This is a genomic window from Streptomyces sp. NBC_00989, assembly GCF_045162655.1.
Lineage (GTDB): Bacteria > Actinomycetota > Actinomycetes > Streptomycetales > Streptomycetaceae > Streptomyces.
Window position 1 is genome coordinate 7,085,687 of record NZ_CP108728.1, and the last position, 57,671, is coordinate 7,143,357.

A 57,671-nucleotide genomic window follows, 5' to 3' on the forward strand; every position below is an offset into this window, starting at 1 on the left:
ACGCCAACGCGCCCTCCGCGTCGAGCCGTACGAACGCGTTCACGGCGGGCTGGATCTCCTCGGCCCGTTCCAGGGTCGCCCGGGTCGCCTCCACGGGACTGAACTCCCCTCTGCGGTAGCCGTCCAGGAGTTCCACGGCGGTCAGCTCGGTGAGTTCGGTCGTCATCCGGCCCTCCAGAGTGGGGAGTTCAGTGCCCCGGTACGTACCCACGCTTCTTGTCGACCACGTTCGGCAGCGGCTTGCCCGCCTCCCATCTCTCGTACGCCGCCACGAACTGCGTGCCGAGTTCGTCCCGCCAGCCGACCGTGTCGCCGCTCATGTGCGGGGAGACGATCAGCTCCGGGACCTGCCACAACGGGCTGTCCGGGGTGAGGGGTTCGGCCTCGAAGACGTCGAGGGCGGCGCCCGCGATCCAGCGCTTCGTCAGCGCTTCGGCGAGCGCGTCCTCCACGACGAGTTGGCCCCGGCCCACGTTGATGAAGCGCGCCGAGGGCTGCATGCAGCCGAAGCGGCGGGCGTCGAACATGCCGCGTGTCTCGTCGGTGAGCGGGGCCGCCGAGATCACCCAGTCGGCGCGGGCCATCAGCCGGTCGAGTTCGCCGGGGCCGTGGATACCGGTGCGCGGGGTGCGGCCGACGAGCGCGGTCGTCACCCCAAGTGCCTTGAGTGTGCGGACGATCGCCCGCCCGATCGGCCCGGAGCCGACCACACAGGCACGTGTTCCGGACACCCGCTGCGCCTCGCGGTGCCGCCAGGTCCGCTGCCGCTGGAGCTCCAGTGTCCTGGGCAGATCCTTGGCCATCGCGAGGACGAGGGCGGCGACGTACTCGGCGATCGGCTGGTCGAAGACGCCCCGCGCGTTCGTCACCACCGTGTCGGAGTCCGCGAGTTCGGGACACATCAGGTGGTCCACACCGGCGCTGGCCGTGTGCACCCAGCGCGGCCGGGGACCGTCGCCCGGCCAGGCGGAGCGCACCGCGTGCGAGGCGGCGAAGTCCCACACCAACAGGACGTCGGCGGACGGAAGTCGATCAGCGAGCGTCGAATCGTCGGCGTGCTCGACGCGGACCCGGCCGGTGAGCTTGCCGAGCCGGGGCAGCGGGTCGGCGTCCAGGACGAGAAGGGTGGGCAGGGCAGGGGGAGTTGCGGTCATGCGAAGCCGTTTCTCGCGGGAAGTACAGCGGGAGGCACGGCGGGAAGCACCGAGCGCGGCCGTCTGACATGCACGGATTGACCACGCTCGCACTCGAACCTACCTTCGTCAACACGGACGCCCGCACGGACCGTTGTCACCCCGTTTCTCTTGGTGAGGCCGGTGTAGCCATGCATGTTTCCTTCCTGGGCGGACCCCGCCCGCAGCGCGGTGTCGGTGTCGTCGCCCCCTTCGACTTCGCGCTGGACCGCGAGTTGTGGCGCTGGGTCCCCGACGACATCTCGCTGCATCTCACGCGGACGCCGTTCGTGCCCGTAGAGGTGAGCCTCGACCTGGCCCGGCTCGTGAGCGAGCACGAGACGCTGCACGACGCGGTCCGCACGCTGAACGCGATCGCCCCCGAGGTCGTCGCGTACGCCTGCACCTCCGGGAGCTTCGTCGGCGGGATCGCCGGGGAGCGCGCGATGTGCGAGGCGATGACCCGGGCCGGCGAGGTCCCGTCCCTCACCACCTCGGGCGCCCTCCTCGCAGCCCTCACCGAACTGGGCGCCCGCCGCATCGCCCTGGTCACCCCCTACACGGTGTCCGTCACCCAGTCGCTGGAGGAGTACCTCGCCGAGGCCGGCGTCGAGGTCACCGGCCGCGCCTTCATGGGCCTGACCCGGCACATCTGGAGGGTCCCGTACCGCGACGTCGTCGACATGGCCCGCCAGGCGGTCAAGGGCGAGGCCGACGCGCTCTTCATCAGCTGCACCAACCTCCCGACGTACGACGTGATCCCCCAGCTGGAGGCGGAACTGCGCATACCGGTGATATCGGCCAACCAGGTCACGATGTGGGCAGCCCTGCGCCGACTGGGTACGCGTGCCGTGGGCCCCTATCAGGCGCTGCTGGACGAGTCCGCCCGCCGCCGGGGGCCGGTACTGCCGGAAGAACACCAGGAAGGCTGGTCATGACCGCACTCGGATTCCTCTACCCGGGCCACTCCGCCGAGGACGACTACCCCCGCCTCGAACAGCTCCTCGGCAGCGACATCCGCCTCGACGTGGTCCACACGGACATCGGCGAGGACGCCCACCGAGTGGACGCGCTCCTGCGGATGGGCTCCCCCGAGCGCCTCACGGCAGGCGTCGAACAACTCCGCATGTCCGGCGCCGAGGCCGTCGTCTGGGCCTGCACGAGCGGCAGTTTCGTCTACGGCTGGGAGGGCGCCCACGACCAGGTCCGCGCCCTGGCCCGGTCGGCGGGCCTGCCGGCGTCGTCGACGTCCTTCGCCTTCGTCTACGCGGCGAAGGAGCTGGGGGTGCGACGGGTGGCCGTAGGGGCCACGTACCCGGACGACGTGGCGAACCTGTTCGCGGACTTCCTGCGGGCCGGGGGAGTGGAACCGGCCGTGGTGCGCGCCTCCGGCGTCATCACCGCCGCCGAGGTCGGCACCTGGGGCTACGACGAGGTGCTCGCGCTGGCCCGCGCGGTGGACGGCCCGGACATCGAGGCGGTCCTCCTCCCGGACACGGCCCTGCACACGGCCGCCCACATCCCGGACCTGGAGAAGGAACTCGGCAAGCCGGTCCTCACGGCCAACCAGGTCACGGTCTGGGAGGCCCTGCGGCTGGCGGACCGCAAGGTCAACGCGCCGGACCTGGGCGCGCTGTTCACCAAGGAGCCGCTCGTGCAGGCCGGCTGACCTGCGCCGTCCGCCACGGGGATCTCCCGGGAATAAACCGGAGACAGCCTCCTGTTAGGTGGGGAAGGAGCGGAGAAGGAACCGCGCAGCTCACAACAGGAGGCACCCACCGTGGCGGCAGACGACGAGGTCCGGGGCACGACCGACGAGACCCGGGGTGACGAGATCCGGGGCACGGCACAGGGCACCGCCCCCGTCCCCCTGTCCGTACTGGACCTGGTGACCGTGGGCGCCGGCCGCACCGCGACGGACGCGCTGCGCACCAGCGTGAAGATCGCCTCTCTCGCCGAGTCGCGCGGCTTCCACCGCTACTGGGTCGCCGAGCACCACTCGATGCCGGGCGTCGCCTCCTCCTCGCCCGCCGTGATCCTGGCCCACCTCGCCGCCCACACGGACCGCATCCGCCTCGGCTCGGGCGGCGTCATGCTCCCGAACCACGCCCCGCTCGTCATCGCGGAGCAGTTCGGCACCCTGGAGGCGCTCGCCCCGGGCCGCGTCGACCTCGGCCTCGGCCGCGCCCCCGGCACCGACGGCGCCACCGCCGCCGCCCTGCGCCGCACCGAGCGGCTGAACGAGGGCGCCGACGACTTCCCCGAGCAACTGGCCGAACTCACCCGCTTCTTGGACGACGACTTCCCGTCCGGCCACCCCTACGCCCGCATCCACGCGGTCCCCGGCCCGATCCAGTCGACCTCGCCCGGCGGCGTCCAGTCCCCGCACCGCCCGCCGATCTGGCTGCTCGGCTCCTCCGGCTTCAGCGCCCGCCTCGCCGGCATGCTCGGCCTGCCGTTCGCCTTCGCCCACCACTTCTCCGCGCAGAACACGGTCCCGGCCCTCGACCTCTACCGCGAGTCCTTCCGGCCGAGCGCGGTGCTCGACGCGCCGTACGCCCTCATCGGTGTCTCCGCCCTCGCCACCGACGACGAGAAGGAGGCCCGCCGCCAGGTGCTGGCCGCCGCCCTCAACATGGTCCGGCTGCGCACCGGCCGCCCCGGACTCGTGCCCACCCCCGAAGAGGCCGAGGCGTACGAATTCAGCCCCATGGAGCGGGAGTTCATCACCTCCTGGAACGCCAACGTCATCCACGGAACGGTCGACGAGGTCCGCACCGGCCTCGACGACCTGCAAAAGCGCACGGGCGCCGACGAGTTGATGCTCACGTCCCACGCCCACAACGCGGACCTGCGCCTGCGCTCGTACGAACTGATCGCCGACGCCTACGAATTGACGGCCACTCAGGAAGCCTGATTGCAGGCCTTCGTCCCCAGCAGCTCGGAGATACGATCCGGCGCCACCGGACGGGAGTACAGCCACCCCTGTCCGGTGTCGCAGCCGATCCGGCGCAGCCGGGCGGCCTGGGCCGAGGTCTCCACGCACTCGGCGGTCACCGACAGGCCCAGCCGGTGGGCGAGTTGGATCATCGCCTCGACGATGACCTCGTCCGCCGGGTTCGGCGGCACGCCCTCGCCCTCGTACTGGAAGCCCCGTACGAAGGAACCGTCCAGTTTCAGGACGGAGACCGGGAGCCGGCTCAGGTACGCCAGGTTCGAGTAGCCGGTGCCGAAGTCGTCGATGGCGATGTGCACACCCATGTCGCTCAGCGCCTGGAGCGTCTGCAACGGCCGCCCCGCCGACCCCATCACCGCGGACTCCGTCAGCTCCAACTGCAGCAGCCGCGGGTCCAGTCCGGTCTCGGCCAGTGTCTCCGCGACGTCCGCGACCAGATCCGAGTCCCACACCTGGCGTACGGCCACGTTGACGCTCACGAAGATCGGCGGCTCGTCCGGGTGGTCCAGCTGCCAACGGCGGGCCTGGCGGCAGGCGGTGACCAGGACCCAGCGGCCGAGCTGCACGATCGAGCCGTCCTCCTCGGCCAGTCCGATGAACCGATTCGGCGTCAGCATGCCGAACTGCGGGTGATTCCAGCGCACCAACGCCTCGACCCCGCGCAGCCGTCCGTTCTCCATCCCCACCAACGGCTGGTACTCCAGGGTGAATTCACCCCGCTCGATGGCCGGACGGAGCGTGGAGGCCAGCGCCTGGCGGGTCATGCGGTGCGCGTTGCGCTCCGGATCGAACAGCGTCCAGCGGGACTTGCCGTCCGCCTTCGCCCAGTACAGCGTCGTGTCGGCGGCCTGCATCAGGCCGGTGGCCGTCGTACCGGACGCGTGGCGCTCGACCACACCGATCGACGCTGACAGCGACAGCCGCTGCCCGGACAGGTCGAACGGTGCCTGCAAGGCCTTCAGCACCGACTCGGCGAGATCGGCCAGTTGGTCCGTCCCGGTCGAGTCCTCGACGAGCAGCGCGAACTCGTCCCCGCCGAGCCGCGCGACCAGCGGCGAACTCGCCCGGGCGTAACCCGCCTCGTCCGCACACCGCGTCAACCGCTCGGCCACGGCCGCGAGCAGCCGGTCGCCGACCCGGTGGCCGAGCGTGTCGTTGACCGCCTTGAAGCCGTCCAGGTCCAGATAGCACAGGCCGATCCGGCCGGTGCCGCCCTGCTCGTACGACTCCGCCTCCAGTGCGGCCGAGAGACGCTCGAAGAACAGGGTGCGGTTGGGCAGCCGGGTCACCGGGTCGTGCATCTCCAAGTGCCGTAGCCGCGCCTGGAGTTCACGGCGGGCGCTGATGTCGGTGAGTGACAGCAGCACACCGTGCTCGGCGGCCGGCAGCGGCGCCACGCTCACCTGCACCCACAGCACGTGCCCGTCGGGGTGCTTGACCCGGCGGGTGCAGCTCAGCTTGGCCTGCCGGCCGCGCAGCACCTCGCGGTAGGCGTGCCAGGTACGCGGGTCCGCCTTCAGGTCCATCAGTTCGGCCGCGACCAGTCCGGTCAGCGCGGCACCCGCCTTGCCGAGCAGCGCGCCGAACGAGTCGTTCGCGCTGACGACCAGGCCGTCGTGGTCCACGACGGCCATGGCGAGGGGCGCCGCGGAGAAGGCGGACCCGAACCGCCCGACCTCGGAGAACCCGCCGGACACGGCGGACCCGCCGGGCTCGACGACCTCGATGGCCGGGCCGGACCCGAGGGTCTCGACGGGCTCGGGGACATCTGCACGAGGCGATGCCTCGCCTTTACTCTCTGTGACGGCTGGCCGGATGAGGTCTGCCGCGGGCGCCGGCCCTTCGGACGTTCCGCTCACCGCTCGCTCCCGCAGTGCACTCGATCTTCGGATGGGTCTCGTCGGGATGGCCGACCGGGTGGGGGGCCGCCGTGCCGTGTCCGTGCAGGAAAGTGTGCCGATCATAGAGGTTGGCCCCCGGCCCTTCCAGCCACTGTCCAGTGTCCCGGAACAACGGCCGGTTCCGGCAGATCGTTTCCGCCCGCACCTGGACGGGTTCTTCAAATGGCCGACCACATGTGACGTTCCGTGAGTGTTTCCGGATGTGGGTCCGGGCGTGTCTCAGCCGTCCCGGGCGTCCCTCTCACCCTTCTGGTGCAGATAAACAGGGCGTACCCCAACAAACCACCACAGGCTGGGTGTCGGTGTCCCTTGAACCCGCTCCCGGAGGTCCAACGTGCCGTGTCAGCTCCCCCTCAAGGGGCTCTCCCGTACGGCGCTCAAGGGGCTCGCCCAGTGGCGGACGCGACCCGGACTGCGCGGCACCGCCGCCGTGTTCACCACGATGTCGGCGCTCGCCGCGACCTCGATCATGTCCAGCCAGTCGGTCGCCGAGCCGTTCTCGACCACACCCTGCGCCCTCAAGCGCACCGACGCCCACCACTCCGAGGGCCTCGACACCTGGAACGCCGCGTACCCGCGACCCACCCGCGCGCTCGACGCGGTGATGATCTTCCTCTCCTTCCCCGACGCGACCCCGCGCACCACCCCCGCCGAACTGGCCGCCGACCACTTCCCGGCCACCACCCGCTTCTACGAACGCGCCTCCTACGGCAGGTTCACGCTCCGCCCGCACCCGCTGCGGAACTGGATCCGCATGCCGCACCCCTCGACGTCGTACGCCATACAGCGCGACTGGAACCCGGTGAACCGCGCCGCGTACCTCCGCGACGCGCTCGCCGCCTCCGACCCCGAGGTCGACTTCTCGCGCTACGACATCGTCTACTTCGTGGCCGATCCGGACGCGCCCGGTGTGGACTCGGACGCCACGAAGGTCGTCAACCTGGACACTCCGCTGCGGGCCGACGGCGCGGACGTCCGACGGGTCGTCACGGTGTTCGAGAAGCACCCGCCGGACCGGCTCGTCCTGGCCCACGAGACCGGCCATGTCTTCGACCTGCCCGACCTCTACCACCGGCCGGTGGACGGCAAGGGCGACTGGGACACCTACGTCGGCGACTGGGACCTGATGGGCAGCCAGTTCGGGCTCTCCCCGGACCTGTTCGCCTGGCACAAGTGGAAGCTGGGCTGGCTGGATCCGCGCCAGGTGGTGTGCGTACGGGGAACCGCGCCGAAACGGCTGACCCTGGAACCCCTGTCCGCCGGACCCGGCACCTCCCCGGCCGGCAGCCCCGCGGGATCGCCGGCCTTCGGACTCGGCCTCGGGACCAAGCTGGCGGTCGTGCGCACCGGGACGGACAGCGCGCTGGCCTTCGAGGCGCGCAGCCCCGTCGGCAACGACAGCACGGCCTGCAAGCAGGGCGTCCTCGTGTACCGGGTGCGCGGTGGAGCGGCCTCCGGGAGCGGCCCGATCCAGGTCGTCGACGCCCACCCGCGCACCGAGGCCTGCTGGGAGACCTCGGTCTACCCGCCGCTCGCCGACGCCCCGGTCTCCCTCGGCGAGAGCTTCACCGTGCCCGGCGACAACGTGAAGGTGGAGGTGAAGGGGCGGACGGTTTCGGGGGCGTGGACGGTGGTGATCACGCCGGGGGAGGAGAGCTGAGGGGTGGGGTGACACAGGCCGACGTGGTCGGACGCGGACATACGTCGTCCTCCGTCGTCCTCCGCTCCGGTCGTCCTGCGCTCCAGTTGTCCTGAGGCCGCGCTGTAGCGCTTCTGCTCATTCTTGCCGGAGTGGGCACGGGCCGGGACGGCGAGGCGGGAGGCGGGACGGCATGGCTGGAGGGGCCGGAGGCGGGTGGTGGCGCAGGCGGGTGGCGGCGTTCCGCAAGTGGTGCGACGACCTGCTGATCGCGTTCGGTCTGCCCTACCTCTGTGCGTGCGCCGAGACCGACCTTCAGGAACCGCCCGCCGGACACCCGGAACGGCTGCGCCCGGACCGCCCGCTCACCGCGTACGAGCTGTGGCTGACGAAGCAGTTCACCACGGAGCCGGGCATGCGAAAGGCGCCCTCGGATAACCGAGGACGCCCAGGTCAGCGACCTAATCGCTAGTGCGCCGCCAGGGACTCGAACCCCGGACCCGCTGATTAAGAGTCAGCCGGACGACGAGCCGGATGATGCCGAATGAGTCCGGAATCGTTCGTTCTCGCAGGTCAGCAGGCATCTGACGCTACCGGCCTCATACGGGGTAGTTCGGGATCGTCCGGCGGCGGCGTTAGCCCCGTGCTAGCACGAGTGCGGTCATGAACACCGTGTCCATTGATCTGTACGCCGTGCTGGGGCTCTCGAAGGATGCGGACAAAGGTGCCATCCGCGCCGCCTTCCGCGCTCGCATGCGGCAGACCCACCCTGACGGTCGCCCGCCCGAGGACGCTGCGGCAGCTCATGAAGAGATGGTCTTGCTCAACCTGGCGTACGAGACGCTGAGAGACCCAGGCAAGCGGGCTGCCTACGATCTCGACCGCCGCGCGGCACGTAACGGCAAGCAAGAGCAGCGCCATGAGCCGACTCCACCGCCAACTCCTCAGCCGCGAGTCATAGTGGTCGATCCCCAGGCTGTGGATTTCGGGTCCGTCGCCATGGGCGAGATGCCGCGCGACCAGGTCGTCACGATGAGGCTCAGCGACAACTCGACCATCCGATATGCGTGGGCACTGACAGACTGCGGCGACTTCTGGCAGGTGGTTGAGCCGCAGCCGTATCGCGACGTCTCAGCGGTGAGGTTGCGGGTTCGAGTCCGACCGCTGTCGGCGCACGATGCGCTTGGCCTGCGCAGCGACCGGCTCCGGATCATGGTTGACGATCTCGTGGTGGTGGTGCTGGTCCGTATCAACGTGGTGGCAGCGCCTCCGCCACCTCCTCCAACGCCGCCACCGAAGCCGCGTGCGATCGTCCTGAACCACCGGTACATCAACCTGGGGTCGCTGTGGGCCGGCGCCGAGGCACAGGAGCAGGTCGTAGAGGCCCGTTTCGACGACGGCTCGCCGATCCACATGGCACGAGTCCTCAACACGACCGGTTCGTTCTGGCACGTGGTGTCTGAGCCCGTGGTGCACGATACGACCCGCCTGATCATCCGTATCCAGGGTGGGCCAGTCGGGCCTGACCACGCTCTCGACCGGTTCACCGAGCGGCTGAACATCAGCCTGGACGGCGTCACTGAAACGGTCGGGGTGACGGCCTTCATCACAGCGCCGCCGGCACCTCGCCTTACCCTCGCCAACTGGCGCAACCTCCGGCTGACGCTCCTGGGCTTGTTCATGCTCCTCAGCGTGTTGTTGCTGCTGGGATCCATCTTGTTCAGCGCGGTTTACACGCTGCTGAGCGTTCCCCGGAACCACGGCTCCGACCAACAGCAGCTGACCACCTCCGCTGTTGGCCCGGAACACCGTGGCTCCCCGGCCAGCGCTCCAGCAACGTCCTCTCCAGTCAACGCAGCGGCGGCGCTCGACGCATGGATCGTCTTCGAGGACGAGTCCGGCTTCTCGATGACGCCGCCTGTTGCCCACACCTGGAGCCGCCGCGCGGTCACACCCCGGTGATCCGGGTCCGCGGCCCGCTCCCGGCGCCGGATCTCGATCGCCGCGCTGGCCTGCTACAAGCCAGGTGAACGCTCCCGGCTGATCTACCGGCCGCGCTGCGACGACGGCCGCAAGAGCTTCGCCTGGATCGACTACCGCGACCCGTTCATCACCGCCCACACCCAGCTCGGCAGCCCGATCGTCCTCGTCTGGGACAACTTGAACGTCCATCTCGCCTACACCATGAGGCAGTTCATCGCCCGGCAGGACTGGCTGACCGCCTACCAGCTGCCCTCCTACGCACCCGACCTGAACCCGGTCGAGGGCATCTGGTCGCTCCTGCGGCGCGGCTGGCTGCCCGACACCGCCTTCACCACCTCCGAGCACCTCATCCACACGATCAGGCACGGCATGAGGAAGATCCAGTACCGCCACCCGCACCTCATCGACGGATGCCTCGCCGGAACCGGCCTATCCCTCAGCCCTACGACTTCATGAGTTCAACTCAGTACTTGAATTCCGTATATGGCTGTCGGTGGGATACGTGAGACTGCCGACGTGTTCACGATCAGTCTTATCGCCGCGCTTTCCCCGTGGTTGGTCTTAGTCGGGATGGTCCTGCTCTACATCCCTGGCCCGATTCAGCGCTGGGGAGTGGCGTCTACGGAGTGCTTCGAGCGACTGCGTGCCATTTCGGGGGTGCGTCGAGCTGCTCCACTTCTCACCCAGATGATCCTGCTGCCGCCTCGACTGCAAGATCGAGTCGGCGGGCACGGATTGGCTCCCCAGTACGTCGTGCGCTGGTGGCGCGCTCGCCCTCTGAGCGCTCCAATCAACACAGTCCGATTCCTCTTGCTGCTCTTCGTCGTGGGACACGTCGACGACGTAGCGGACTGGGAGCATTTACGGCTGAGCGCAGACCCCGGACCACAGCCCGGCGTGGTGCAGGCACTGCTTAGCAGCATCGTGGCTGTGCCAGCGTCCGTGCGCTCATGGGACTTTTCCGCGATCAGCAGAGGAACGGAAGTTCTCATCTGGACCCTGATCCTGATCGCTGAAGCGCGGTTCATCAAACGCACGAACCTGACCAGCTCTGGCAGCGGCATGACGCTTGCGGCCTATGATCTGGAGGCCCTCGATGAGGATTCGAAGAAGATGAGCGCACTGAGGGAGGACCGACGCTGCTGGCCTGTTGTTGCCCTGCTGACGGTCACAGCCCAGTGCGCCACGGTTCTCCGCCGCTGGGAGGAAACACAGCCAGACTGTCAGATCCCGCGAATCTCCATGAAACCGGTTGAACACGTCATCTGGAGGGCGCACGGTACCCGCCGCGCCAGAGCCAGACGGCACAACCAGCGGCAGTTCAAAGCACATGCCGCACTCGTGGTCGGTGCGCTACGAAGGGCCGAAGCTCGGCAGGACTCCGAGCCGGGCCCCGCTCTTGAGGACCTCATCGTGATGCTGCTGACCATCGCCGAACGCTACGCCGAGGGTCGCATCGACGACCTTCTCGACGCAGATCAACTCACTGGTGTGACTCCGGCCGCGCCGAGGGAGCTATTGCGGGCGCTGGTGGTGGGGGCCGTTGTCGTGCTGACCATGGCTGGTGCGGCCGTCCTCGGGTTGCCCGATGCAGCACTTGCCCCCTTGCTACCGGTAGTGGTGCTCCTTGTCGCCGTCGTCTTCAACCGAGGTCGGGTACCCACTGCGGGGCAGCTGACCGATTTGATCACCTCCCGGTGAGGTGGGAGAACCGATGGTGGGGCTTCCAACCGCCGGCTCCGTAGCGGCGTGGCGGGGGATCCCACATTCCGTCCGCTATCAACACAGGTAGAGATGAGCAGACGCGGACCATCGCGTCCCTTGCGGAGCTGCCGACGTTCGTCCGACAGACCGCCGTCCTGCGCGCACCTCATAACCAACGGCGTACCGCGAGGATCAAGCTCTGTCAGCAGCTACGACAACCCGAGTTCAACCTCAGTAGTACCCGGGGACGGTAGCGGAAACAAGTGCCCCGAATGATGCGCACTCGTGGGCGTGCGTGATCGGTGACACAGAGCGATTACGTAGTTGGGCTGCAATGTTCGGCCACTCTGTCTAGCGATTCATAGCGCAATCCGGCTGCGCCTGCGCTATCCCGTGCGGGAGGCAGCCGCACCAGATGCGTAGAGCCAGAATCCGTCGCAAGATGGAAGCACGGGCTGACATTGAATGCGATGATGCCGTAGCCCAAGACGCGGCGGAAAATATACTTAGTGCACCTAGGGAAAAGTCGCCAAAGGTCGCAAGATGGGATAGGAGGAGGTCGTGCGTTATCTTGCCGAGGATGAGCATCAACTCCTCCTGGAATTGACTCCCAGCCATCGCCTGTTTGTTCAGCGATGGATTGAGCTATTCGACCGAGAAGTCCCATTCTACTTCCGTATCCCTCCTGTTTCATTCGAGGCCTTGAAGCAAGAGAAAGGAGCTAAAGGGATCAGGGGATTTCACATTCCTCATATAAGGGCTGAGTATGATCGGGCATGTTGGATCGTGGCTTCGGATACCCTCGCGGAAGCAGGGGGCGACCCTGCTAATGTGAAAATTATCGCAACAAGGATATCTCTGGCGGGTTTTCATCATGAATTCATATTTCAGAAGTATCGTGAATTGCTGAGGGACTTTCCTGACTCGCTAAAAATCGTATGTGGGTGGTTTGAGAACAACAAGCGTATGCGCCCACTAGCGATATGGGCGCCCTGCGACCGGAAAGGGCACATACCTAAGCGTACTAATCTTGAAGTAGGCTCACTCGAAGATGTACCAACAGACTGCCAGGAACTGGCCGATGAATTTTTGACCCAACATCGGAAGTACTACCCCCTTACCAAATTTGTCATCAAGGGGTGTATTAGCGCTCTAGACCCAAACGGAGCGTATGCCTCGCTAAGGGAGGGGGTTGAAAACTACACTCGACTAAGGGACCCTGGTGTCCAAATGGCGAGCCTTCGGGAAGGGAAGAGCGTTGCTATCATCGATGACATTCTTCAGGACCCCGTGCCGGAAGCCTACGCCTTTGTGCCGCCTTCTGATTTTCGGTACAGGGTGGAACGGCCCTTGCCGCGGGGTATGGTGAATGAGGCAATGGAAGCGGCTGACTCCGATTCTCTAATTTCAACTATTTTGTATAATCTAACAGCCGTTTATCGAGAGATTTCACGCCCGATTCCCGACCCCCGCGCTGCCTTCACGCAACTTATACCCCTCTGTGACTGTGCATTCGAGGACTGTTATCCCAAAAAATCCTCGGCATTCGATAGAACAGTGGATAGTGCGGCGCGCCTACTGGCTGCAGATAGCTTCCATGCGCATCTGACCTACATAACGAGCTATCTCAAACGATCGCCTCGAACTTCATATCAGAGTTATCCTCTATTGCGGCACCATGCAAGCTTGGAATATTGCTACGATTTGCTAAGTGATCAAAGTCGATGGGAAAGTGAGGTTCTGAGGCAGAGCCCTTGGGACGAACTCCTGATCTGGCGACGAGAACAGTGGGTTGCCGAGCAAATTGACCCTGCGAAAGTGTTGGCTGCTCACTATCAAAGCCAGCTATGGGCGACAGCCAGGGCAATGCGCGCCCGACACCATCTTGCTCATCAAGGTAAGCCGTTGAGTGATGAGTATCTTCTTGCCGTCCTGTATCAGGCACTCTGTCTCAATCTGCGCTTGCGCGTATGGGCTAATTGCCATGAGCATAAATTCCCAAAAATCATGCAGGATCTTGGTCGCGAGATCTCAATTGCCGAATCGGGGAAACAGATAGAGCAGAGTCACAGAGTGCTCGCTATTCAAGGGTGGTATGGAGCCGAGCAATGGTGCAGCAGGGCCACGCAACGCCGGAAAGAATCGCGACGTAAAATCCCTTCGATCCCTAGGGAGCCGCGAACGCGGAGCCGAAGAGGAGTGGTGATCGATAGAACCCCGACCGGTACCAATGATTAGCCTCTGGAAAATGGTCCTCATCGGCTGTTGCGGATATAAGTCAAAGGGACCTGGAACCAGGCCGCGACCAGGGATGAAGGGGCAGTTACCCAGTTTTCCGAGTTCGCATTGGTTGACAAAATGATCATGAAATGCTAAAATTTAGGCGAACCTTAAAATGTGGTTAGAACCTGCCGAGAGCGACTGTTGGCAGCCAATCGATTGGCTGCCAACAGTCGCTCTCAACGTGCTTGAGATCACCCGAGTGGAAATGCTTCGGTGAAATCCTGCGGCAGGAAGAGGTTATTGTGACTATAAGCGAGATAGATTCTCCTGACTTGTTCGTTTCGCCTCAAGGCCAGGTTGCCAACATGCGCCGCTGGAACGTGGAGCGGGGTTGGAGTTTCGCCGATGCGCAGTTCGCAGAGGTGGAGGCCGAAGCGGATCAATTCAGCTGGCCTGCCGGCCACCTAAGAGCTCGTAACACGATCATTCGCCCCAGTCCCAGTGGTCGTGTCGTGGTGGAGCGTGGGAGCGTGGCCCTGGATCGTTGGTGGTGGCCTGTGTGGGGAGGAGGGGCTGGGTGAGCGTGGTGTGGGCGGCGACGTCGCCGGAATCGGGACTGTTTCATCCGGTTGAGAGACGTTCAGAGGTGGAAGATCTGTCAGACCGCTTCGACGACCTGCGTTCCCGTGGTCAGGGGTACGTCGAGGTTCGGTTGCCGAACAGGGAGTTCCCGGTGCTTGCCCTGGCCTTCCGGGATGATCACGCGGTGGTTCATCTGATGAGTGACACCGAGCGGATGTCTCTACTCATGGGCGACGGCACCGTGTCCTCGGGTGCCGAGGTCGAAGTCCCGGTCATCGACGACCTCGCCGCATTCACGGGGAACTTTGTCCTGGATACCGTTCGGGCCTGGGACCTCGTGCACGACTTCATCCGGACGCGGGCGGCCGGCCCTCTGGGTGAGTGGCGTGAGGTGTAGCCAAAAGCTCGTGCCGCGATCATGATCGGTGCTTCTTCAGGCGCCTCCAGCAGATCAGGCCGCAGGCCAACGAGACGAAGGCGTCGTGGAGTTCGGTTCGGCGTTCCCAGCGGACGGCGAGGCGTTTGAACTGGTGGAGCAGGGCGAAAGTCTGTTCCACGACGTAGCGGAGTTTGCCCAGGCCCTTGATGTTCGGGGCGTTCCTGCGTGAGATGACCGGCAGGATCCGGCGCTTGCGCAGTTCCTCGCGGTGGGGGTTGGAGTCGTAGCCCTTGTCCCCGAGCAGCGAATCGGGGCGGCGGCGTGGCCGGCCGGGACGCCCGGCCACGGGCGGGATGCCGTCGACCAGGGCGAGGGTCTGGGTGACGTCGTTGACGTTGGCAGCGGTGGTGATGACCTTGAGCGGGGTACCGCGTCCGTCGCAGATCAAGTGGTGCTTGCTGCCCGTCTTCCGGCGGTCGACCGGCGACGGACCGGTGTCGGCTCCCCCTTTTTCGCGCGGATGTGGGAGCCGTCCACGCACGCCCTGGACCAGTCGAGTTCGCCGGCCGCATTCAGCTCGGCAAGCAGAATGCGGTGCAACTGGTCGAAGACGCCGGCCTGCTGCCAGCGGTCCAGACGCCGCCAGCAGGTCTGTCCCGAGCCGAACCCCAGCTCCAGCGGGAGGAGTTGCCAGGCTATGTCGTTGTGGAGGACGTACAGGATGCCCTGCAGACACAGCCGGTCCGCCACCGGCTGCGGGCCCGGTGATCGCTCGGGCCAGGGCGGCAGCAGCGGCTCGATCAGCGCCCACAAGTCGTCATCCAGCATCCACGGTCGAGTACTCACACTCTCCCGAACGGCCGAATCGTCACATCCGTCACGCCTGACCAGGGCACCTCAACAAGATCGTGTTACGAGCTCTCAACGTGGTTGCCGCCGTGGCCAGTTGAGGCGAATGCCGCCACCAACTCCGTGCTCGCCGTTCAAATCAGAGGTTCGTCGTCAGCGAGCGGCTTCGTACTTCTCGATGACGTTGCGCGGCACCCGGCCGCGGGTATTGACCTCAATGCCTTGGCTCTTAGCCCATTCGCGCACCTTGATGGGATCCGGGCTGTCAGCCCGTGTGCTGCTACCGCGGTGACGAGGCGCGCTGCCCGACTTACGGCCGACCTTGAGGAAGGGCGCCAAAGCATCCAGTAGTAGCTGGTGGCTGTCAGGATTGAGGTCAACTTCGTAGCTGACGCCGTCGAGGCTGAATGTGTGTGCGGCGATGTCCTCACCCTCGGCGCCCGTCAAGTCGTCGGTGAAGATGGTTACGGTGCGCTGAACCATGGCGATGGTCTCTTTCCTGTCGTAGTGGCATGAGTCTAAGCGTCGGATAGGCCACGTCTGTCCAACTCTTCTCAAAGCGATCTGGGCGCTACCCAACTACCGCTCGTCGAGCCAACGAAACTGTTCCTGTTCTAAGGGTCTGCGCCTGATGAGCCCAAGTTCTCAATTGGAGACAAACTGGCCATCTATCGCGCTGCGGCCCAGTCGATCTACCGTGAACTCACTTCGGCGCTGAGTGAGGCACGTCATGGAGTCAGCACAGCAAAACTGGCGGGCACCTGCTCAAAGTGCCCCGGACGTAGTTGTGTCAGATCAGTGTTGGCTAGGGCCTGCTCACTTGCTGGATGTAACCTATGGGACGTGCTTGCACAGCATCAGTCACGCCGCCGGCGCCAGCAGATGAGAGCCAACAGACGGCAACATCGTAGCCCGCACACCCTGTAGCACCTCGTTCAGGTCTCGGGGGTCTTCGCTGGTGGCGTAGAGAACTTGGCATCCGGCCCGGGAGGCCTTTTCAAGACGCCTTACAAATGCGGCAAGGCTGCCTCTGTCGGTCTCCTGCTGACGTGGCTCATCGAGCATGAGCAGCTGGGCGTGATTACTCTGAGGAGACGAGGATGCAGCCTCGTAGAGAGCCAGATAGTAGGCCCACTTCGTTCGGATCATGTCGGACGCACTAATGCCCATTGAAAGATCAAAGGTGAGTTCGACTCCGTCGTTAACTGGAATTAGCGCAGAGGAGTCAATCGACAGGTCAGAAGGAGGAACACTGCGTAGGCCATACTCTTGAACCTGCGCTCGGAAACTGGACTGCATCCTAGAAATAATTTGCTGGTCAGCGCGGTTGAGTGTTCCGTCGCGCAATCCTGCCAATCGATCCCGGATGGCCTGCCAGCTTTCCGCTAGATCATCGAAATAGTCGTTTGCCTCTTCTGATAGATCGAGCAATCGTTGGCCGTTCTCAATAGAGGACGACAAGAGAATTTGTTGCTGGACTTGCGCCCGGCTGGGAACTGCAGATGGGCCAGCGAGTTCATCTCGAAGCGCGCGCACCTGTCGCATGGCTCCATGCAGAGCAGCCTGCAAGGAAGCGCGCTCTCGCTCAAGAGTAGACCTACGTCGACTAGCGCTCTCTGTCGCCGTACGAACAGCCTCTCTCTCTGCTTCTACCTCGGCGATAGTTTGCTCAAGGTCTGCCGCAATGCCGGTCGCAGTCTCACGGCCGTCAAGTGTCTGACCACACGTTGGACAGACATCGTTCGATACCGAGGTAATGCTCAACGTACTGCCAAGATTACGGAGCTTCCTCAAGTCCGCTAGACGAGCTCTCTCGGTTTCGAGACTCGCGAAGCGGCCAGCAAGAACATCAGAGTCTGTGCGCGAGAAGTTCAAGTGCTCTTCGATGAGCCGGATACGCGCACCAGCTTCCCGGGCGGCCGCTTCGGCTGAAGAGAGTTCTTGCCGAGCCCGTTCGGTGTGCTCGCCAGCAGACTCCACGCCTCGCTGTTCAAGCTCGTCAAGAGCATCTCGCCAGGAACCGATCTGACGCTCAAGTGGCACCCATGCTGAGTCCGCCATTACTTCGACGACGGAGCGCTGTCTACGAGCGAGTGTGACGGGACTTTCCTGGTGAAGGAAGACGCGACAGTTGAGCCCCTTCGCCCCCTCGTTGAGACGGTCGCTAGCAGCTTGCCATTTCTTTTTAATGTCATCTTCTTCAGCTTTCGCGGCAGCGAGGGCAGTCAGCCGTTCCAGGGCGGACAGGCCCAAGACGTATTCCACAGCCCGACGAAGAACGTCTCTGATGCCGAGGTATGTAGGCATCCGGGGTGCAACCCCCGACCACCCTGATTTCTGCTCAACATAGAAGAGAGGGAATAGGGTTTCTAGATAAAGGGTGACTTCGGCCGTGTTGAATCCTGGGACTTGAGGAAGATCCCAACCTAGAAACTCTGCCAGTTCCCTGTGGAATCCGAGCTCTCGAATAGTCGACCCGCCGTGGCGCACGAACATGTCCACTCGGCTTGCCCTATCTAAATCGGCGAGGTTGGTGGCTTGCCAGGTCAAGATTAGGGCTGTATCAACTCCGTCACCCCGAACAAATCGTTTGCAGCGCATATAGGAGCCGCGTTCGTTGGTAATCGTTAGGGCGACCCAAGACTCCCTGACGGGTGAACGTCCGCCGTCAGGGAAGTCTGCGACTGACAGCAGCGCAGGTCCGAATGGTGGCTTCCTGCTGGAAGAAAACATCCCTTCGAGTCCGAGCGCATAGATGACCCCCTGTAGGAGCGTTGACTTGCCGAAGCTGTTTGGAGCAGCAATCACATTGAGGCCAGGCGAGAATTCGGTGGCATAACGAAGCAGCCCACGGTCAGTCCGCGATGAGATCTCAACGTTCACCAATCGCATGCTCATGCGCCCGCCCCTGAATCCGCGCGACTACTCACCTTCACAACACCGAGCCTCTCCCACATGCCTGACGCTGAAATCGGTCTAAGGGCGGCAAGAAATCGCTTCTCTTCCTCCAGTAGCTCGGGGTCAGAGTTGAGAAGTTTCAGGTATTCTTTCCCTCGGGCAGTTAGTATATAACGCGATCTACCCTTTTCTGTAATCACTCCTTCTGCCCGGGAAATCTTGAGAGCATCCTCTAGGGGCGGATAGAACTTCCGCAGCGGAGTCTTTCCAATATCGCTGGATCGCCAGGTCTCCAGGAAGAGGTCGGCGCAACTCCTGTCGCTGATAGCCCAGAGCAAGCAATGCAACTGTTCGGCCGTAGCAGAGTTTGCCCGACAGCTTCCAAGAATCAGCACAAGGGCCGTCACTCGCCATGCTGCTCTTCTTGCTGTGGGAACAGGTAGCGGCACCCGGTGCAATTCAACGGGGGTGAGGGGATTTCGGTGCGGAAACTCATTCAGAGTGACTAAGTCGGCCGACTGTCCATCTTCATCGATTCGTCCGAAGGGCGCACTGTCGGAGATCGTAGGCCACATCAGGCGACCCGCCTAAAGCGTAGAGGGCATCGGATCAGCCAGCTGGAAACCGCATACCAGGCGATTTGCTCGCACAAGACACTTGAGAGCCCCGGCGCGTCGGACTTCAAAGACTCAGTTAGGCGACGAACCAAAGTCTCAATGACTTCAGTTCCTGGCTGCCCCATGCTGGAAACAGTCATCGTCAGCGTAGAAAGTACGACCTTGAGTCGACGGTCTACAGCCGCATGGAAAGTCGGGTACTCCACCTTTAGGCGGTCCATCTGGGACTGGCCTCGAAAGAACATTCTGAGCATCTCATCGCGATAATCAGCCAGCCACTCGGGATCAGAGGCCAGAGAAGGTACTACTGAAAGTTTCGTTGTTACTCGATCGGCCATCTCGTTCCCGTTTCCCGAGCCCCACAAGGAGGCATCCGGATCGGGTATATCAAGATGTAGTTGTGTTTCAACCTGCCCGAGTAGCCTGGCTCGCTCAGATGCAAACTCCTCATCCGTAATGACTAGAACTTTAAATTCAGCGGCTAGCCATTTCGGGCGGGGATCTATATCGAGAACATCTTTTTTCTTCTTTTGTGCATGCTCCACAAGGGAACGGCTGTCGAATTGTGGTGTCATCAAGACCCACGTGTGCAACCGAACATCACCAAGGAGGCGACAGGTTCCCTCTATGTCGTCACATAGACGCTTGAGGTCCTTCGTCATTTTACGCTTTTGTGAAGTTGTTTGAGAATCCATGCTGTAGGCGTCTTCTGGGGCGTAGCACTGATACCCCACACCGTCAAAGCGGAACGCCTCCAACCCGCCGTCACCCTTGTCGCGAGCTGGGATGAATTGAATGTTCGAGTCGTAGCGCATCGACAGGAGGTGCCGACAGTAGGCCTCCCACTCGCCCCCGCTCCACTGCTCTCTGATCACTTGGGCACCTTATCGGCGCGCGTCTCGCTTCAGGTAGAGCTTGGATGCATTGAGGAGCAGTTCACGGGGCAGGTACGGGTTCAAGCGGCCTGCCAGTAGGTAAAGCCGAGTGACGTCAGTCCTTCCGAACGGCAGAGACGATCAGAAGGACCTCCGACCTCCGTCTGAAGGAGCTGATAGGCGGCTCCCTTGGCCTGTCCCCAGTGCATCGCAGCACGCCACAGCAGACGTCCAAGCCCGTGACCGCGGTGCTCCTGGAGGACGCCGAAGTACTGCGGCATCAACTGAGGGGTGCCGATCGCGTCGGGCCGGATCTCCATGGGGCCGATGGCACCGGCCACCGTGTCGCCCACGGTGGCGGTCAGCATCGGTCCGACGGTCCCTGCCTGCATCTGTTGGTAGAGGAAGGCGAAGCCGTCAGAGGCCATCTGCTCGGCGAAGGCGGCGAAGGTGCCTCGTACCTCCGCCGGCCACTCATCGAAAGGTCGGACGGGGCCATCGGGAGCCAGCCGGATGGTCGCCCTGAAGTCCTGGAGCTGGATACGCGTACCGCGCCCGTCTGCTGCCTCGGGACCGAGGAAACGCACGATCCGCGCCTTTCCGGCGCCGTGCTCGGCGGCCAGTTTCTGAGCCAGCTCGGTAGCCACGAAGGCGCTGTCGGGCTCGATGCCGTAGAGGTGGACCTTGACCATGCCGGAGCCTCGCCGGGACAGCGTGGGAATCAACGTCTCACCAGGCCTGTGAGCGATGCCCTCGACGAGAACGGTCTCGTCCTTGCTGTCGGACCAGCGGATGTCCTTGTCGTAGCGCAAGAACCAACGGTCGGTGGAGGCCGCGATCAGGGTGTCCGTGAAGAGGTCTTCGGTGAGGACGGACGGGTGTACCGGTCCGATCGTCGGCACGTAGGGCGCCGACACCACTGGACGTAGCCAGTCCCAGCGGAATCGCATGTGCTCAGAGTACTCATCTCGTGCTCGAAGGCTCAGGCCCCGACGCAGATCCGCCAGGGCCTGAGCACAGATGACCGGAAGGGTTTCGGTCAGTTCGGGTTGTCGTCGCCGGCCGCGCAGGAGCAGGCGCTGCCCTCCATCAAGGCGTCGGCGTCCACCTCGATGACGAGTGCCGTGGTGGCGACGAGAGTGGTGGGCAGAGCCGGGCGGGTGGCCGGCGGGCGGCTGGCCTGGATCTCGACGGGAACGGGACTCATGAGTGGACCATCTCCTTGGTGTCTCCGTGCTGGCAGTAGGTGTTCAGTGGTGCCTTCGCCTCCTGGTAGACCTTGGCGAGCGGTCGACATACCCGGCATGAGCCGGAGATCGAGCAGTCCGTGCAGCCACCGGTGCGAAGCATGAGCCGATCGGAGATCGCTCCGAGTCGGCGAAGTCCATCGAGACCTTCGGTCATGAGGTTGATCTGGTCGTCGCGGCCGATCTTGCAGATCGAGACCATGGCGTGAGGGTCGGCGTGGAAGAAGGTCACTCCCGCATTGCAGCCCTGGAAGACCGGCCGCTTGCGAAGGAATTCCGTCGACTGGACGAGCAGCGGCTCGCCGGTCCCCGAGAAGGTCGGCTGCATGTTGGTGTAGACGTGGTGATCTAGGCCCCAGCCCTTCACCAGGTCCACCATGGCGTCGACTTCGTGGGCGTTGTCCTCCGTGACCACGACGGACACTCGCAGAGGCAGACCGGCATTTCGAGCGGTGGCCATGCCTCGCTGGAAGTTCTTCCAGGCGCCCTTGCGCTGGGTCAGTTCGTCGAAGGACTCCTCCGTGGCGCCGTACATGCTGACGACGACGCGGTACGGCGGGCAGTCCCGGAACAGCCGCAACACCTCGGGTTTCCACAGACGCGAGGCGTTGGTGGAGATCGTGAGCATCATGCCCTGGCGGTACGCGTACCGGTAGGCGCCCTCGAAGTCGGGATCGATCGTCGGTTCGCCACCCGTGATCTGGAGCCAGAGAACCCCCGAGTCGCGGAAGATGTCGATGAGCTTGACCTTCTCGTCCCAGCTCAGGCCGGCCAGGGGACGTTCGCCGAGGTAGCAGTGCTTGCAGCCGAAGTTGCAGTAGAGGTTGATCTCCCAACTCGCCCGCGCGAAGGCGAGTTCGGTCGGCTCACGCACCAGGAGCGCCGGTCCGGCGGCCTGACCGTCGAGATCGAGACCCCAGGCTTCGGCCGCGGTTTCTACCAGCCAGTCCGGCACGCGGGTGTTGAAGTTGGTGCTCCGCCGTACCTCCTCGTAGTGCTCGGTCGGTAAGCGCACACAGGTGGCGCTCCCCGGCCGGACGGCCAGATGGCCATCCAAGAACGGGCTGACGATCAGCTGGTGCATCCGATACCTCCTGGGGTTGAGCCCCACCCCAGCTCGTACGGGGGAACCGAGCTGGGGTGGGAGCTACATGGCGGGACGAGCGTCCCGCCGCTGGTGGTAGGAGCGGACGACTTGACGACACCACTCGCAACAGTCGCCACAAGCGAATACCGGGGCCGATAGGCCGCCCACCTCGGCGAGGCCGATGAAGATCACGAGTTGATCGGAGCGACGGCAGAGCAGACAGGTGCCCCTGACCCACTGGCGACCGGTCATGCTCCGGCCTCGATGCGCTCCTGCCGAGTCCGCGTCACAACGAGCTGCTCAGGATTGTCGGCCGGCCACTCGGAACGAGCCGGGGCCCGGAGGACAGGCACACCACGACTGACGTCCGTCACGATCGCTCGGCATCCGGGTTTGTACTCGACCTCATCTCCGATGCCGGGTCGGTTGCCGTCAGTCATTGCGGGGTACCCCGCCGTTCCGCTCGACGTAGACCCACAGGAGCCGCCGGGTGAGGTTGGCTACGTCGCGCATGAAGAAGAAGGCCGTGAAGCTCGGCGCCTGTCTGCCGGGGCGGTTGGTCAGCTCCAGCAGCTTGTACGCCTGACGAAACAGGTCCATGACTTCGCCATCGTCATCAGCGCCCAGGTCTTCGGCCAGGAGCAGACTCAGCAGACCGACGACTCTCGTCGTCTTGAAGTCGATGTCCTCACGGGTTGACGTGCTCAGCTCCATCTTCAGCACGCCATCGGTTATGTCCGAGATCAACTCGACATCGATGGGCAAGTTGTCGACGCCGGCCTCGGGTTCCTCGGTCACGCTCGCCACCACGCTTCTCCCCTCGATGCCGCTTGCGCGGACTTGGGTTCGAGAACGAACGTAGAGCGACCAGCGCCCAACTCCCAAGGAGATTGCGCGAGTTTGCAGCAAGTCGATTGACGGGCTCGAACGGCTCCTCGACGATCGACGTGTCGCGCAAACCTGCGCAAGGCAGCGGACGGGAGAGCAACCATGAAGCTACGGTTCCTTGGTAAGAACTCCACCCCCGGAGACAGCCCCACCCTGTACGCCAGTGACCAGGACAGCTACGTCATCCAAGGCTGGAAGATCTTCGCCAACGACCTACTCGCGCAGCTCGACGTGCCAGAAGGACAGACCGCGGTAGAGGTGCCGACCGAGTTGTTCGAGCACCTGACCAAGGACGGCCAACTGTCCGGCGAGATCAGGAAGTTCACCGCCCCGATCATGCTCGTCACGGAACAGGGAACATGCGTACTCCAAGGCCCGGAAATGCACGATCCTGAAGCCCTGAGCCAGATGCGCATGCCTGACTATGAGACCTGCATCGAGGTCCCCAAGTCCTCGATCATGGCCCTGCTGGAGGAGAACGGTGGACCTGATCACCCCCGCACAGCGTGACGAGCTGTTCCGCAGCTTCGAGCGTGACGCCTTCCACCTGGAGCTGCGGGACGACTACGGATCTCCCGTCGAAGACACGCCGTACGCCAGGTGGCAGCGGGGCGAGCCCGACGACTACGTGTGGCTCGATCCGTGGATGACGCTGATGAAGCGCGTGACGGGTGAAGGCAAGACGGTGCGACGTGTCCGAGTGATCACGGAGCCGCACTCCGAGTACGTCGGATGGGAGCACTCGCTGACTCACCTCAACATCGAGGCCGGCGAGGACATCCGATGGCTACCGCGGCATCGGTTGCCCGAGGATGTCACCTTCCCCGCCGGTGGCAACGACTGGTGGCTGTACGACGACCGCCTCCTTGCGGTCGGCCATTTCGATCCGGAGGGCCGCGTCCTCGGGTCGGAGATCGTCGAGGACCCTGACACCGTGGCCGCATGCATTCGGGTGCGCGACCTGCTCTGGGCCGACGCCATCCCGCACGCCGAGTACAAGCCCTGACCCATCAGTGAGCAACCAAGCACAAGAAGCACGAGAGGCACTGGGTGCCCGGCTGCGTGGATTCCGCAAAGACGCGGGGTTCGCGAGCGGCCGGGCATTCGCCGTGGCCACCGGGTGGGCGGAGTCGAAGGTCTCCCGGCTGGAGAACGGCAAGCAGAACCCCAGCGAAGATGACATCCGTACCTGGTGCATGAAGACCGACAGGCAAGAGCACCTCGCCGACCTGATCGCCACGGTGCGGCACATCGACGAGCTGTGGCTTGAGTGGCGCCGGCAGTTCCAGACCGGCGCGGCGCAGCGACAGAAGAAGGCCTTGCCGGTCTACGCCAAGACCAAGGTCTTCCGCATCTGGCATCCGACGCTGGTGTGGGGAACGCTCCAGACGGCGGAGTACGCGGCGGAGACCTTCCGGCAGGTCGTCGACTATTACGAGATTCCCGACGACGCGGAAGCCGCCACCGCCAAGCGGCTGGAACGACAGCAGTACCTGTACCGAGGCAGCCGGATCTTCAACGTGGTGCTCGGCGAGCAGGCGCTGTACACGAACTTTGGAGGACCGGAGGTGATGAAGGGGCAGCTCGACCGGTTGTTGGCGGTGATGCGGCTGCCCCGGTTGAGCCTGGGCATCATCCCGCGCTCCGCGTCCATCGGTATCTGGCCCGGCAATTCCTTCTCGATGTTCGACGACAAGCTCGTCCTCGTTGAGACCTACTCGGCGGAGTTCTCGGTCACGCAGCCCCGAGAGATCGAGCTGTACACCAAGGCCTTCGCTCTCTTGAAGCAGTCAGCGGTCTACGGCACCGCCGTCCGCGACCTCATCCTCACCGCCAGCCGACACTTCGATCAGATATCGAGCGACTAGGAGAGCACCATGCAGCCTGTGACTCTGAACTGGCGTACCAGCACTTACACCGGGACCGAGAACTGTGTTGAAGTGGCCGACAACGAACCGACGAAAGTGATGGTGCGGGACACCAAGGAACGCAGTCGCGGAACTATGGCCGTCCAGCCGATCACTTGGGTGGCATTCGTGGAGTTCGCCAAGCAGGGGTAGGGGGACTGCCCGGGGTGCCCTCCGCCAGCCTGCCGCACGGTCGTGACCTCCGTCACACGAAGTGTAGTTGACCGGTCACGCAGGGTTTGCGCAAATCTTGGCAGATCGTGGATCGCTTCGGGTGTCGCCCAGGTGATCGGGGTGGCGCGTGGGGTGGCGCGAGCGTGCGGGGGATGGTGCGAACCCCTGTGCGGAGTTTGCGGTAACCGGAAGGCTACTCTCCGTTAAAAAGACGTGGTGAGGCGCTCTGCACGAACCGGTCCCCTCACGCGGTTTGCTTCTCCACAAGAGCAACGAGGCTCCAGGTGCCGGGAGTTGACGAGCGGGGACGAGCTGCTGACTGGCGCCGCGTGAGATCAAGAGGACCACCAGGTGACACTCGACGACGTTGCCAGCCTTGTGCTGGCCTCGGCCGCCGCGGCTCGGGCGTATGCGCCCGACGTGCGTACCGGTTTCAGGCGCCTCCTGAGCGCTGGCGTACGGCTCGGCGCGGCGACTCTCATCGAGCAACAGCAGCCCGTCGCCCGACCTGACCAGTCCGGGCTTGGTGAAGGGGGCCAGCGATGAACGCTCAGCCCCCGGACGATCGCGATGAGCGCGCCCTGCGCGACCCGAGCGACGTGATGCCACCGGCCTTCTGGGCCTTCCACGAGCTCTACCATCAAGCGTACTTCGAGTACGCCCAAGTTCAGTTGGGTGACAAGGTCTCTGCTGACCGGCTGGTGGACTCCACCTTCGTCTTCCTGGCGGTCGTTTGGCACCAGGTGACCGCCAAGGAGAATCCCGGTGCCTTTGCTTGGACCCTGCTCAAGGAACGAGTTGCCAGCGAGTTAGAAGCTCAGGGCCGTGATCCAGCGGCCTCACAGACGCTGGCCTTCGAGCGAGCTATCCGCGCCGCCTGCGATCCCATCCTGGACAGCTTCCGCCAAGAGTTTCGTGCGCAGGTTACCGAACTTGAGGACGGGTTGGGTCTGTATGCGGCAATGGCCCGCTTACCGGAGCGCCAGTTTGATGTCATGGTGCTCCAGTTCGCCCTCGGCTTCCCTACCAAGCGCGCTGCGCTGGTGATGGGTATCTGTGAGGCGACAGTCCGCTCTACGCGCCGCGCCGCCAAGCGTCGCCTGGCCGCAGACCTCGGACTGGAGATCGACGAAATCGGGGACGTCGATGATGAGGAGTGACACAGCCATGCGCTCGCACCAGCCGCGCACGATCGAAGAAGCCCTCGCTCGGGCTCGCATCTTTGCCGGCGTGTATACGCCAGTAGATCTGGAGAGCTCTCGCCAGCGCATTACGGAGCAACTGCTCGAACTGCGGTGGATGAAGGCATTCGCGTTACCCACTGCCAGCACTAGGGGCCGTCCAGCACAGGCGCCTCTGATGCTCCATGAACGGGCAGCCAACGACCTGCGAGCTCTGTGCCAAGGCGTCATCCACGATGGCGATGCAGCGCGCCGTCTGGCTCGCTTCGACGCCGCGCGTGACCCAGGTGGCGCCCTCGCATTCGCCTGCCTGCTCATGCTTGCGGATCGCGAGGAAGGAGCGCAGTTCTGGCTTCAGTTCGCGGCCGGCGGCGGCCAGGCCACCGGGGCGCTTTGCCTCTACCTGCTTCACCTGCGCCGAGGAGAGTGGCGCGACGCTCAGCACTGGGCGAGGCAGATGGCGCATCTCGAAAACGAGCCCTGCCAGTACTCGCCCGTAGCCCACGAGATCGTGGAGACAACCTCAGCGGCGGGAGGTGTCACTGTCTTCATCGACCTGCCGGATGACCAGACGGTCGTCTCGGAGGCCGCGGTGAAGGATGCCGTGGAAGACCTGGACGTTGATCTCATCGACGAGCTCGGGGCCATTCCGCAGCCCAGCCCGGATCTGGCCCACCAACTTGAGGATCTAGTCACGGCAGGTCGTTAGCCCGGGAAAAGTCACGGCAGGTCGTTAGCCCGGGAAAACCGAAGCGCAATGGCCAGCTGATCGCCACACTTGCACGATGAGCCTGTTCGACGCCGACTACTACGACCCAGACGACATACTGGCGCACCCGCGGCACCAGGGCATGCAGCCCGTCCTGGCCACACTGATCCAGCAGCTGCGGGACTGCACTACGGAGGAGGCCGGCGTCGCCTTCCAGCGGGACCTGCTTACCCGGCTGCTGGAGGTGGAGAAGGACTGTAAGGAGCTCAAGCGTGCCGCAGGGCGGGTGCGTAAGGGCAAGTCGCCTCAGCCAGAGGCCCCCGAGCCGCAGTCGGGTCGCGGCCTTGGTGACGTCGAGACTTGGCGGTTCGAGCACGACGTGTGCGACCGGCTGGTTCGCCAACTGCGTTCCGTTGGAGACGCGTTGGCCTGGCGGGCCTTCAACTTCCACCGCCCGTACATCCTCGCTCTGTCCCGCAACGATCCGCCCGGCCCGATGTACGGCAAAGCCGGGTTGCCAGCGGAGCTCGATCGGGTCGAGAGGGCCTTCAAGGAGAATGGCGCCTTCGCCCTCCTGCATGACCTGACAAACTGCCTGCGCATCGGCGACGTTACGGTGTGGGACCGTGTTAATCCTCCCCGCACCGAAGAGATCAAGACTAATCCGAAGGCTCGCAAGAGTGCCCAGATCCGGCGGATCAACCAGGCCAGGGCCGCAGTGTTGGAAGGCGGTCCTCTACCAGGAGAGAGGGCGTCTGAGACGCTTCATGACCTGGATCTACCGCTACGCACTCACCTCGATGTATTGCGCGCGGCGCTGGAACGAGCCGCGACCGAGGGTTGCTACGCCACCGCGGTGCCTGGTAGTCGGGCCCTCTACGTTGTCGACCAACTCGGCTGTATCCAACAGGGGCTGCCTTCTCCGCAGTTCAACGAACGCCTCCAGGGGGCTGTGAATGCCGCGTTGGAGAGTGCTGGCATCGCGGCGGGCCGAGAGGACCACAACGTCCACTTCACCAGCCTGGAAAGTACGGCCCGGGATCCGCTGCGGGTGCCGTGGGCAAACTACCCCTTACATCCCGTGGCTTGCGCTCGGCTGATCGGAGACTACGCCTCAGTGTTCGTAGAGACCTCTGGACCTGCGCTGGCCCGTCTGCTCCAGGTCGCCGGCCTGGACGCCCACTGGGTCCTTCCGCCGGGGAAGACGAGCCTCAAGCCCGGCCAGATCGTGATGGAGATCCACCAGCGGGATGAGTTGCGCGGGCTACCGCCGGGAGCTGTCACGATGGCCCCGGGGTGGACGCTGCAAATGGGCCGCTCCGAACTGGACCGCTACATGATCGAACTCGTCCAGCCCGGCTCATGGATCGCAGGCATGAAACACGTACTCGCCGCACGGAGGGTAGGACAGCCTTGGCCGCACTACCGCAATGAGCACGAGGTCTGGCTCTAAGCCGAGGCGCTGTTGTCCGGAGGTGTGCTTCACGTCTGTCAATGTCCATGTCGCCGTAGATCCATGAGGGCCGACTTGCCGGTTCCCGTGGTTGATGGACGTGTAGTTACCGAACTCAGCACAGGGGCGGGCCTCCATAGTTCCGCTCCCGATGCATGGGCAAGTCGTCGCGCAGATCTTTGATCCCGCTCCGGAAAGGCAATCGCCGCGGGCTGCACGAGACGGTGGGCATCCGTTCTCCGGAGTCTGGACGGTGACCAATGGGACCTGGCAGCAGAGCTAGGTTTGGGGATTGCGCACGCCACCGCTTGAGCCTACTGATGCGCCAAGGCCGGAAGCCCTTGAAGTCTCCAGCTCTGGTGTCAGCAGGCTTCGCACCCAGCCGCGCGGCCCATGCCTACGTTTGACGGTGCCGCCTGACGAGCGCGCACTTGCTGCTCGCCACTCGTCGGCGCACAGTGGAACAGGAGGAGCCTGCATCACATGCACGCTCAACCTCCAGCTTTTGTGAGGGGTATCCATGCAATACGTAAGCTTCGCAGAGTTCATCCAAGACCCCTCCAGCTACGTGCGGAATGCACAGAAAATCCAATCTGGCCTGGTCATCGGAAATCCAGAGGATGTAATCGCCGTCGTTGCGACAGAGCGTCATATCAAGTGGCCGCCGCGCAGAGATATGAGCGAACTTCTACCGCCCGGATTCCAAGAGTCAGAGCCGCCCAATCCTTCTGATTGAAAATTGTACAGTCAGAAGCGACAGCTCCGCCCTCGGGCTCAATAAGGACGCGCGATGTCTGATATCCATCGAACCCGAATACGGCGATTGGCTGATGGTCACGACTGTCCATTTGCCGGTCGAGACGACTACGTCATGTGGCTTATGGATACAGGGCAATACGTTCATATGGATGATCCGGTGCGCGGGGCCGAACTGGAGGCGGAGATATGTCGAACTTGGATGGGGGATGGCCAGACGTCCTGTGAATTTGCGGCCTCTATGGCTGAAGGGACGGGGTGGACTCCCCTAATCGTGGCTCAGCCCAACCGGGAAGTCCTCCGTCAAACACTCGACGGCCTTCTCATCGAATACGAGGGCCGCACGGAGATTGTTCAGATCATCTTTCCGTACGTCTCTGGCGCGACTGGACTCACTGGACTCATTAACGATCTGTGCAGCACTAATCAATGGTCGTGGGCCGAACATCCTGGAGCTGACGATGAGCTGCTTCTCTCGCTAGAGTACCAAATGGTTACGCAGCGATACGCCAGCTTCGCGCTCGGATTTGGCCAGTTCGAGTTTCTCCCGTTCACTCGCCAAGGGCCATATACTGCGATTGTATTGTGCCTCCATGCGCGGATGCCTCATAATCGATATCCTCGTTCCGACGGATTGGTTCCGCTGTATGTGCAGGACGCAGCCTCTGATCTCGATTCGGCCGCGCACGTCATGCGCGCCGCGAGCACTATTGCGATCAAGGCCAATATACTGAACGGGGAATTTGAGCAGGCGGCGTCCATGGACATAGCGTTTCGCATTCCAAGAGCCAATGCCGGCCAGCTACTAAAGTCAGAATAAGCCCCCTAGTTCATTGCAGAAGTAGGGGGTCGTTGAGGTCGGTACCGACCTTGGGTAATGCGGCAAATTACTCTGCTCGGGGCAGCAGGAACGCGAAGTTGCGCGGAAGACCGGCGGCTGTGCGGAGCCGCGCGAGAAGATCTGGGTCAGTTCCGACAGTGGCTACTACATTGCCATCATCATCGATGATGTCGTACTTTGGCACACCTCGGACTTCTTCGGCATTAAGCTGACTCCGGTGAAATTGCGGGCGCTTCGGGGCAGGCATTTACCATCCTCCCATCAGGGGTTTTTGATATGACGGTCCGTCATATTCCTTAAAATGATCTTATGCGGCCCGCATGTCAAGGTCTGCAACACCGATTTATGCCCGGACGTGCAACCTGAACAGATTTCCGCCGGAGTCGTATCTGATGAGAGTGCATAGTCTTCGGTAACAAAGAAATTACAACGTAATCACGATTTGGTATCTATCGGACGAGATCGTTCAGGGGCAGGCTGATCGAAGATCAGGTGCACCGCCCGCGATCTCTTTTGCCTCGGCGTAGTCACGAAGGCTCAGCTCACCGGAGTTCTATTCAAGCGTTGAGACCCAGACGCAAAGTTGCCTAATCCGCATAACGGGTTTCAAGAAGGACGAGGCGCTGCCTGCATATCTGAATCGACTAATACTCCAGCCGTGGATCGCTGGTGCGATGTCCGACCGGCCTCGCGGGGGCACAGCATGCGGTGGGTCTGGATGTAGGCCGGGTCTCTTTAGGCCCAGGGCACGTTACTCACGTCGCCTATCCAGCCGCGGATTCGAGTGAGGTCCCGATAACTTCCGCAGTAGCCCAATGAGTTGAGGATCAGCAGTACGAGGTAGTGGCGAGCGAGAAGCCAGGCGTCCCGCGTCAGCCCGTCCAGTCCGTAGACCCGTTCCTGAGACTCTTGCGGGTGCACCAGTTTGTTCCTGGCCCAGGTCACGACGTCGGCACCATCGACGTCTCTATTCTCGTTCGCCTTCGCTTCGGCGGCGTATTGAGCAGCTGCTGGCAAGAGAGCAGGATCGATGTCGACTGGGATCTGGGCATCACCCAGCACTGTGCGCAGCAGCTTGTGCGCTGGGAGGTCGTTGTACTGCCGTTTGGTCAGGACACCACCGAGGACGAGGCTTTGCCACATAATGTGTTCCAAGCCGGCTGTGCCCATAATGATCCGGGGCTCGATGAAGTCACGGCTCCTCATAGCGGAGATGGCGTACATCATCTGGAAGCGCAGCGGGGTGAGCTTGTCCGGGGCGGCGAAGGCGTCGATCACGAGACTCAGGAAAGCGCCCAGCGAGTCGTGATCTTGGTCGTACCACCAGCCGTCGCCGCTTGGACGCGCCGGGTCACAGTGAGAGCCTTGCCACTGCTCCCAGACCACTCGACCGTCGCTGTCTTCTCCCACGGGCAGCATCGGAGCGGTCCAGCGGCCGAGGGCGAACGAGATCCCGACGTGCAGCGCGGTGAGCAACGGGTCGGCCTCGTCGGCCGTGAAGACGCCATCATCGAGGCGACGTACCTCCATGACGTGTGTCATGACGTACACGTCAGTCTTGTGGAGACCTCGCCATACCCGCTGGTAATCGGGGCGAACGTCGAGCGTGATGCTCCAGCCGTTAGTTTGGTGCACCCAACGGCCCGACCATTCGTGCACTCCGCCGGCCGTTTTCGCCACTAGTCCCAGCGGGCCGTGCCAGTCGGGCAGGTTGAACCAGTGAACGAGGATTCTGGTCAGGGGAGCCTGGGAGTCCCCGAACACAGCCCCGTTCGACCATCCTCCGTCGATGTTGCGCGGAACGCCAAGCATGGTCATGTCGCCCGTCAGGCGGCGAAGCGTCAGAGAAACCTCGTCTCGGTTGGCAAAGAACGGCGACGCTCCATTGCCAACTTCCCACTCAAAGTTGAAGCCGTTCGAGCACGTAAGCTCGACTCGACCAGGAACATCGGTTGGCCCGAGCCCGCCAATCGGGCCGTCGTGCAACAGGATGGCCTGGCCAGGTTCGTTGTATGGGTAGACCGGCGGGAGCGGTGGGCTCGCTGGAGGGGTGTTCGTCTTGGCCACGCAGCCACGATAGTGATACGGCATCTGGCTGCGTGACTCTTCGCAGTCATCGATCCGTTCGTTCAAGGGATCGCCCTTCCGCGGAGCGGATCAACATCCAAGGCATGCGTAGTCGGTGTGGTGTCGGCGCGAGTGGACAGGGACCGCCGGCGTTCAGCCCCCAGCGCAGCAGCTGACTCCCTCCGTCGCTCTACGCCCAAGCAGCCCAGCTGTCAACCCACGCTACCGCGCGGCACCGGTACCAGGGTGCTAGCAGGCTGTGCCGTGGTGTCTCGCCTTGCTAGAGACGGAGACTGAGAACGCAAGGGCTCTATGCGTAGCAAGGTGCAGAAAGGTTTCTTCTGTTGGGGTTGAGCGCAGGTAACATGCACGTTCGTTCCCCGGCTATCTGCATCTGTAGAACCCTTGCCGATCTTCCACCTGGCGAGGCTGTGCATGGTTGATCTACCCGCGGTTTCCCACGTTTAGCCCACCTATCGAAACCTTGCCTCCTCGACCCTGGCTATCGCTATGCTGCTTCAACCGGTGCTTGCGTGCGGCCGGGGCAGACTGGGATGCAACTGGGGGATGATCGTGGCGGTGGCGGGGCCCGGAGCCGAGCATGTCTGCTTTGTAATTCACGCTCATCGACCGTATTGCTTTGACATGAACGAAATCATGGCATTGCCGGCCGGGATGCGTTACCGAAATAGATTTGACAGACAATGGGTTGACCCGCCATTGAGGGGCGACTTGCAGAGCCTGCTTGGCGAAGCAGTGCTTATTGTTCTGAGGGATCCTGGCAATAATACGCTAATTCCCGTTCGATGGGGAAAGATCGTGACTGTGCAGCCAGTTGGGCGCATTGTCTATTTCGAGTACCACTTGGGTGATCTGGTTGAGTACTCGACAGCCGAGAATGTCCGGCAGCAGGAGATTGTCGATCATACAACTACCTTTGCTGCACAGCATTCATGGCTTCCTGGTACTGCTGGTCAACCCATGGGGAATGCCGCCGTTTTCCGTAGCACGGTTGGGAACGGATTTCATCGCAAGGACTCCAGTGACCTAACGGCGTGGGGCAATGCTGTATCTGCTATCGCAACGGCTGATGCATATGAGGGAATTGAGTTCCTTAAAGTGGTAGGCCTATTTGGCCCGGACGATAAACCGGCCACTGTGCGAGCCGAGTCGTTTCTCGTCAAGTCGAAAACCGTCTACTCGCTCCGCGTCTTCCAACATGTTCCCAGGCCGGGAAGTGCAATAATACCTTCTCATAGTATTGAAGTTAATACTTTCGCCACGCACGTCACTGCACTGCGATTCCGGCAGCAGGCAGTTGGCAAGTACGACATGCTCACGTTCGTGCTGCGAGTACTCCACCTCAGTCCGGGTGAGCGTACGTCCATGGAAATTCCGCACCGCCCCGATGCGGCTACTAGTAACAACGCTCTCACTTCGCTTTATTTGCCCCTCACTATTACCAACCCGGAACCAGCGCGTCTTGCAGCTATGTTGGTTCTGCTTGTGACTTGTGCGGTTCTGATGTTCTGGCCGCACATCCGAGGCCTGCCTGAGGATGTTGTGCGAAACATCGCTACGGTGGTCTTTGTGCTTACGCTCACCGGACCGAATCGGACCTTGTCCACCATTTGGCCCTCGTGGCCTTGGGGAGGTAGTAGATGAAGATCTTGGGAATCAGTAAGCACTGCACACTCAGCGGCCAGCGCATTCGCAACGGCGGGTCGGCTGTCTACGTAGATGGAAAGATCTTTGCCCTGGGAGAGGACAGGGCGCAAGGAAAAAAATATGCATGCGGGTATGCGCATTCCCTACCGATCCTGCTGCGCCACACCGGACTGGATCTCGAACGCGACATAGATGCCATCGCCGTGAGTACCTGCTGCGAACCAGAGTCAGCGGCAATGAAAGGCCACCCTCTTGAGGGGCATCCAAAACTGATCTCTGTCGATCACCACTTATCTCACGCATTCTTGGCCTTTCAGGCGTCGGGATATGATCGCTCCCTGGTCGTGGTCAATGATGCTGGCGGCAACACGCTGGGTGGTCCTGATGTAAACCCTCGATGGTGGGAGTTCCCGAGGGAACAAGCGTCATACTACTTGGCTGACAAGAAGGCCGGCCTAACTCTCATTGATCGTGACTTCGACGATCCGTTCGATGTCGGACTCGGAGAGATGTATCGAGCGTTCACTCACTATCTCGGCTGGCGTTCCTCCGTGTATTCGTCCTATACGATGGCCCTCGCTGGCCACGGAGATAGGGATGCCGTACCTGAACAACTCTTCTCATTCGATGGCCAACGCCTCTCCTCGCCCATCAGGAATGATCCCGGCGATCCAATCGGAATGATTACCCGACTGGGGCGTGCGCTAGGTGTGAACTTTGGTGAACCGCGATCCCCCAATGGGGCGATTCTTCGCATCCATCGTGATTTGGCTGCTTTCATTCAACGTAGCATCGAGGAAGCGCTACGCATGAAGCTCACCATGCTGGCGAGGGAGCATGGTGTCGACAAGGTCTGTCTGGCTGGTGGAACTGCGCTCAACGTAGTAGCCAACGGCGCTTTGCTCAGCATCTTCCCCGGCGGCGTCTACGTTCCTAGTGCCCCGGGTGATGACGGTCAGTGTCTGGGAAACGTATATGCAGCCTTGGCAGTGCAAGGAATTCGAGGAACCACTGTGCCAGCAATGAAGACAAGTTCGGACGCCTGCATTGGGCCAGACGATAAGATCGACTCGGGTGCTGTGGCCAGCACCCTAAAAAAAGCTGGCCTCGCGTCGTACGTGGTTTTTGAAACCGCCGACTTTTCTAATATTGCTGCCAAATTCTTGGCTGCTGGCTCGGTTGTATGCATCTTTCAGTCCCAAGCCGAATTTGGCCCTCGCGCCTTGGGCGCACGTAGTATCCTGGCGGATCCTCGACGAGCAGACGTCGTTCACGAGCTCAATGCGCTCAAACGCCGGGACTGGTTCATGCCGTTCGCTCCCGCAGCCATGGCATCACATATGCATGACTGGTTCGAGCCTGTGGCGCCCAGTCCCTTCATGTCCTTTGCGCTGCAGGCGACATCGAGGGCTCTGCAACAGATCCCAGCAGTGGTGAACGCGGACGGCACCGCACGCGTACAGTCCGTCGAAGACAGTGAAGAAAGTCCACTGTCTCGGACACTTCGCAACTTCTTCAACATGACGGGCATCCCGGTCCTGCTGAACACCAGCTTCAACCATGGTGGATCTCCTATCGTGCAGACCATTGAGCAAGCGATCGACTCGTTCAGCTCGATGCCTATTAACGTGCTAGTACTTGGAAGGTTTATCGTCGTGAAATCCCTGTCTCCAGCCCCTTCCGATCTGCCTTTGGAAGGGTCTTTCGGTGACTTGAGCATGCAGGTGTTCCGCGGTGGGGCGCCCACTGTGGTGGATGTCTCAGTCCCATCGGTTACCTCAGTAATCCGTCAGATTCAAGACCTTACTGGCTCCGTCGTCTTTGTTCGTACGCAGTTCCCCTTGTACGGGCAGTACTTGGATTGGATGCGGCAAGGGCAAAAGCACACGACGATTCGTTTCCGGCGTGAAGCTGTTGAAATTCCCTTCAATGGCCGCCTCCCCCTCTTTGAAACGAGCGACTACGGTCCTGGTGATCGGACTCATCCTGCGGAACATGTGCAGGTTAATGGTGTGCGGTACCACCGTTTCGGGGAGCTCACGGTCGAGGACGCAGAAAAGGATGGTTTCAGGGACGTTGCTCACATGCGTCATGATCTGCAGAAGATCTACCCCACCATGAAGGACGGTGACTGGGTGACCATTTACGACATCGAGTTGGCGGATCGATCGTAGCCGTCATTCGCGGGTCACGCCCCCTTTCTGGCGCTATCACGCTTCGCTAAGTCCGCCGTCGCACCCGCGACGGCGGACCGGGTTTCTTCATCGGGATCGAGCCTCGATTTCCCCAAATTACGACTGCCGGGGGACCTATGGAAGAGCGATGTAGTGAAGTAAGGAGCGATCATCGCGGACGGGTTGTCGTCTGCGGCTCCTTGGCCTTCGATGAAGTCTTCACGGTTGAGGGGAGTCTGCGGCTCACTTCCGATCATCTCGGCCCTGTGCGCCAATCCTATGTGGCCTCCGAAGCGCACACATCTTTTGGTGGTTGTGCCGGAAACATTGGATATGCTCTAACAGGGCTCAACCGGGATTCAATCCTGGTTGCCTCCGTTGGGCGCGACGCGAGTCCGTACTTGGAGCATTTGCTTCAGTGTTCGATCGACGTTTCCTCAATCATCGAGCATACTGACACCTTGACTGCTCGGTGCGTTGTGGTTACGGACTTAGCAGGTGCTCAGTTGGTTGCTTTTCACCCGGGTGCTGCAGGCCGCTACGCGCCTCCGCCTGAAATTGCAGCCTTCGCGTCGCTGGCTATTGTGGCGCCCAGCACAACAGATTCAGTCATTAAGCAAATGTCCCGGCTCAAACAGTTGAACACGCCGATACTCTGGCTGCCGGCACACTCGGTCGCCGACTATCAGAGTGGACAGCTGCAAAATCTCCTCAAGTGCTCGGACTATGTAATCGTCAATGAGGCAGAGGCAGAATTACTTTATTCTGCTATGCGAGCGAACCCCATTGAATTGGCTGAGTGTCTTAAGGGTTATATTGTCACCCTTGGTGGACGGGGATCAATTCTTTACTTCGATCGACAGTCGCACCATATTGCCCCTGTTTCAGCACGGGCTGTTGACCCAACCGGGTGTGGCGACTTCTATGCAGCTGGATTTGCTCACGGTGTGATTGGTGGCCTGGATCTCGTGACCGCCGCTGGCGTAGGGTCCGTCATGGGTGCGCTCAATGCGAGTCACGCAGGTACTCAGACATTCGAAGTCCGCATCGACGAGGTGTATTCTCGGTTTCACCGGGCGTACGGCTACCATTTGTCTTCAGAGGACGGGGTCTAGTCGAAGCCGTCCGCTGCATCGAGGCGGGCTATTCGACTAGCAATATTGGGGCTGCAGCGAATTCGGTCGCGCAGCGAAGACTGCAAGCGGCGCGGTGAACTCAGCTCCTTGCTCCACTCCCGCAGCGTCTTGAGGCGCAGGCTCGTTATGTGGCGATACCCAGTAGCGCCAGCAGCGGCGCTGTCGGCACCCGCCAGGTCGAGCCGACCCGTATGGCTGGCACCGGGAACTCGTCGCGGCGGACCAGCTCGAAGGCCCGTGTGCGGCCGATGCCCAGGGCGCGGGCGGCGGTGACGAGGTCGATGACGACCGGTAGCTCCAGCAACTCGGTCCGTCTCATGCCGACCATGTAGCTCACCTCGCTTGCGGTGGTGTGCTCTGTTCTGAGAGCAGATGATCCGCCCTAGTTTGTTACAAGTCAACCGCTCTTGTTCATGAGCAGACCAGGATGTACCGTTGAGGCACCTTCATCCCAGAGGTGACCTCATGGAACAGACGCCACACACGCTGCGACAGGTACTCGGAGCTGGCCTGCGAGAGATCAGGAAAGCCCGTGGCCTGAAGCAGGAAGAGGCTGCCGCACTGCTCCAGCAGCACGGTCTGACGACCTGGATTCGGGGGACCGTCGCGCAGGCGGAAGTGGGGGCTCGGCGTATAGCGCTGGAGGAAGTGCTGTTGCTGGCCCTCGCCTTCGAGGTGCCGCCGGCCGACTTTGTAGCCGGAGCGCCGAATGACCTCGTCGAGCTGTCGCCTGGCGTGCGGCTCACGGTCTCCGCGGTGAAGGCCTTGCTGTCCGGCAACACAGCGGCCGTGCATGCCTTGCCCGCACGGGCGGTTGAGATCACCGAGTCGCTGGCCCTGGCCAACCGGACGTCTGACTTCCTGGCTGAGGTCCAGCGATCTGGGCAGGCAGACCCTGCCCTCGTAGAGCGAGCGGTCGCCAGTGTCGGCGAGGCCGAACGGCACGTAGCCCGCAAGATCGGAACGTCGCCGGAGTGGGTCAATCTGGTGGCGTTGCAACGGTGGGATCGGACCTTGTCACAGGAGCGAGACCTGCGACTCCAGGAACGTCGGCCCGAGGCGTCCAAGGGTCAACTGGCCACCCTGCGAGGCCACATCACCCGGGAGTTGCTGACCGAGCTGGAACACGACCTGCGCGCGACCCATCCCGACGACGAGCAGACCGCAAGGTAAGGCGTGCGTCATGCAGGGCACCACCTATAAGCGCTGCAAGTGTCCGGTCCGCCGCAACGCGGCCGGTAAGCGCCTGGCCTGTCCGAAGAAGCACGGCACCTGGTCCTACGTCGTCGATGTGCCACTGTCGGATGCGGGCCGCCGGGAGCATGGGCGACAGCAGATCACTCGTGGTGGCTTCACCAGCCAGACCCTCGCGGTCGCCGAGCTGCGGCAGGCAATCCAGCTCCTGGAGATACCCAGCACGGACGACGATGCGGGTCGGCTGGAGATCGTTTCCTCCATCCGTGACCACTACCGCCGCTATCAGCAGCTGCCGGACTATGCCGACCTGCGCCGCCGTTTCGGTGCCGGCGTCTCCCTCACGATGGAGCAGACCACCGGCGAGTGGCTGGATGAGTGGATGGGTGGCAAGCGCAAGTTGGCGGCCAACACCCGTCGTTCGTATGAGGGTTTCATCCGGCGTTGCCTGAAGCCTCAGCTCGGTGACGTCCCTTTGGAGAAGCTACGGCCGGCGCAGATCCGGACCGCGTACGACGCCATCGTGGCCGACGCTGCCCAAGGCCCGCGACCGATCGGCCCGGCGACACTCCAACGCATCCACGCCACGCTCCGGGCGGCACTCAACGCAGCCGTGCGCCAGCGCCGCATCATCGACAACCCGGCCCTGGCGGTCGAGGTCGAGAATGCGTCGCGACCGAAGGCCGTCATCTGGACCGCTCCACGCGTCATTGACTGGATGGCCTCGGGCCGACGCCCGAAGGTCGCCGTCTGGACGCCCGAGCAGACCGGCTCCTTTCTCGGCCTCATGACGGCCGACCGTCTCTACGCCTACTACCACCTGCTGGTTTTCCGCGGACCACGCCGAGGCGAAGGCATCGGATTGCGCTGGCCGGATGTGGACTTGGACGCAGGTGCGCTCGCCATCGTCCAGCAGATCGTGCAGGTGGGTTGGGAGACCGCCGTCACCCGGCCCAAGGACGACAGCGACGGCATCATCGCGCTGGACTCCATGACCGTCACGGTTCTGCGGGCGCACAGGCAACGGCAGTTGGAGGAGAGGGAGTTGCTGGGACCGGCCTGGACCGACAGCCATTTCGTCTTCACTACCGAGACCGGCAAGCCGCTACATCCGGACTACGTCAGCCGCCACTTCGTCCGGACGATCAAGCGGGCCAACACCCTTCGTGAGGGAGACACCGGCCCGGCCGTCGAGGATGTGCAAGCGACGCTCGGGCTCCCAGTGGACGGGTTTTTCGGGCCGCTGACACGGCGGGCGGTGACCGGCTTCCAACGTGTACGCGGGCTCAAGGCCAACGGCATCGTCGACCCGCACACCTGGTACCTGCTCTTTCCCGAGCACCCGCTCCGGTCCTACCCACACCCCGGCTACCTGCCGCCGGTCCGTCTCCACGACCTGCGGCACCTGGCAGCCACCCTGGCACTCGCCGCCGGAGCCGAAATGAAAGTGGTCTCCGCCATGCTCAGACACTCAACGATCCAGATCACGGCCGATACCTACACCTCGGTGCTGCCGGAGATCGCCCGCCAGGCGGCTGAAGCTGCTGCCGCACTCGTGCCCCAACCGACCACCGTGCAGCCGGATGACGGTGGCGTTAGCCCCTCGCTAGCATCCGACCCCGAAAACGACCAAGGGCACCCTTCCGAAGAGAAGGATGCCCAGGTCACACACAGTGCGCCGCCAGGGACTCGAACCCCGGACCCGCTGATTAAGAGTCAGCTGCTCTAACCAACTGAGCTAGCGGCGCCTGCTGACGTCGTAGACCTTAGCATCCTGATCGGCGGGAGGAAAAATCGATATCCGTACGGCGGTCCGGGCCGCCCGCACGGCCGCCCAGAGCAGGATCTCGGCGCCGGGAAGCCAGGGCCGACGGGTGTCCGGAGCGACCAGCCAGCGCGCGTCGAACGGGGCCGGCGACGCCCCGCCGGCCAGCGCCGGGACGGTCACCGCGTCGCCCCTGCCGTGACACAGCAACGGCGGGACCGACCCCGTACGGCTGTGCTCCCCGGGGTGCGTGCCCCACTCCTCCCAGCCCAGCAGCGACGGCAGCCGCTGAGCCGTACCGGGGCCGGCGAACAGGAGCATCCGGCCCCGGTACGTCGCGACCGGTCCGGACCCCGGGCCCTCCTCCCACAAGCGGTCGACCATACGGCGCCCGAAGACCGCCGGGGCGCTCACCACGTCGAACGCGGAGCCGCAGGGGAGGACGACCGGGGCGTCCGGCCGTTCCCTCCAGAGGGCGAGGGTGCTGCGCGGATACGTTCCTGCCGAGGCGAGCCAGGCGGCGCCGTCCGAGGTGACGCCCGAGATGTCGAAGCGGTCGGCGAAGGGCTCATCCTGTGTGCGGCTCATGTCCCATAGATCTACCGGCCGTGAGCGTCCGCTCTCTGAGGGTTGCCAGAAATCGGGACAGGAGGGGGCGGGAGGGAGTATCTTGCCCGACCGGCATATGCCAGAAGTTCTTTCTGGTGACGGGTGGGGCGTGGGGTGCGGCGGGGGCAGGAGCTGTGGGTCTCGAACTCCCGGCTCGCTGACCCCGAGTCCCCGGACTCGGACCTCGACCCGGACCTCGACATGGAGGTCACACCGGGTCGACGGCCCCGCTGTCCCGGCCCTCGGTGCCGCGCAGCAGATCCCGCCCGAACTCGACCATCTTCTTGGCGTAGTCCTCGGTCCACTCGGCCCGCTCGGCGATGTCCGCCGGTGTCAGCCGGTCGAACCGGCGCGGATCGGCGAGTTGGGCCGCCGCGATCGCCTGGAACTCCACCGCTCGGTCCGTCGCGGCGCGGAACGCGTGCGTCAGCTCGGTCGCACGGGCCAGCAGCGCGCGGGGGTCGTCCATCGACTCCAGGTCGAAGAAGTGCTCCGGGTCCTCGGCCGCCTGCGCGGGCTCGAAGAGCAGGGGCGCGGGGCGTAGCCGCGATTCGTTGCGACGCGGCGTGTGCTCCGCCATGTCTTCTCCTCCTCGTACGTCACGGATGACCCGCCTCAGGAGCGGACCACCGTCCATTGTCCCCCGGGTGCGCAAGGGGCCCCGGGCATACTCCCGAGGCACGGATCCCGCACCGCATGAGTGGCTGCCCAGCCGCCCGGCCCGGTATTCATCACCCCGCCGACCGGACCACGAGGAACAGCAGGTCACGCTCTCCAAACCACCCGGTGCTCCGCGAGATGCGCCAGCACCGCGTGGTTCGCCTCCCATCCGTCAGGGCTGTTTCCATTGGCCGCCTCCGGCGGCGTGCCGGACTCCGTCCGGCGGGAAGGCGGCCGGGCGCCCGTGGTTCAAGCGCCGGAACGCCGGTTCATGGTCTCCAGACCACCCGGTGCTCCGACAGATGGGCCAGCACCGCGTGGTTCGCCTCCCATCCGTCAGGGAACTTCACCGTCACCCCCAACTGCACGGGCTCCGTGGACGGGTGGTCGTCCAGGAGTTCGGTCACGCCCGCCCGGCAGATCACGATGCAGGCGTGGCGGTGGCGGGAGGCGAGGACGCAGAGGCGGCCCGTCTCCAGGTGGAACGCGGTGGCGTCGGGGCGGCCGGAGAGGGGGTGGAGGACCACCGTGACGTCGAACTCCCGGCCCTGGAGCCGGTTCGCCGTGTCCACGGTGACGTCCGTGACGCCCAGCTCGCCCAGCGCCGTGCGGATCGCCGCCGCCTGGTCGCGGTGCGCGGTGCCGACCGCGATGCGGTCGGCGGTCAGGGGAGTGGGGTCGGGTGAGCGTTCGGACGTGGCCGCGCCGCCCCGGTCCAGCAGGCGCCGTACGACCGTCGCCACCGCCCGCACCGCCTCCGGGTCCGTGCGAGGGGTGTGGCGGGCGGGGAGTTCCAGGAGGCCCCAACCCGACTCCGCGGCCTCGTCGATGACCCGGTCCGGGCCCGAACCGTCCGACGGGACGCCGAAGTTGAGCCGTCGGTCGCCGTGGTCCGTGCCGCTGCGGAAGCGGGTGTACGGGTAGAAGGCGTCCGAGACCAGTGGGGCCGCCGACGCCGGGAGCCGCCACGACACCGGCAGGCGGTGCTGCGGCAGTTCGGGGTTGTGCGCCAGCAGCGTCGTCACGGCCGAGGCCGAGGGGTCGTACGACAGGCCCGCCCACTGCTCCGCGCCGACGATCGCGAACGGGTCCAACTGGCCCGGGTCGCCCACGAACAGCGCCCGCTCGAACAGCCCGGCCACGGCCAACAGTGAGTCCGAACGCATCTGGTACGCCTCGTCGACGATCGCGTGCCGCCACGGCTCGTCGACCTTGACGTGCGCCCACTTGGCCGCCGTCGAGATGACGACCGGGAGCCCGGCCAGCTCGCCCGCCTTCGCCGACTTCCGTACGTTCGGCAGGTCGTCCAGCGCCTTGTCGTACGGGTCCGCGTCACTGCTGTGGAGGCGGCCGACCGGCAGCTCGCCGTTCTTCTCGGCGAGCCGTACGACGAGGTCGTCGACCTGGGCGTTGGTCTGCGCGACCACCATCAACGGGCGCCCCGCGTCGGCCAGTTCGAGTGCCGCGCGGACGACGAGCGTGGACTTGCCGGCGCCCGGCGGGGAGTCGACGACGACACCGCGCGCCGTGCCGTGCAGGGTGTCGCGGAGGATCGCGTCGGTGGCGCGCCCGGCCTCGGCACCGGGGTCGAACACGGCGGTCACAGGACGTCCTCCTCGGTCACCGGGTCGGCGGACTCCTGCACGGCGCTCTCCTCGCCCGGCGGGCCACCGTGCGTCCACGGTGTCTCCTCCTGGTCGGGCAGTTTCGCGCCGCCACGCTGCTCGTGCTCGAACAGCGTGAAGCAGATCCGGTCGCCCTTCTCCGGCAGCGAACCGGTCTCCGGCTCCTTGCCGCGGCCCATCTTGTCGACCACCCGGAGGACGACGAGGGCACCCTCTTCCTCGTGGCCCACGAACTCCGCCGACTGCGGTTTCCCGGCCAGTGACCGGAACACCTTGGCCCGCTCCCCGAGATGCGGCCGGTCGTCCGTGCGCACGGTCACCAGCGGGCGCGGGCGGGGGCTCTTGCCCTCGCTGTACGCCATGACGACATCGATGACCTCGCCCGCGAAGGCCTCCCCGGCGAGCCGCCGCCCGGCCATCACCAGCGGGTCGTCCAGGGCCTCCTGGGCGTCCAGGCGGGCCTGTTCGCGCTCGCGCGTGGCCAGCTTGTTGGCCGCGGTGACCGCGTCGTCGCGGCGCGGCTGCGGGGGCTCACCGGCGACGATCCGGTCCCAGTGGCCGGTGAACGACCAGCGGTCGCGGGTCCACCGGTCGACGGCGTGCGGGCCCTCCGGCAGCGCCCGCAGCAGGTCGATGCCGTGCCACACCGCGTCCCAGGTGGGGCGGGTGATGCCCTCGACGAGGGACCTGATCTCCCGCTCGGCGGCGGTGAGTTCACCGAGCCGGTCGTCCGCCTCCAGGCCGTCCTCGGCGGCGGCGAGGGCGGTGCGTGCCCGGTCGTAGCGCTCGATGGCGGGGGCGAGCAGTTTGTTGTCGAACGCCGGGTCCGTGGCCGGGCCGGCCGGCGGGCACACCAACTGGCCCCGCGCGTCCCGCCGTAGTTCCGCGTCGAGCGCCGCCTCGGCGCCGGAGACACCGGCAGGTGGGTCGATCCAGGCGAGCAGCGCGGCCAAGTGCTGGTCCTCCAGGCTGGATTGGCCGGTGGCCCAGTGCCGGCCGAGCACCTCGGTGAGCGCGAGGAGCAGTGAGGAACCGGGCACCCGGGCCCGCTCCCCGAAGTGGGTCAGCCACCGGCCGAGCAACGGCACGCGCGGGGGCGCGGGGTGCGGGGTCTCCGGGTCCTGCTCGGCCGTACGGCGAAAGCGCATCGAACGGCCGAGCAGCCGTACCAACTCGATGCCCGCGCGGCTCGGCACGATCAACTGCGGGGCGTCCGCGCACAGTTCGACCTCGACCTTGACCCGCTTGCCGGTCTCCGGATCGGTCTCGTTGCGCTCGGCGGCCTCGACGTCGTCCGCGAACGTGTCGATGTACGGCAGGACCACGTCCGCGAGTTCGGCCAGGAACGCGAACCTGAGGTCGCGGTCGCGCGGCTGCGGTACGACGAGCAGGCGCGGCGCGTCCCGGTCCGTGCCGACGAGGGCGCCCAGCGGTGCCCCGGCCTCACCGGCGGTGGTGAGCGGCACGAGGACGAGGGGGCGCTCGGAGAGGTGCCGGTGCAGGACGGTGGCGGCGGGCTGGGCACGGCCGGTCTGAACTGCCTCCAGCCGGGCGAGAGTCGAGATCAGCGACATGCGGCCGCCTCCAGGGCGTGTGCCAGCGCCTCGGCCCGCAGCTCGGCCGCCCTGCGCAGTGCCGCCACCGCCGGGTCGTCCGGGTCTCCGGACTCGCCGTGGGCCGCCGACAGGACCTCGTCGACCGTCGTCAGGTCGCCCAACTCGGCGCGCAGCGAGCGGCCGAGGGTGGTGACCACGCCGGACGTGCGGGAGCGGTCGCGGCAGTGGAAGGCCAACTCGCAGGCGGCCAGGCACTCGGGGGCGTAGGCCGCCGGGACCGACTCGACGGCGGCGGTCAGCTCGGCCGCCGGGCGGTCGGGGGCGAAGCAGGTGCCCTCGGGGAGGGTGTCGGCGATGTCCTCGATGCGGGTGAGGCGGGCCAACTGGCGGCCCGTGACCGCGCGTTGCTTGCGGACGTCGACGGCGGACGCGGTGGGCAGGTTCGAGAAGTCCTTCGGGCACACCAGGAGGATGCGGTGCCGGACCCGGGGAGCGGGATCCAGCTTGGCCGCGACCTCTTCCAGGGCCAGCACGTACACCGCCGACTGGCGGGCCGCCGCGCCGACCTTCGCCGGGTCCGCCGAACCGTCCAGCATCGGGAAGGACTTGATCTCCACGACCGTCCAACTGCCGTCCGGGTGCACGACGACCGCGTCCGGCTCCAGGAACGCGGGCGAACCCGCCACGTCCAGGGCGAGCATCGGGTGGTCGAGCAAGGTCCAGGCGGCGGCCTCGGTGCCCTCGCGCAGCGCGAGCGCCGTACGCGCCGCGCGCCCCTCGGGGCCGATCGCGTTCAGCTCGGGCACCCGCGCGCGGGTCGGCGGCTCGGCGCCCGGGTCCAGCTTCTCGTGCACCAGCCGCAGCAGCTCCGCGCCGCCGTCCGCCTTGACCCGGGCCTCGAAGGCGTTGCCCCGCATGAAGGCGAACTGGGACTGTCCGAAGGCCGACGGCGAGCCGAGCGCGTCGGCCAGCACCGCCTTGTTCACCCCCGCGCCGTCCAGGATCGCCCGCCGCTTGCAGCCCGGGTTCGCCGCCAGCGCCGCGAGGGCGCGCGCGTCCAGCGCCTTGGCCGGGACGTCCGGGCCGCGCAGCTCAGCGAGCCGGTGCCGGAGCGCCTTCCCCCGCGTCCGTGGGGGAGGCACCCGGCTCGGCTCCGGTACCGAGCTGTGACTCGCGCTGCCGTGGAATTCGCTCACCCGGCGAAGTCTGGCATCCGCCACTGACAATTGAGGTTTCTGAGCCATGAGAGGCGGGGCGGGAAGCGTCCCGGGCAGCGTCACGGGAGCGCGCCGCGACGAGCGATCCGCGTCCCTCGAACCGCGCCCTGATCCGGTCCGCGGTCTTCATCACCTGCGGCGCCAGCAGGAACCCGAGCCCCATCACGGCCACGCCCGCGACCGCGTCGAGGAGGTAGTGGTTCGCGGTGCCCATGACCACGATCGCCGTGAGCAGCGGATAGGCGACCCCGACGACCTTGGCCAGCCGCGTCCCGCCGTGGCGCCAGAGCATCACACCGCACCACAGCGCCCAGCCGCAGTGCAGGCTCGGCATCGCCGCGTACTGGTTCGTCATGCCGCCCAGGCCGCGCGGCGCGCTCGCGTCGCCGCCCCACCAGCCGTACGAGCTGTACTTGGCCATCGTGTCCACGAAGCCGTAGCCGGGGGAGAGCAGGCGGGGCGGGCAGGTCGGGAGCAGGGTGAAGCCGATCAGGCCGATGAACGTGGACGTCATCAGCCAGGTGCGGGCCGCGCGGTAGACCTGGGAGCGCGACCTGAACAGCCAGATCAGGATCGCGGGCGTGACCAGGTAGTGCAGCGAGGCGTACCAGAAGTCGGCCGGGATGCCGATCCAGGACTCGCGCGTGAAGAGGCGGTTGAGCGGGTGCTCCGCGTTGATGTGCAGGAACTTCTCGACGCGCAGGATCGCCAGACCGTGGTCCACGGCGCTGGCCGTGTCGCCCCGGGCCAGCAGCCGGCCCGCCGAGTACGAGGCGTACACCATGAGGATCAGCGGCAGCTCGGTCCACCAGCGCAGCCGGCTTCGCCGGTCCGCCTCGATGCCTGGTGTCTCGGTCTGCGGCATCCGATCGCCCTCCCCCTTCTGTACTGGTGCAGTGCTCCGTGGTCCGGCTTCCCGGTAGCCCGGTCGGAACACTTTACGGCGTATGCGCGCGCCCTGTTTCCGGCGCCCCCGGACCTCAAAGACGCAGAGATCGCCCCCCGGGTTGCCCTTCTCAAGGGTGCGCGATGATGGAGTGACCCGCCTCTCGTTTTCTCCCGGAAGGGTCCCTCATGGCACCGCGCATCCTGCTGGCCCGGCACGGACAGACCGAATGGTCCCTGTCCGGGAAGCACACCGGCAGGACCGACGTCCCTCTCCTCGAAGAGGGCCGACGCGGCGCCAAGGTGCTCGGCGAGCGACTGCACCGGGCTCCCTTCGACGGCCTCCCCGGGGTGGAGGTCCGCACCAGCCCGCTGGCACGCGCGCGTGAGACCTGCGAACTCGCCGGCTTCGGCGACCGCGCGACCCCCTGGGACACCCTCATGGAGTGGGACTACGGCGCCTACGAGGGCATGACCCCGGAGGAGATCCGCTCCGTACGCCCCGACTGGCTGATCTGGCGCGACGGCGTCCCCGAAGGGGAGACCCTCGCCGAGGTGACCGCCCGCGCGGACGAGGTCGTCGCCTGGGCCCGCGCCGAGGACCGCGACGTCCTGGTCTTCGCCCACGGCCACATCCTCCGCTCGATCGGCGCGCGCTGGCTGGACCTGCCGATCGACTTCGCGGCGCGGATACGGCTCAACCCGACGTCGTTGTCGGTACTGGGCTGGGCCTACGGCGACCCGGCGATCGAGAGCTGGAACGACTTGGGACACCTGGTCGTGTAGCGCCCCAAAAGGGCGCGGGGAACTGCGCGCCCAGCCCCCACCGGCCCGCGGAATCACTACGCCGCAGCACGAGGCAAACTCGCGTGCCTCTCCAGAAACGTAGAAACCCCCGAAGCCCGCCGATGCGGCAACAACACCCGCGCCGTCCCCGCCAGCATCGTCTGAATCCGCGACGACTGCACGAGGTCCAGAAGATCCAACACCCGCATCCCCGCCGTCGCCGCCTCGTCCGGTCGCCCGCCGCGCGCCAGGTCATCCGCCAGCTCGGCCATGTACAGCGCGATGTTCCGAGTGAAATGCGGATCCTGGAGATGCGCCGCACGCCGCGCATGCCGTGCCGCGCGAGGCCAGTCGCCCAGCGTCGACCAGCACTGCGCCTCAAGCCCCTCCAACTCGGCCTCTCCGTAGAAGCTCATCCACTCGGGATCGGCGTCCGAGTGCCCCCGCTCGAAGAGCGCCTGCGCCCGGGCCAGCGCCTGTTCGCAGCCGGTGCGGTCGGCGAGCCCCGCCCAGCCGCCCGCCTCGCGCAGCGCCAGCAGCGACATCAGGCGGGCGGAGCCCAGCGGCCGTCCGACGCGCTGCGCTGCCTGCGCGGCGCGCACCGCTTCCCGTGGCCGGCCGGCGTCCCGCGCGAGGAACGCCGTATTGCAGAAGGCGTGTGCCTCAAGGCCGGGATCTCCGGTCATCCGGGCGGTCGCGAGCGCCTCCGCGTAGTGCGAGCGGGCGTCGTCGAAGCGGCCGGAGTCGTGGGCCAGCCAGCCCACCGAGATGGCGAGTTCACCGGCTCCGGAGTGCAGTCTCTCGGCGACGGACTGCCGGGTGGTGCCCGCGTCGAGCAGGGCGTAGGCGGCGCGCAGCGGGGCTGCCGCGCGCCGGTAGAGGCCGTCGGCGCCGTGCCGGTCGTCGAGCAGCCGGATTCTGCGGACGGCCTCTTCCAGGGCGCCCGCCTCGCTCGTACCGGGACGGCGGACGGAACGGTCCGCTGCCACGGCGTCGAAGGTGAGCCCGAGCGGGCCCAGCGTGCCGGCGGCCACCGTGACGGTGCCGCCCCTCATGAATGCGCGACGCAGCACGTCGCTCTCCTCGTGGTTCTGTGGGTTCTCGTGCGTGTCGTACGGGTCCTGCGTGTCATACGGCTCGTACACCTCCGGCGTCTCACCCGCCCTGGCCGACTCATCCATGGCGAGGGCCGGGCTTGTGAGGTGTGCGGGGGGCGCGTCCTCGGCGGTGCGCGCCCCGCGTCCGCGTACGGACGAGCGGGGCGCGAAGCCGAGGTCGGCGAGCGTGCGGCCGGGGAACATGTGCAGGAACACCCGTTCGTACGCGTAGTTGGGGCAACGGATCTCACCGGCCTCGACCCGCCCGACGTAGCGCGCGTCGCAGCTGACCCGCTCGCCGATCTCCCGCGCGGACCGGCGTACGGCCGCGGCGAACTCCGCCGGTGAGCGCTGTCCGCGCAGCCGCCGGAAGGAGAGATTGGGTCTCGGGGGTTGGGGGAACGGGGACGGGGTCACCATTGACGACGCCATGGCCGGGTCCTCTCATGCGAACCGTCGAACCATGCCGGATTCAGGGTGACTTGTTGAGTGACGCCCTGTTTCCAGCGGGCAAGAACGTACCTGCTGTGCATGACCCGCCACGCAGGGTTTGGCTACAAACCGGATATCTCATCCGGGATCTGCCATGAACTGCCATCCTTTGCGGCTGACTTGTGCCGTAGCCGTTGACGCTTCAACGCGTTGAACCCCATGGACCCGGGAGCCACCCGACTCCCGACCCGCTCGTCCAAGGAGGGGTTCCGTGGTGGAGACCGGGATGGAGACCAGGCAGAGCGTCGATCCTCGAATGCCGAGCGCGGAGTGCAGTGCGCCACCGTTCGTGGACTCGGCCTGCGACCTGGTGACGGTGCCGACGCGGCAGGGCCTGGAGGCGGTCGACATCCTGCGGCGCGGCGCGTGCGACGGGGTAGGACCCGTCCTGCACGACGACGGCGACGACACACTCGGCTTCCTGGTACCGCCGGGCACGGCGGCGGCCTGGGACCTGCCGGGCAGCACCTGTACGGAGACCAACGGGCGGGGCCTGCGTCTGGCCCCTGACCCCGAGCCGCCCGTCGAAGGCTCGGACTGGTTGTTGCCCCCCGGTGACGCCGACCTGGCAACCGACCCCGAGGTCCTACGGGCCGCCCTGGGAGAGGCGGCTCGGTTGATCGAGGCGGCGGACGGCTGTCGCTGACGGGCCCACGACAGTGCGCATCCGCCCGCCCCCGGCGCCGGGCGCGCCGTACCGTCCAGGGCCCCCGATAATGGCCCAATGGGAAAGTCCAGGACCCCCCGGCGCGGTGCCGGCGCCGCCGAAGCCGTCGTCGAACCCGTCGACGGCGGGCTCGCCGAGTTGATACCCGACCGGGAACGCGCGCGTGCCTGGACGCTGCTGATCGACGGGGCGCCGCAGTCGTACGTCGCTCTCGACGACCCGGCGTATCTGTCCTTCGAGTACCAGCGCAGGCTCGGACACGTCATCGACCTCGCGGCGCCGGCCGGGAAGCCGATCCACGTCGTACACCTCGGCGGCGGTGCCCTCACGCTCGCCCGGTACGTCGCCGCGACCCGCCCCCGATCCACCCAGCAGGTCGTCGAGTTCGACGCGGCGCTCGTCCAACTGGTCCGGCGGGAGCTGCCGTTGGACCCGAACGCGCGGATCCGGGTGCGGTCCGTGGATGCCCGCGCGGGACTCGCGAAGGTGCCCGAGGGGTGGGCCGATCTCGTGATCGCGGATGTGTTCAGCGGGGCTCGTACGCCCGCCCACCTCACCTCCACCGAGTTCCTCGACGAGGTGCGCCGGGCGCTCAAACCCGGCGGGGTCTACGCCGCGAACCTCGCCGACGGGCCCCCGCTCGCGCACCTGCGCGGCCAAATCGCCACCGTGGCCGCCCGGTTCGCGGAGCGCGCGCTGATCGCCGACCCGACCGTGCTGCGCGGCAAGAGGTTCGGCAACGCGGTGCTCGTCGCCTCCGACCATCCGCTGCCGCTGGCCGAGTTGACCCGGCGGGCCGCCTCCGACCCGCACCCGGGCAGGCTCGAACACGGCAAGGAACTCATCGACTTCACCGGCGGAGCCGTACCCGTGACGGACGCAGCGGCGGTCGCCTCACCGGCGCCGCCCCCGTCCGTGTTCCGCTAAGTAGGCACCCAGGTCTAGTAGTTACCGACATCCACGCGCGGCGCCCCGTCGTGCCACGTGCAGATCACCGACACCTTGTCCGTGCCCTTGGTGAACTCCACCCGGAGCCACGAGTCCGTCTTCCACACCTGCATCGACCAGCCCGTACCGGGCGTCGCCGACACGAGCGCCACGTAGGCCGGCGCGGTGTCGAGTTGGAGCACCACCCGCCCGCCGTCCGTGGCATAGCTCTTGACCTGGCCGGAGGGGGAGGTGGTGGGGGACGGGCTCATGGTCGGCGTCTTCGTGGGGGTCGGGCCGGGGGTGCGGGTCGGCGTCGGGGTGCTCGACGGGCTCGGCGAGGACTCGGCGCGAACCGGTGCCGAGGCCGGCGGCTGAGCCGCCTGCGCGGTCGCGCCGGCCGCCGTGATGGGCAGGGCGCGCGGCGGGTCGTAGGCCGTGCCGGTCATGACCGTGTGGACGCCCCACCAGGACAGCGTGACGGCCGCACCGGTGGCCAGCGACCAGGCCAGCACGTGCACGAATCCGTTGACGAGTCCTCTGGGCATCGCCGCCATACTGCCTCACGCGCCCCACAGGTGTCCCGTCGATCTCCCACCGGTTGTCCACAGACGGGAGTTGTCCACAGGCCCGGATGCGGGTCGCCCGCATGGCGTACGGTGCGGCGCATGGCAAGTGTGCTCGTGGTCGAGGACGACCAGTTCGTGCGCTCGGCCCTCATCCGGCATCTGACCGATGCCGCGCACACGGTGCGCAGTGTCGGTACGGCACTTGAGGCGCTGCGCGAGGTCGCCCATTTCCGTTTCGACGTGGTCATCCTGGACCTCGGACTGCCCGACCTGGACGGGTCCGAGGCGCTGAAGATGCTGCGCGGGATCACGGATGTCCCCGTGATCATCGCCACCGCTCGGGACGACGAGAGCGAGATCGTCCGGCTGCTCAACGCGGGCGCGGACGACTACCTCACCAAGCCCTTCTCGGTCGACCATCTGTCCGCCCGCATGTCCGCTGTTCTACGACGTTCTCGCGCCACCACCGGCGAGGCGCCCCCGTCGACGGTCATCCGCGTCGGCGGCCTCACCGTCGATCCGCTGCGCCGCCAGGCCGAGCTGGACGGGGTCCGACTCGACCTCACCCGGCGGGAGTTCGACCTGCTCGCCTTCCTGGCAGGACGGCCCGGTGTCGTAGTACCGCGCAAGGAGCTGCTCGCCGAGGTGTGGCAGCAGTCGTACGGCGACGACCAGACCATCGACGTCCATCTGTCGTGGCTGCGCCGGAAGTTGGGGGAGACGGCGGCCCGGCCGCGCTATCTGCACACCCTGCGGGGTGTCGGCGTGAAGCTGGAGCCACCGGGAGCGGAGTCGGTGCGATGAGGTGGGCGCTGGTCAGGGTCTGTCTGGCGATCGCGGCGATGGTCGTCGTCGCGTTCGCGGTGCCGCTCGGCCTGGTCATCAAGGAGATGGCCCGCGACCGCGCCTTCTCGAACGCCGAGCGGGAGGCCGCGGCCGTCGCCCCCGCGCTGTCCATCACCACGGACCGGGACCAGTTGGAGAAGGTCGTCGCCTCCGCGGGCGCCGACTCCGGGATGGCCGTCCACATACCGGCGGGGGAGGGGAAGGCCGCCGTCGACATCGGGCTCCAGCGCGCCGCCGGCAAGGACATCGCGACCGTACGGAAGCTGGGCCGCGCCTCGACCACCGAGGTGCCCGGCGGCTCCGTCCTGCTCCAGCCGGTCGCGCTCAGCTCCGGCGAGATATCCGTCGTCGAGGTGTTCGTCCCGGAGTCGGAGGTCAGCAACGGTGTCGGCACGGCCTGGGCGGTGCTCGCGGGCGTCGGCATCGCGCTGATCGTCGGGTCCGTCGCGGTCGCCGACCGGCTGGGCGTACGGATGGTGCAGCCCGCGCAGCGCCTGGTCGAGGGCGCGCACGAACTGGGGGAGGGGAAGCTGGGGGCGCGGGTGCCCGAGGAGGGGCCGACCGAACTGCGGCTCGCGGCGGTCGCGTTCAACTCCATGGCCGACCAGGTCGTACAACTGCTCGCGAACGAGCGGGAGTTGGCGGCGGATCTCTCGCACCGCCTCCGTACACCCCTCACCGTGCTGCGGCTCAACGCGGCCTCGCTCGGGGACGGGCCCGCCGCCGAGCAGACGCGGACCGCCGTCGCGCAGCTGGAGCGGGAGGTCGACACGATCATCCGGACCGCGCGCGAGGCCAAGCCGCAGACCGGGGCGGCCGGGCCCGGCGCCGGGTGCGACGCGGCCGAAGTGGTACGTGAGCGGATGCGGTTCTGGTCCGCGCTCGCCGAGGACGAGGGCCGCAAGGTGCGGGTGGCCGGGGTGGAGCGGCCGGTGCGGATACCCGTCGCCCGTGCTGATCTGGTCGCCGCCCTCGACGCCCTGCTCGGCAACGTGTTCCGGCACACCCCCGAGGGCACGGCCTTCGCGGTGGACGTGCACAACAGCGAGGACGCGGTGATCGTGCTCGTCTCGGACGCGGGCTCCGGCATACGGGACCCCGAGGCGGCGATGGCCCGCGGGCGCGGCTCCGGCAGCGCCGGGTCGACCGGGCTCGGGCTGGACATCGTGCGCAGGCTCGCGGAGTCGACGGGCGGGGACGTCCGGATCGGGTCCTCGATGCTCGGCGGCACCGAGGTGCGGATCTGGATCCAGCTGGACGGGCGGGAGCCGGAGCGCAAAGGGCATCGGGGAGCCGTACGACGGCGTCGGCGCGGGAAATTGGTCTCTACCTTTAACCGTTCCCGATCCCTCCCTTAAGCGCACCCTAAGATCGCCAACCGCCGCCCGGATCAGGCGCTTTGCCCGATTCCGGACCGCTAGCGTGCTGCCGCACCCCACCCCGTACGGCGAAAGCAGGCACGCGATGAGCACGCACCGGCGCAGGATCAGCAAGAGGAACAAGGTGATCGGCGGAGCGGTCGCCGCCGCGGTCGTCGGTGGCGGCGCGATCATGCTGACCGGCATCGCCCAGGCGGCGAGCGTCGGCGCGGCCTACACCAGAACCAGCGAGTGGTCGACGGGGTACACCGCGCAGTACGTCGTCACCAACACGACCGGTGCCACGAAGAAGGACTGGACGCTGGAGTTCGACCTGCCGTCAGGATCGAAGCTCAGCTCGCTGTGGAACGCCGAGTCGAGCGTGAGCGGGCAGCGCGTCACCGTGAAGCCGCCGAAGTGGGACACGGACGGGCTCGCGGCCGGCGAGTCGGTCACGGTCGGTTTCGTGGTCAACGGCACGGGCCAGCCGACCAGTTGTCTCATCGACAACGCCAAGTGCTCGGCGGACGGCACCGCGACCCCCGAGCCGACCGGCCGCCCGACGACCTCGTCGCCGACGCCCACGCCGACCGCCAAGCCGACCCCCACCGCCAAGCCGACGCCCACTCCCACGCCGACCCCCACCGCCTCGCCCTCCCAGAGCACCGGCACCGGAACGACCGCCGGCGCGGGCTTCGCCCCCTACGTCGACACCTCCCTCTACCCCGCCTTCGACCTCCTCGCCAACGTCACCGCGACCGGCGTGAAGAACTACAACCTCGCCTTCATCACCGACGGCGGCGGCTGCACCCCGAAGTGGGGCGGCGTCTCGGACCTCGGGAACGACGGCGTGGCCGCGCAGATCGGCGCGCTGCGGGCCAAGGGCGGTGACGTACGGGTCTCCTTCGGCGGCGCGTCCGGCTCCGAGCTGGCGACGACGTGCGGTTCGGCGAGCGCGCTGGCGACGGCGTACGGCAAGGTCGTGGACGCGTACGGCCTCACCAAGGTCGACTTCGACATCGAGGGCGGTGCGCTGCCCAACACTGCGGCGAACACGATCCGCGCCCAGGCGATAGCGAAGCTCCAGCAGCAGCACCCGAACCTGGATGTCTCCTACACGCTCCCCGTGATGCCCGAGGGGCTGACCCAGGACGGGGTGAACCTGTTGTCCAATGCCAAGTCCAACGGCGTCAAGATCAATACGGTCAACATCATGGCCATGGATTACGGACCGGCATACAGCGGAGATATGGGAACGTACTCACAGCAAGCGGCTACTGCTACTCAGGCCCAAGTCAAGAGTGTTCTCGGGCTCTCGGAGAGCGCTGCATGGAAAGCGGTTGCAGTGACCCCGATGATCGGCGTCAATGACGTGTCATCGGAGGTCTTCAAGGTCGAGGACGCGAACGAGTTGGCAGCCTTCGCGAAAGCGAAGGGTCTGGGCGGCCTTTCGGTGTGGTCGGCGACCCGCGACAAGCAGTGCCCCGGCGGTGCCAAGCCCAGCGCGGACGCGACCTGCAGTTCGATCGTCCAGACCCCGTCCGCCTTCACCAAGGCCTTCTCCGCCTTTCAGTAGGCGTTCCAGGGGTCGGTAGGGGCTTCCCGTGAGTCCCCGGAGCCCCTCGCGCACCCTGTGACCCCAGTGACCCCGGAGCGGACGTGTGGCCACTCGGCCGCACGTTCGCTCCTTTTGCTCGCGAGTGTCGATTACGTTTCGACAAATGAGGGCGACGGGTGTTGACGCATGACCAGACATAGGACTGTTATTACGCCACCGTGTTTGGTCGCGTTGGTTTCTGGTCGGTTACGACGACCTTGGGCCGTGGCGCATCCCGGCCGAACCCTGTCCGTCAGGAGCCGTTCATGCCCGACTTCTCCCTCCCTGCCGCGAGCCGCCGTTCCGTCCTGCGCGGCATAGGTGGCGCCGCCGTGCTCGGCGCCGGCATACCCCTGCTGAGCGCCTGTGGCAGCAGCGGCAGTTCGTCCGACCCGAAGACCGTCACCGTCGGCTCCAACGCGTCCGACGCGGTGCCGAAGAAGGCGTTCGCGAGCGTCTACGCGAACTTCAAGAAGACGTCCGGCATCACCGTCAAGGTCAACACGAAGGACCACAACACCTTCCAGGAGCAGATCAACTCCTACCTCCAGGGCACGCCGGACGACGTGTTCAACTGGTTCGCCGGGTACCGCATGCAGTTCTTCGCGGCCAAGAAGCTCGCCACGTCCATCGACGACGTCTGGGCGAAGATCGGTGACAACTTCCCCGACGCGATGAAGCAGCTCAGCAAGGGCGAGGACGGCAAGTACTACTTCGTGCCGATGACCACGTACCCGTGGGCGATCTTCTACCGCAAGAGCGTCTTCGCGGCGAAGGGCTACACCGTCCCGACCACGTGGGACGAACTGGTCGCCCTGTGCAAGAAGATGAAGAGCGACGGCCTGGTCCCGATCGCCTTCGGCGACAAGGACGCCTGGCCGGCGATGGGCACCTTCGACCAGATCAACTTCCGCCTCAACGGCTACGACTTCCACAAGTCCCTGATGGCGGGCAAGGAGGCGTGGACCGACCCGAAGGTCAAGGCGGTCTTCGACCACTGGGCCGAGCTCCTCCCGTACCACCAGGACGGCTTCATGGGCCGCACCTGGCAGGACGCGGCGCAGGGCGTGGTGTCGAAGAAGTCCGGCATGTACCTCCTCGGCTCCTTCGTGGCCCAGCAGTTCACCGTCAAGGCAGACCTCGACGACCTCGACTTCTTCGCCTTCCCGGAGATCAACTCCGCGTACGGCCAGGACACCGTCGAGGCGCCCACCGACGGCTACATGGTGAGCAAGTCCCCGAAGAACCACGACGGTGTCGTCAAGCTCCTGGAGTACCTGGGCAGCCCGGCGGCCGAGCAGCTGTACCTCAAGACCGACCCGAGCGTGGTGGCCGCCTCCAGCAAGGCCGACACCTCCGCGTACTCGCCGCTTCAGAAGAAGGCGTTCGACATGATCGGCGCCGCCAAGAGCCTCACCCAGTTCATGGACCGCGACTCCCGTCCGGACTTCACCTCGACGGTGATGCAGCCCGGACTGCAGAAGTTCCTCCAGAACCCCAAGGGCGTCGACAGTCTGCTGACCTCGATCGAGCGCCAGAAGAAGACGATCTTCGCCTCCTCATGATCTCCGAGACGACTACGAAGAGCCCGGAGGCGGACGCCGTTCCGCCTCCGGGCCCCGCGCCTGAGAAGAAGCGGGTCCCCCAGGGCGCCAAGCGCCTGCTGACCCGCCGTGACCGCATCACGCTCGCCTTCATGGCGGGCGGGCCGACGGTCCTGCACGTGGCCCTCGTCTGGGTCACCGCCCTCGCCTCGATCCTGCTGGCCTTCACCAGCTGGGACGGCATCGGCTTCAGCTCGATCAAGTGGGTGGGGCTGGCCAACTTCAAGGAGCTGTTCAACGACAACCCGCAGTTCTGGCCCGCACTTGAGCACAACATCATCTGGTTCGTCGTGCTCATCCTGCTGCCGACCCCCTTCGGCCTGTTCCTGGCCGTCCAGTTGGACAAGAAGATCCGCTTCAGCCGTGTCTACCAGACCGCGTTCTTCCTGCCGGTCGTGATGTCGCTGGCGGTCACCGGGTTCGTCTGGCAGCTCATCTACAACCCCGACACCGGCCTGATCAACAGCCTCATCGGGGCCAACAAGCCCGGCCACTACATCGACTGGATCGGCGACCCCAAGCTCAACCTGTGGGCCGTCCTGATCGCCGCGTCCTGGCGGCACGCGGGCTACATGATGATCCTGTACCTGGCCGGCCTGAAGGGCGTGGACCCGTCCCTGCGCGAAGCCTCGGCGCTGGACGGCGCGAACGAGTGGCAGACGTTCAAGAACGTCATCTTCCCGACCCTGCGGCCCACCAACACGGTCGTCCTGGTCGTCACGATCATCGAGTCGCTGCGCGCCTTCGACCTGGTCTTCGTCTTCAACAAGGGCGCCCAGGGCACCGAGTTGCTGTCGATCCTGATCACCAACAACATCATCGGCGAGTCCAGCCGGATCGGTTACGGGTCGGCGATCGCCGTCGTCCTGCTGGTCATCTCCCTCGTGGTCATCATTCCGTACCTCATCGCGACCTTCCGGAAGGAGCGGCGCGCATGACCACCCCCACCGCCGCACTCGGCGCGAAGCAGCGCACCCCGCTCCGCCCGGCCCGGGTCCTGCTGCACACGTTCCTCGTCGTCACCTCGCTGGCCTGGCTCGCCCCGCTCCTGTGGGCGGTCTACGCGGCCCTGCGCCCGTACTCCGAGACCAGCAACAAGGGGTACGTCTCCTGGCCGGACACGCTGAACCTCGACAACTTCAAGAACGCGT

General features: G+C 65.4%; 50 protein-coding genes, 2 tRNA genes and 3 pseudogenes (2 of these 55 running past the window's edge). 32 read left to right on the forward strand and 23 right to left on the reverse strand.

Annotated elements, in window-relative coordinates; genetic code table 11:
• Together OG714_RS31590 and OG714_RS31595 are read right to left on the reverse strand one after the other, a co-directional pair.
• A protein-coding gene (locus OG714_RS31590; protein ID WP_406126079.1) for an amidase crosses the window boundary here: on the reverse strand, window positions 1-166 show its 5' end (the start). The gene continues 1,238 nt to the left of window position 1, outside the view; only the first 166 of its 1,404 coding nucleotides appear in the window; its start codon is at window positions 164-166; the stop codon falls past the left edge of the window.
• 22 nt (window positions 167-188) lie between these two features.
• The gene (locus OG714_RS31595; RefSeq protein ID WP_406126081.1) at window positions 189-1,154 is read right to left on the reverse strand and encodes a D-2-hydroxyacid dehydrogenase; all 966 of its coding nucleotides are present in this window, start codon (window positions 1,152-1,154) and stop codon (window positions 189-191) included.
• Window positions 1,155-1,324: 170 nt separating this feature from the next.
• Here OG714_RS31595 and OG714_RS31600 point away from each other — a divergent pair, with 170 nt between their 5' ends.
• The 3 genes from OG714_RS31600 to OG714_RS31610 all read left to right on the forward strand — a co-directional run bounded on the left by OG714_RS31600 (window position 1,325) and on the right by OG714_RS31610 (window position 4,089).
• Window positions 1,325-2,110 carry an aspartate/glutamate racemase family protein gene (locus tag OG714_RS31600; protein WP_406126083.1) on the forward strand — a complete coding sequence of 262 codons (786 nt, stop codon included), beginning with the start codon at window positions 1,325-1,327 and terminating at the stop codon, window positions 2,108-2,110.
• On the forward strand, window positions 2,107-2,841 hold the full coding sequence (locus tag OG714_RS31605; protein WP_406126085.1) for a decarboxylase: 735 nt from the start codon (window positions 2,107-2,109) through the stop codon (window positions 2,839-2,841). Before OG714_RS31600 ends, OG714_RS31605 begins: the two co-directional genes overlap by 4 nt.
• A 111-nt stretch (window positions 2,842-2,952) precedes the next feature.
• The gene (locus tag OG714_RS31610) at window positions 2,953-4,089 is read left to right on the forward strand and encodes an LLM class flavin-dependent oxidoreductase (RefSeq protein ID WP_406126086.1); all 1,137 of its coding nucleotides are present in this window, start codon (window positions 2,953-2,955) and stop codon (window positions 4,087-4,089) included.
• Here OG714_RS31610 and OG714_RS31615 read toward each other — a convergent pair.
• Window positions 4,077-5,987, reverse strand: a complete 1,911-nt coding sequence (locus OG714_RS31615; protein ID WP_406126088.1) for a putative bifunctional diguanylate cyclase/phosphodiesterase — start codon at window positions 5,985-5,987, stop codon at window positions 4,077-4,079. The two genes, OG714_RS31610 and OG714_RS31615, sit on opposite strands and share 13 nt — an antisense overlap.
• A gap of 376 nt (window positions 5,988-6,363) precedes the next feature.
• Here OG714_RS31615 and OG714_RS31620 point away from each other — a divergent pair, with 376 nt between their 5' ends.
• A complete protein-coding gene (locus OG714_RS31620; RefSeq protein ID WP_406126090.1) occupies window positions 6,364-7,689 on the forward strand; it encodes a M6 family metalloprotease domain-containing protein in 1,326 nt (441 codons plus the stop codon).
• A 172-nt stretch (window positions 7,690-7,861) separates the two neighbouring features.
• Window positions 7,862-8,140, forward strand: a complete 279-nt coding sequence (locus OG714_RS31625; RefSeq protein WP_406126092.1) for a DUF6059 family protein — start codon at window positions 7,862-7,864, stop codon at window positions 8,138-8,140.
• Here OG714_RS31625 and OG714_RS31630 read toward each other — a convergent pair.
• Window positions 8,141-8,238: transfer RNA gene (locus tag OG714_RS31630), tRNA-Lys, on the reverse strand.
• Window positions 8,239-8,331: 93 nt separating this feature from the next.
• Here OG714_RS31630 and OG714_RS31635 point away from each other — a divergent pair.
• The 5 genes and pseudogenes from OG714_RS31635 to OG714_RS31655 form a co-directional block, all read left to right on the forward strand.
• Window positions 8,332-8,532, forward strand: a pseudogene (locus OG714_RS31635) (J domain-containing protein); the annotation flags it as partial.
• A 1,044-nt stretch (window positions 8,533-9,576) separates the two neighbouring features.
• A pseudogene (locus OG714_RS31640) lies at window positions 9,577-10,107 on the forward strand (transposase).
• A gap of 60 nt (window positions 10,108-10,167) precedes the next feature.
• Entirely contained in the window at window positions 10,168-11,352 is a 1,185-nt protein-coding gene (locus OG714_RS31645; RefSeq protein ID WP_406126094.1) for a hypothetical protein, read from the forward strand.
• Between the two features lie 564 nt (window positions 11,353-11,916).
• Window positions 11,917-13,593, forward strand: a complete 1,677-nt coding sequence (locus OG714_RS31650; RefSeq protein ID WP_406126096.1) for a hypothetical protein — start codon at window positions 11,917-11,919, stop codon at window positions 13,591-13,593.
• Between the two features lie 562 nt (window positions 13,594-14,155).
• Window positions 14,156-14,557, forward strand: a complete 402-nt coding sequence (locus OG714_RS31655; protein WP_406126098.1) for a hypothetical protein — start codon at window positions 14,156-14,158, stop codon at window positions 14,555-14,557.
• 19 nt (window positions 14,558-14,576) lie between these two features.
• On the opposite strand, the gene OG714_RS31660 is transcribed toward OG714_RS31655, so the two are convergent.
• The 8 genes from OG714_RS31660 to OG714_RS31695 form a co-directional block, all read right to left on the reverse strand.
• Window positions 14,577-15,367 (reverse strand): IS5 family transposase gene (locus OG714_RS31660; RefSeq protein ID WP_406126100.1). Its coding sequence is split into 2 segments (ribosomal slippage): window positions 14,577-15,065 and window positions 15,068-15,367, totalling 789 coding nucleotides; the frame shifts between segments, so codons are not numbered across the junction.
• Between the two features lie 174 nt (window positions 15,368-15,541).
• Entirely contained in the window at window positions 15,542-15,871 is a 330-nt protein-coding gene (locus tag OG714_RS31665) for an Lsr2 family protein (protein ID WP_406126101.1), read from the reverse strand.
• A 378-nt stretch (window positions 15,872-16,249) separates the two neighbouring features.
• The gene (locus tag OG714_RS31670) at window positions 16,250-18,271 is read right to left on the reverse strand and encodes a hypothetical protein (protein ID WP_406126103.1); all 2,022 of its coding nucleotides are present in this window, start codon (window positions 18,269-18,271) and stop codon (window positions 16,250-16,252) included.
• A 589-nt stretch (window positions 18,272-18,860) separates the two neighbouring features.
• Window positions 18,861-19,778 carry a hypothetical protein gene (locus tag OG714_RS31675; protein ID WP_406126105.1) on the reverse strand — a complete coding sequence of 306 codons (918 nt, stop codon included), beginning with the start codon at window positions 19,776-19,778 and terminating at the stop codon, window positions 18,861-18,863.
• 80 nt (window positions 19,779-19,858) lie between these two features.
• A complete protein-coding gene (locus OG714_RS31680) occupies window positions 19,859-20,728 on the reverse strand; it encodes a GNAT family N-acetyltransferase (protein ID WP_406126106.1) in 870 nt (289 codons plus the stop codon).
• Window positions 20,729-20,817: 89 nt separating this feature from the next.
• Window positions 20,818-20,985 (reverse strand): hypothetical protein, encoded by a 168-nt coding sequence (locus OG714_RS31685; protein ID WP_406126108.1) that lies wholly within the window; start codon window positions 20,983-20,985, stop codon window positions 20,818-20,820.
• Complete coding sequence (locus OG714_RS31690; RefSeq protein WP_406126109.1) at window positions 20,982-22,109, reverse strand: radical SAM protein; 1,128 nt, start codon at window positions 22,107-22,109, stop codon at window positions 20,982-20,984. The genes OG714_RS31685 and OG714_RS31690 overlap by 4 nt, the downstream gene beginning before the upstream one ends.
• A 435-nt stretch (window positions 22,110-22,544) precedes the next feature.
• The gene (locus tag OG714_RS31695; protein WP_406126111.1) at window positions 22,545-22,910 is read right to left on the reverse strand and encodes a hypothetical protein; all 366 of its coding nucleotides are present in this window, start codon (window positions 22,908-22,910) and stop codon (window positions 22,545-22,547) included.
• Between the two features lie 192 nt (window positions 22,911-23,102).
• Between OG714_RS31695 and OG714_RS31700 the strand changes: the two genes are divergently transcribed.
• From OG714_RS31700 to OG714_RS31735, 8 genes are all read left to right on the forward strand, one after another.
• Window positions 23,103-23,510, forward strand: coding sequence for a hypothetical protein (locus OG714_RS31700; RefSeq protein ID WP_406126113.1), 408 nt, complete (start codon window positions 23,103-23,105; stop codon window positions 23,508-23,510).
• A complete protein-coding gene (locus OG714_RS31705; RefSeq protein ID WP_406126115.1) occupies window positions 23,482-24,006 on the forward strand; it encodes a DUF6879 family protein in 525 nt (174 codons plus the stop codon). Before OG714_RS31700 ends, OG714_RS31705 begins: the two co-directional genes overlap by 29 nt.
• A gap of 7 nt (window positions 24,007-24,013) precedes the next feature.
• Window positions 24,014-24,868 (forward strand): helix-turn-helix domain-containing protein, encoded by an 855-nt coding sequence (locus OG714_RS31710; RefSeq protein ID WP_406126117.1) that lies wholly within the window; start codon window positions 24,014-24,016, stop codon window positions 24,866-24,868.
• A gap of 9 nt (window positions 24,869-24,877) precedes the next feature.
• The gene (locus tag OG714_RS31715; protein WP_406126118.1) at window positions 24,878-25,060 is read left to right on the forward strand and encodes a DUF397 domain-containing protein; all 183 of its coding nucleotides are present in this window, start codon (window positions 24,878-24,880) and stop codon (window positions 25,058-25,060) included.
• Between the two features lie 563 nt (window positions 25,061-25,623).
• Window positions 25,624-26,241 (forward strand): RNA polymerase sigma factor, encoded by a 618-nt coding sequence (locus tag OG714_RS31720; protein WP_406126120.1) that lies wholly within the window; start codon window positions 25,624-25,626, stop codon window positions 26,239-26,241.
• 7 nt (window positions 26,242-26,248) lie between these two features.
• Complete coding sequence (locus OG714_RS31725; RefSeq protein WP_406126122.1) at window positions 26,249-26,971, forward strand: hypothetical protein; 723 nt, start codon at window positions 26,249-26,251, stop codon at window positions 26,969-26,971.
• A gap of 76 nt (window positions 26,972-27,047) precedes the next feature.
• Window positions 27,048-28,424, forward strand: coding sequence for a hypothetical protein (locus tag OG714_RS31730; protein WP_406126124.1), 1,377 nt, complete (start codon window positions 27,048-27,050; stop codon window positions 28,422-28,424).
• A gap of 790 nt (window positions 28,425-29,214) precedes the next feature.
• The gene (locus tag OG714_RS31735; RefSeq protein WP_406126125.1) at window positions 29,215-30,000 is read left to right on the forward strand and encodes a hypothetical protein; all 786 of its coding nucleotides are present in this window, start codon (window positions 29,215-29,217) and stop codon (window positions 29,998-30,000) included.
• Between the two features lie 756 nt (window positions 30,001-30,756).
• Here the strand turns inward: OG714_RS31735 and OG714_RS31740 are convergent.
• Window positions 30,757-32,088: a hypothetical protein gene (locus OG714_RS31740; RefSeq protein ID WP_406126126.1), complete on the reverse strand. Its 1,332-nt coding sequence runs from the start codon at window positions 32,086-32,088 to the stop codon at window positions 30,757-30,759.
• 645 nt (window positions 32,089-32,733) lie between these two features.
• Here OG714_RS31740 and OG714_RS31745 point away from each other — a divergent pair.
• The 3 genes from OG714_RS31745 (at window position 32,734) to OG714_RS31755 (ending at window position 37,045) form a co-directional block, all read left to right on the forward strand.
• Window positions 32,734-33,753, forward strand: coding sequence for a hypothetical protein (locus OG714_RS31745; protein WP_406126127.1), 1,020 nt, complete (start codon window positions 32,734-32,736; stop codon window positions 33,751-33,753).
• On the forward strand, window positions 33,750-35,930 hold the full coding sequence (locus OG714_RS31750) for a carbamoyltransferase C-terminal domain-containing protein (protein ID WP_406126128.1): 2,181 nt from the start codon (window positions 33,750-33,752) through the stop codon (window positions 35,928-35,930). Before OG714_RS31745 ends, OG714_RS31750 begins: the two co-directional genes overlap by 4 nt.
• Window positions 35,931-36,130: 200 nt before the next feature.
• Complete coding sequence (locus OG714_RS31755) at window positions 36,131-37,045, forward strand: PfkB family carbohydrate kinase (protein WP_406126129.1); 915 nt, start codon at window positions 36,131-36,133, stop codon at window positions 37,043-37,045.
• A 145-nt stretch (window positions 37,046-37,190) separates the two neighbouring features.
• Here the strand turns inward: OG714_RS31755 and OG714_RS31760 are convergent, their stop codons facing one another.
• Entirely contained in the window at window positions 37,191-37,394 is a 204-nt protein-coding gene (locus OG714_RS31760; RefSeq protein ID WP_406126130.1) for a hypothetical protein, read from the reverse strand.
• A gap of 137 nt (window positions 37,395-37,531) precedes the next feature.
• Between OG714_RS31760 and OG714_RS31765 the strand changes: the two genes are divergently transcribed.
• Both OG714_RS31765 and OG714_RS31770 read left to right on the forward strand, forming a co-directional pair.
• Window positions 37,532-38,239: a helix-turn-helix domain-containing protein gene (locus OG714_RS31765; protein ID WP_406126132.1), complete on the forward strand. Its 708-nt coding sequence runs from the start codon at window positions 37,532-37,534 to the stop codon at window positions 38,237-38,239.
• 367 nt (window positions 38,240-38,606) lie between these two features.
• A pseudogene (locus tag OG714_RS31770) lies at window positions 38,607-39,578 on the forward strand (peptidoglycan-binding protein); the annotation flags it as partial.
• 356 nt (window positions 39,579-39,934) lie between these two features.
• Here the strand turns inward: OG714_RS31770 and OG714_RS31775 are convergent.
• From OG714_RS31775 to OG714_RS31805, 7 genes are all read right to left on the reverse strand, one after another.
• Window positions 39,935-40,008, reverse strand: a tRNA-Lys gene (locus tag OG714_RS31775).
• Entirely contained in the window at window positions 39,999-40,613 is a 615-nt protein-coding gene (locus tag OG714_RS31780) for a bifunctional DNA primase/polymerase (protein ID WP_406126134.1), read from the reverse strand. The genes OG714_RS31775 and OG714_RS31780 overlap by 10 nt, the downstream gene beginning before the upstream one ends.
• A gap of 229 nt (window positions 40,614-40,842) precedes the next feature.
• A complete protein-coding gene (locus OG714_RS31785; RefSeq protein ID WP_384167338.1) occupies window positions 40,843-41,214 on the reverse strand; it encodes a hypothetical protein in 372 nt (123 codons plus the stop codon).
• A gap of 349 nt (window positions 41,215-41,563) precedes the next feature.
• Window positions 41,564-42,898, reverse strand: coding sequence for an AAA domain-containing protein (locus tag OG714_RS31790; protein WP_406126137.1), 1,335 nt, complete (start codon window positions 42,896-42,898; stop codon window positions 41,564-41,566).
• A complete protein-coding gene (locus OG714_RS31795; protein ID WP_406126139.1) occupies window positions 42,895-44,493 on the reverse strand; it encodes a hypothetical protein in 1,599 nt (532 codons plus the stop codon). Before OG714_RS31795 ends, OG714_RS31790 begins: the two co-directional genes overlap by 4 nt.
• Window positions 44,484-45,617: a hypothetical protein gene (locus OG714_RS31800; RefSeq protein ID WP_406132030.1), complete on the reverse strand. Its 1,134-nt coding sequence runs from the start codon at window positions 45,615-45,617 to the stop codon at window positions 44,484-44,486. Before OG714_RS31800 ends, OG714_RS31795 begins: the two co-directional genes overlap by 10 nt.
• On the reverse strand, window positions 45,568-46,557 hold the full coding sequence (locus OG714_RS31805; RefSeq protein ID WP_406126141.1) for a phosphatase PAP2 family protein: 990 nt from the start codon (window positions 46,555-46,557) through the stop codon (window positions 45,568-45,570). The genes OG714_RS31800 and OG714_RS31805 overlap by 50 nt, the downstream gene beginning before the upstream one ends.
• Window positions 46,558-46,766: 209 nt before the next feature.
• Here OG714_RS31805 and OG714_RS31810 point away from each other — a divergent pair, with 209 nt between their 5' ends.
• A complete protein-coding gene (locus OG714_RS31810; RefSeq protein WP_406126143.1) occupies window positions 46,767-47,363 on the forward strand; it encodes a histidine phosphatase family protein in 597 nt (198 codons plus the stop codon).
• Between the two features lie 56 nt (window positions 47,364-47,419).
• On the opposite strand, the gene OG714_RS31815 is transcribed toward OG714_RS31810, so the two are convergent.
• On the reverse strand, window positions 47,420-48,892 hold the full coding sequence (locus tag OG714_RS31815; RefSeq protein ID WP_406126145.1) for a hypothetical protein: 1,473 nt from the start codon (window positions 48,890-48,892) through the stop codon (window positions 47,420-47,422).
• Between the two features lie 271 nt (window positions 48,893-49,163).
• Between OG714_RS31815 and OG714_RS31820 the strand changes: the two genes are divergently transcribed.
• Entirely contained in the window at window positions 49,164-49,598 is a 435-nt protein-coding gene (locus OG714_RS31820; RefSeq protein WP_327403784.1) for a hypothetical protein, read from the forward strand.
• Window positions 49,599-49,676: 78 nt separating this feature from the next.
• On the forward strand, window positions 49,677-50,546 hold the full coding sequence (locus tag OG714_RS31825) for a spermidine synthase (RefSeq protein WP_406126147.1): 870 nt from the start codon (window positions 49,677-49,679) through the stop codon (window positions 50,544-50,546).
• A 14-nt stretch (window positions 50,547-50,560) separates the two neighbouring features.
• Here OG714_RS31825 and OG714_RS31830 read toward each other — a convergent pair whose 3' ends face one another.
• Window positions 50,561-51,103 carry a hypothetical protein gene (locus OG714_RS31830; RefSeq protein WP_406126149.1) on the reverse strand — a complete coding sequence of 181 codons (543 nt, stop codon included), beginning with the start codon at window positions 51,101-51,103 and terminating at the stop codon, window positions 50,561-50,563.
• A 111-nt stretch (window positions 51,104-51,214) separates the two neighbouring features.
• On the opposite strand from OG714_RS31830, the gene OG714_RS31835 reads away from it, so the two are divergent.
• The 6 genes from OG714_RS31835 to OG714_RS31860 form a co-directional block, all read left to right on the forward strand.
• The gene (locus tag OG714_RS31835) at window positions 51,215-51,919 is read left to right on the forward strand and encodes a response regulator transcription factor (RefSeq protein ID WP_406126151.1); all 705 of its coding nucleotides are present in this window, start codon (window positions 51,215-51,217) and stop codon (window positions 51,917-51,919) included.
• Window positions 51,916-53,319, forward strand: a complete 1,404-nt coding sequence (locus tag OG714_RS31840) for a sensor histidine kinase (RefSeq protein ID WP_406126153.1) — start codon at window positions 51,916-51,918, stop codon at window positions 53,317-53,319. The genes OG714_RS31835 and OG714_RS31840 overlap by 4 nt, the downstream gene beginning before the upstream one ends.
• Before the next feature lie 106 nt (window positions 53,320-53,425).
• Window positions 53,426-54,895 carry a cellulose binding domain-containing protein gene (locus OG714_RS31845; protein ID WP_406126154.1) on the forward strand — a complete coding sequence of 490 codons (1,470 nt, stop codon included), beginning with the start codon at window positions 53,426-53,428 and terminating at the stop codon, window positions 54,893-54,895.
• Between the two features lie 287 nt (window positions 54,896-55,182).
• Entirely contained in the window at window positions 55,183-56,481 is a 1,299-nt protein-coding gene (locus OG714_RS31850) for an ABC transporter substrate-binding protein (protein WP_406126156.1), read from the forward strand.
• The gene (locus tag OG714_RS31855) at window positions 56,478-57,458 is read left to right on the forward strand and encodes a carbohydrate ABC transporter permease (protein WP_406126157.1); all 981 of its coding nucleotides are present in this window, start codon (window positions 56,478-56,480) and stop codon (window positions 57,456-57,458) included. Before OG714_RS31850 ends, OG714_RS31855 begins: the two co-directional genes overlap by 4 nt.
• Window positions 57,455-57,671, forward strand: partial view of a carbohydrate ABC transporter permease gene (locus OG714_RS31860; RefSeq protein WP_406126159.1) — the 5' portion only. It continues 677 nt past the right edge of the window; only the first 217 of its 894 coding nucleotides appear in the window; it begins with the start codon at window positions 57,455-57,457; its stop codon lies off the right edge, out of view. The genes OG714_RS31855 and OG714_RS31860 overlap by 4 nt, the downstream gene beginning before the upstream one ends.

Bases quoted from the DNA above. Each gene is read 5' to 3' on its own strand.
- OG714_RS31690 (WP_406126109.1), bottom strand. From the start codon at position 22,109: ATGCACCAGCTGATCGTCAGCCCGTTCTTGGATGGCCATCTGGCCGTC.
- OG714_RS31855 (WP_406126157.1), top strand. From the start codon at position 56,478: ATGATCTCCGAGACGACTACGAAGAGCCCGGAGGCGGACGCCGTTCCG.
- OG714_RS31765 (WP_406126132.1), top strand. From the start codon at position 37,532: ATGGAACAGACGCCACACACGCTGCGACAGGTACTCGGAGCTGGCCTG.
- OG714_RS31850 (WP_406126156.1), top strand. From the start codon at position 55,183: ATGCCCGACTTCTCCCTCCCTGCCGCGAGCCGCCGTTCCGTCCTGCGC.
- OG714_RS31760 (WP_406126130.1), bottom strand. From the start codon at position 37,394: ATGGTCGGCATGAGACGGACCGAGTTGCTGGAGCTACCGGTCGTCATC.
- OG714_RS31720 (WP_406126120.1), top strand. From the start codon at position 25,624: ATGAACGCTCAGCCCCCGGACGATCGCGATGAGCGCGCCCTGCGCGAC.
- OG714_RS31805 (WP_406126141.1), bottom strand. From the start codon at position 46,557: ATGCCGCAGACCGAGACACCAGGCATCGAGGCGGACCGGCGAAGCCGG.
- OG714_RS31750 (WP_406126128.1), top strand. From the start codon at position 33,750: ATGAAGATCTTGGGAATCAGTAAGCACTGCACACTCAGCGGCCAGCGC.
- OG714_RS31785 (WP_384167338.1), bottom strand. From the start codon at position 41,214: ATGGCGGAGCACACGCCGCGTCGCAACGAATCGCGGCTACGCCCCGCG.
- OG714_RS31685 (WP_406126108.1), bottom strand. From the start codon at position 20,985: ATGAGTCCCGTTCCCGTCGAGATCCAGGCCAGCCGCCCGCCGGCCACC.
- OG714_RS31605 (WP_406126085.1), top strand. From the start codon at position 2,107: ATGACCGCACTCGGATTCCTCTACCCGGGCCACTCCGCCGAGGACGAC.
- OG714_RS31600 (WP_406126083.1), top strand. From the start codon at position 1,325: ATGCATGTTTCCTTCCTGGGCGGACCCCGCCCGCAGCGCGGTGTCGGT.
- OG714_RS31795 (WP_406126139.1), bottom strand. From the start codon at position 44,493: ATGTCGCTGATCTCGACTCTCGCCCGGCTGGAGGCAGTTCAGACCGGC.
- OG714_RS31840 (WP_406126153.1), top strand. From the start codon at position 51,916: ATGAGGTGGGCGCTGGTCAGGGTCTGTCTGGCGATCGCGGCGATGGTC.
- OG714_RS31665 (WP_406126101.1), bottom strand. From the start codon at position 15,871: ATGGTTCAGCGCACCGTAACCATCTTCACCGACGACTTGACGGGCGCC.
- OG714_RS31810 (WP_406126143.1), top strand. From the start codon at position 46,767: ATGGCACCGCGCATCCTGCTGGCCCGGCACGGACAGACCGAATGGTCC.
- OG714_RS31845 (WP_406126154.1), top strand. From the start codon at position 53,426: ATGAGCACGCACCGGCGCAGGATCAGCAAGAGGAACAAGGTGATCGGC.
- OG714_RS31680 (WP_406126106.1), bottom strand. From the start codon at position 20,728: ATGCGATTCCGCTGGGACTGGCTACGTCCAGTGGTGTCGGCGCCCTAC.
- OG714_RS31835 (WP_406126151.1), top strand. From the start codon at position 51,215: ATGGCAAGTGTGCTCGTGGTCGAGGACGACCAGTTCGTGCGCTCGGCC.
- OG714_RS31730 (WP_406126124.1), top strand. From the start codon at position 27,048: ATGAGCCTGTTCGACGCCGACTACTACGACCCAGACGACATACTGGCG.
- OG714_RS31745 (WP_406126127.1), top strand. From the start codon at position 32,734: ATGAACGAAATCATGGCATTGCCGGCCGGGATGCGTTACCGAAATAGA.
- OG714_RS31830 (WP_406126149.1), bottom strand. From the start codon at position 51,103: ATGGCGGCGATGCCCAGAGGACTCGTCAACGGATTCGTGCACGTGCTG.
- OG714_RS31715 (WP_406126118.1), top strand. From the start codon at position 24,878: ATGCAGCCTGTGACTCTGAACTGGCGTACCAGCACTTACACCGGGACC.
- OG714_RS31700 (WP_406126113.1), top strand. From the start codon at position 23,103: ATGAAGCTACGGTTCCTTGGTAAGAACTCCACCCCCGGAGACAGCCCC.
- OG714_RS31595 (WP_406126081.1), bottom strand. From the start codon at position 1,154: ATGACCGCAACTCCCCCTGCCCTGCCCACCCTTCTCGTCCTGGACGCC.
- OG714_RS31725 (WP_406126122.1), top strand. From the start codon at position 26,249: ATGCGCTCGCACCAGCCGCGCACGATCGAAGAAGCCCTCGCTCGGGCT.
- OG714_RS31735 (WP_406126125.1), top strand. From the start codon at position 29,215: ATGTCTGATATCCATCGAACCCGAATACGGCGATTGGCTGATGGTCAC.
- OG714_RS31825 (WP_406126147.1), top strand. From the start codon at position 49,677: ATGGGAAAGTCCAGGACCCCCCGGCGCGGTGCCGGCGCCGCCGAAGCC.
- OG714_RS31625 (WP_406126092.1), top strand. From the start codon at position 7,862: ATGGCTGGAGGGGCCGGAGGCGGGTGGTGGCGCAGGCGGGTGGCGGCG.
- OG714_RS31815 (WP_406126145.1), bottom strand. From the start codon at position 48,892: ATGGCGTCGTCAATGGTGACCCCGTCCCCGTTCCCCCAACCCCCGAGA.
- OG714_RS31780 (WP_406126134.1), bottom strand. From the start codon at position 40,613: ATGAGCCGCACACAGGATGAGCCCTTCGCCGACCGCTTCGACATCTCG.